Annotated in this window: 45 protein-coding genes (1 of these 45 only partly in view); 19 read left to right on the forward strand and 26 right to left on the reverse strand. The window is 72.5% G+C overall.

The window, feature by feature from the left end; translation table 11 throughout:
- Window positions 1-420 carry the 5' portion of a helix-turn-helix domain-containing protein gene (locus IF19_RS0127340; RefSeq protein ID WP_030120841.1) on the reverse strand. The gene continues 453 nt to the left of window position 1, outside the view, so the window shows 420 of its 873 coding nt (coding positions 1-420); it begins with the start codon at window positions 418-420; the stop codon falls past the left edge of the window.
- A gap of 297 nt (window positions 421-717) precedes the next feature.
- Here IF19_RS0127340 and IF19_RS1000000137815 point away from each other — a divergent pair, with 297 nt between their 5' ends.
- On the forward strand, window positions 718-1332 hold the full coding sequence (locus tag IF19_RS1000000137815) for a hypothetical protein (RefSeq protein WP_050493756.1): 615 nt from the start codon (window positions 718-720) through the stop codon (window positions 1330-1332).
- Window positions 1268-1714 carry a hypothetical protein gene (locus IF19_RS0127350; RefSeq protein WP_030112655.1) on the forward strand — a complete coding sequence of 149 codons (447 nt, stop codon included), beginning with the start codon at window positions 1268-1270 and terminating at the stop codon, window positions 1712-1714. Before IF19_RS1000000137815 ends, IF19_RS0127350 begins: the two co-directional genes overlap by 65 nt.
- A gap of 184 nt (window positions 1715-1898) precedes the next feature.
- Here the strand turns inward: IF19_RS0127350 and IF19_RS0127355 are convergent, their stop codons facing one another.
- The 10 genes from IF19_RS0127355 to IF19_RS0127405 all read right to left on the reverse strand — a co-directional run bounded on the left by IF19_RS0127355 (window position 1899) and on the right by IF19_RS0127405 (window position 12274).
- Window positions 1899-2681, reverse strand: coding sequence for a hypothetical protein (locus IF19_RS0127355; RefSeq protein WP_030112656.1), 783 nt, complete (start codon window positions 2679-2681; stop codon window positions 1899-1901).
- 290 nt (window positions 2682-2971) lie between these two features.
- A complete protein-coding gene (locus IF19_RS1000000137175) occupies window positions 2972-3205 on the reverse strand; it encodes a hypothetical protein (protein WP_030112657.1) in 234 nt (77 codons plus the stop codon).
- 176 nt (window positions 3206-3381) lie between these two features.
- Window positions 3382-4053 (reverse strand): potassium-transporting ATPase subunit C, encoded by a 672-nt coding sequence (locus IF19_RS0127365; RefSeq protein WP_030112658.1) that lies wholly within the window; start codon window positions 4051-4053, stop codon window positions 3382-3384.
- Between the two features lie 6 nt (window positions 4054-4059).
- On the reverse strand, window positions 4060-6240 hold the full coding sequence (gene kdpB / locus IF19_RS0127370) for a potassium-transporting ATPase subunit KdpB (protein WP_030112659.1): 2181 nt from the start codon (window positions 6238-6240) through the stop codon (window positions 4060-4062).
- Complete coding sequence (gene kdpA / locus IF19_RS0127375; RefSeq protein WP_030112660.1) at window positions 6237-7901, reverse strand: potassium-transporting ATPase subunit KdpA; 1665 nt, start codon at window positions 7899-7901, stop codon at window positions 6237-6239. The genes kdpB and kdpA overlap by 4 nt, the downstream gene beginning before the upstream one ends.
- Before the next feature lie 8 nt (window positions 7902-7909).
- Entirely contained in the window at window positions 7910-7999 is a 90-nt protein-coding gene (gene kdpF / locus IF19_RS1000000135715; RefSeq protein WP_032746149.1) for a K(+)-transporting ATPase subunit F, read from the reverse strand.
- Between the two features lie 493 nt (window positions 8000-8492).
- Window positions 8493-9827 carry a diaminopimelate decarboxylase gene (gene lysA / locus IF19_RS0127390; protein WP_030112661.1) on the reverse strand — a complete coding sequence of 445 codons (1335 nt, stop codon included), beginning with the start codon at window positions 9825-9827 and terminating at the stop codon, window positions 8493-8495.
- 37 nt (window positions 9828-9864) lie between these two features.
- Window positions 9865-10410, reverse strand: a complete 546-nt coding sequence (locus IF19_RS1000000138955; RefSeq protein ID WP_418952731.1) for an SAV_915 family protein — start codon at window positions 10408-10410, stop codon at window positions 9865-9867.
- A 399-nt stretch (window positions 10411-10809) separates the two neighbouring features.
- Complete coding sequence (locus IF19_RS0127400) at window positions 10810-11400, reverse strand: hypothetical protein (RefSeq protein ID WP_030192837.1); 591 nt, start codon at window positions 11398-11400, stop codon at window positions 10810-10812.
- A gap of 49 nt (window positions 11401-11449) precedes the next feature.
- The gene (locus IF19_RS0127405) at window positions 11450-12274 is read right to left on the reverse strand and encodes a DUF4328 domain-containing protein (RefSeq protein WP_030112664.1); all 825 of its coding nucleotides are present in this window, start codon (window positions 12272-12274) and stop codon (window positions 11450-11452) included.
- 586 nt (window positions 12275-12860) lie between these two features.
- Between IF19_RS0127405 and melC1 the strand changes: the two genes are divergently transcribed.
- Window positions 12861-13286: an apotyrosinase chaperone MelC1 gene (gene melC1, locus IF19_RS0127410; protein ID WP_030112665.1), complete on the forward strand. Its 426-nt coding sequence runs from the start codon at window positions 12861-12863 to the stop codon at window positions 13284-13286.
- 16 nt (window positions 13287-13302) lie between these two features.
- The gene (locus tag IF19_RS0127415; RefSeq protein ID WP_030112666.1) at window positions 13303-14127 is read left to right on the forward strand and encodes a tyrosinase family protein; all 825 of its coding nucleotides are present in this window, start codon (window positions 13303-13305) and stop codon (window positions 14125-14127) included.
- Window positions 14128-14236: 109 nt separating this feature from the next.
- On the opposite strand, the gene IF19_RS0127420 is transcribed toward IF19_RS0127415, so the two are convergent.
- Window positions 14237-15844: a beta-N-acetylhexosaminidase gene (locus IF19_RS0127420; RefSeq protein WP_030112667.1), complete on the reverse strand. Its 1608-nt coding sequence runs from the start codon at window positions 15842-15844 to the stop codon at window positions 14237-14239.
- A gap of 455 nt (window positions 15845-16299) precedes the next feature.
- Between IF19_RS0127420 and IF19_RS0127425 the strand changes: the two genes are divergently transcribed.
- The 10 genes from IF19_RS0127425 (at window position 16300) to IF19_RS0127470 (ending at window position 24120) form a co-directional block, all read left to right on the forward strand.
- Window positions 16300-16887 carry a 2-oxo-4-hydroxy-4-carboxy-5-ureidoimidazoline decarboxylase gene (locus IF19_RS0127425; RefSeq protein ID WP_372340780.1) on the forward strand — a complete coding sequence of 196 codons (588 nt, stop codon included), beginning with the start codon at window positions 16300-16302 and terminating at the stop codon, window positions 16885-16887.
- A gap of 232 nt (window positions 16888-17119) precedes the next feature.
- Complete coding sequence (gene sdhC / locus IF19_RS0127430; protein ID WP_030112669.1) at window positions 17120-17500, forward strand: succinate dehydrogenase, cytochrome b556 subunit; 381 nt, start codon at window positions 17120-17122, stop codon at window positions 17498-17500.
- 5 nt (window positions 17501-17505) lie between these two features.
- On the forward strand, window positions 17506-17988 hold the full coding sequence (locus IF19_RS0127435; protein ID WP_030112670.1) for a succinate dehydrogenase hydrophobic membrane anchor subunit: 483 nt from the start codon (window positions 17506-17508) through the stop codon (window positions 17986-17988).
- A gap of 29 nt (window positions 17989-18017) precedes the next feature.
- The gene (sdhA, locus tag IF19_RS0127440) at window positions 18018-19772 is read left to right on the forward strand and encodes a succinate dehydrogenase flavoprotein subunit (RefSeq protein WP_030112671.1); all 1755 of its coding nucleotides are present in this window, start codon (window positions 18018-18020) and stop codon (window positions 19770-19772) included.
- Entirely contained in the window at window positions 19772-20539 is a 768-nt protein-coding gene (locus IF19_RS0127445; RefSeq protein ID WP_007458978.1) for a succinate dehydrogenase iron-sulfur subunit, read from the forward strand. Before sdhA ends, IF19_RS0127445 begins: the two co-directional genes overlap by 1 nt.
- 151 nt (window positions 20540-20690) lie before the next feature.
- Window positions 20691-21287, forward strand: a complete 597-nt coding sequence (locus IF19_RS0127450) for a chromosomal replication initiator protein DnaA (protein ID WP_030112672.1) — start codon at window positions 20691-20693, stop codon at window positions 21285-21287.
- A 15-nt stretch (window positions 21288-21302) separates the two neighbouring features.
- The gene (locus tag IF19_RS0127455) at window positions 21303-22238 is read left to right on the forward strand and encodes a hypothetical protein (RefSeq protein ID WP_030112673.1); all 936 of its coding nucleotides are present in this window, start codon (window positions 21303-21305) and stop codon (window positions 22236-22238) included.
- Between the two features lie 190 nt (window positions 22239-22428).
- The gene (locus IF19_RS0127460; protein WP_030112674.1) at window positions 22429-22863 is read left to right on the forward strand and encodes a hypothetical protein; all 435 of its coding nucleotides are present in this window, start codon (window positions 22429-22431) and stop codon (window positions 22861-22863) included.
- A 32-nt stretch (window positions 22864-22895) separates the two neighbouring features.
- Entirely contained in the window at window positions 22896-23366 is a 471-nt protein-coding gene (locus tag IF19_RS01000000135025) for a thiol-disulfide oxidoreductase DCC family protein (protein WP_229320437.1), read from the forward strand.
- Between the two features lie 10 nt (window positions 23367-23376).
- On the forward strand, window positions 23377-24120 hold the full coding sequence (locus IF19_RS0127470; RefSeq protein WP_030112676.1) for a TetR/AcrR family transcriptional regulator: 744 nt from the start codon (window positions 23377-23379) through the stop codon (window positions 24118-24120).
- Between the two features lie 50 nt (window positions 24121-24170).
- Here the strand turns inward: IF19_RS0127470 and IF19_RS0127475 are convergent, their stop codons facing one another.
- The 3 genes from IF19_RS0127475 to IF19_RS0127485 all read right to left on the reverse strand — a co-directional run bounded on the left by IF19_RS0127475 (window position 24171) and on the right by IF19_RS0127485 (window position 27925).
- The gene (locus tag IF19_RS0127475; RefSeq protein ID WP_030112677.1) at window positions 24171-25724 is read right to left on the reverse strand and encodes an ABC transporter substrate-binding protein; all 1554 of its coding nucleotides are present in this window, start codon (window positions 25722-25724) and stop codon (window positions 24171-24173) included.
- Window positions 25725-26101: 377 nt separating this feature from the next.
- Window positions 26102-27655 (reverse strand): metallophosphoesterase, encoded by a 1554-nt coding sequence (locus tag IF19_RS0127480; protein WP_050493758.1) that lies wholly within the window; start codon window positions 27653-27655, stop codon window positions 26102-26104.
- Between the two features lie 24 nt (window positions 27656-27679).
- Complete coding sequence (locus IF19_RS0127485; protein WP_030112679.1) at window positions 27680-27925, reverse strand: SCO4848 family membrane protein; 246 nt, start codon at window positions 27923-27925, stop codon at window positions 27680-27682.
- A 133-nt stretch (window positions 27926-28058) separates the two neighbouring features.
- On the opposite strand from IF19_RS0127485, the gene IF19_RS0127490 reads away from it, so the two are divergent.
- On the forward strand, window positions 28059-29516 hold the full coding sequence (locus IF19_RS0127490) for a D-alanyl-D-alanine carboxypeptidase family protein (protein WP_234310317.1): 1458 nt from the start codon (window positions 28059-28061) through the stop codon (window positions 29514-29516).
- A gap of 112 nt (window positions 29517-29628) precedes the next feature.
- Here the strand turns inward: IF19_RS0127490 and IF19_RS0127495 are convergent, their stop codons facing one another.
- Window positions 29629-30582 carry a YihY/virulence factor BrkB family protein gene (locus tag IF19_RS0127495; protein ID WP_030112681.1) on the reverse strand — a complete coding sequence of 318 codons (954 nt, stop codon included), beginning with the start codon at window positions 30580-30582 and terminating at the stop codon, window positions 29629-29631.
- A 172-nt stretch (window positions 30583-30754) separates the two neighbouring features.
- Between IF19_RS0127495 and IF19_RS0127500 the strand changes: the two genes are divergently transcribed.
- Both IF19_RS0127500 and dprE2 read left to right on the forward strand, forming a co-directional pair.
- Complete coding sequence (locus IF19_RS0127500) at window positions 30755-32143, forward strand: FAD-binding oxidoreductase (protein ID WP_030277359.1); 1389 nt, start codon at window positions 30755-30757, stop codon at window positions 32141-32143.
- Between the two features lie 41 nt (window positions 32144-32184).
- A complete protein-coding gene (dprE2, locus tag IF19_RS0127505; protein WP_030112684.1) occupies window positions 32185-32940 on the forward strand; it encodes a decaprenylphospho-beta-D-erythro-pentofuranosid-2-ulose 2-reductase in 756 nt (251 codons plus the stop codon).
- 58 nt (window positions 32941-32998) lie between these two features.
- On the opposite strand, the gene IF19_RS0127510 is transcribed toward dprE2, so the two are convergent.
- The gene (locus IF19_RS0127510) at window positions 32999-33601 is read right to left on the reverse strand and encodes a 2'-5' RNA ligase family protein (RefSeq protein ID WP_030112685.1); all 603 of its coding nucleotides are present in this window, start codon (window positions 33599-33601) and stop codon (window positions 32999-33001) included.
- A gap of 121 nt (window positions 33602-33722) precedes the next feature.
- Window positions 33723-34715: a tryptophan--tRNA ligase gene (gene trpS / locus IF19_RS0127515; RefSeq protein WP_030112686.1), complete on the reverse strand. Its 993-nt coding sequence runs from the start codon at window positions 34713-34715 to the stop codon at window positions 33723-33725.
- Between the two features lie 301 nt (window positions 34716-35016).
- On the opposite strand from trpS, the gene rocD reads away from it, so the two are divergent.
- The gene (gene rocD / locus IF19_RS0127520) at window positions 35017-36222 is read left to right on the forward strand and encodes an ornithine--oxo-acid transaminase (protein WP_030112687.1); all 1206 of its coding nucleotides are present in this window, start codon (window positions 35017-35019) and stop codon (window positions 36220-36222) included.
- A 198-nt stretch (window positions 36223-36420) separates the two neighbouring features.
- Here rocD and IF19_RS0127525 read toward each other — a convergent pair whose 3' ends face one another.
- The 3 genes from IF19_RS0127525 to pdxR form a co-directional block, all read right to left on the reverse strand.
- Entirely contained in the window at window positions 36421-37608 is a 1188-nt protein-coding gene (locus IF19_RS0127525) for a glutathionylspermidine synthase family protein (protein WP_030112688.1), read from the reverse strand.
- 5 nt (window positions 37609-37613) lie between these two features.
- The gene (locus tag IF19_RS0127530; RefSeq protein ID WP_030112689.1) at window positions 37614-37889 is read right to left on the reverse strand and encodes a hypothetical protein; all 276 of its coding nucleotides are present in this window, start codon (window positions 37887-37889) and stop codon (window positions 37614-37616) included.
- 138 nt (window positions 37890-38027) lie between these two features.
- Window positions 38028-39428 carry a MocR-like pyridoxine biosynthesis transcription factor PdxR gene (pdxR, locus tag IF19_RS0127535; protein ID WP_030277362.1) on the reverse strand — a complete coding sequence of 467 codons (1401 nt, stop codon included), beginning with the start codon at window positions 39426-39428 and terminating at the stop codon, window positions 38028-38030.
- A gap of 47 nt (window positions 39429-39475) precedes the next feature.
- Between pdxR and IF19_RS0127540 the strand changes: the two genes are divergently transcribed.
- A complete protein-coding gene (locus IF19_RS0127540) occupies window positions 39476-39991 on the forward strand; it encodes a carboxymuconolactone decarboxylase family protein (RefSeq protein ID WP_030112692.1) in 516 nt (171 codons plus the stop codon).
- 202 nt (window positions 39992-40193) lie between these two features.
- Here the strand turns inward: IF19_RS0127540 and IF19_RS0127545 are convergent, their stop codons facing one another.
- The 5 genes from IF19_RS0127545 to IF19_RS0127565 form a co-directional block, all read right to left on the reverse strand.
- Window positions 40194-41183, reverse strand: a complete 990-nt coding sequence (locus tag IF19_RS0127545) for a PsbP-related protein (protein WP_030112693.1) — start codon at window positions 41181-41183, stop codon at window positions 40194-40196.
- A gap of 3 nt (window positions 41184-41186) precedes the next feature.
- Window positions 41187-41567: a hypothetical protein gene (locus IF19_RS0127550; RefSeq protein ID WP_030112694.1), complete on the reverse strand. Its 381-nt coding sequence runs from the start codon at window positions 41565-41567 to the stop codon at window positions 41187-41189.
- Window positions 41564-43483, reverse strand: coding sequence for a hypothetical protein (locus IF19_RS1000000137470; protein ID WP_030112695.1), 1920 nt, complete (start codon window positions 43481-43483; stop codon window positions 41564-41566). Before IF19_RS1000000137470 ends, IF19_RS0127550 begins: the two co-directional genes overlap by 4 nt.
- Window positions 43484-43750: 267 nt before the next feature.
- Window positions 43751-44740, reverse strand: coding sequence for a malate dehydrogenase (locus IF19_RS0127560; RefSeq protein WP_030112696.1), 990 nt, complete (start codon window positions 44738-44740; stop codon window positions 43751-43753).
- Window positions 44741-44970: 230 nt separating this feature from the next.
- The coding region (locus IF19_RS0127565) for a DUF2690 domain-containing protein (protein ID WP_032788623.1) at window positions 44971-45557 on the reverse strand (587 nt) is incomplete at its 5' end.

Raw genomic sequence — 45557 nt, forward strand, 5'->3', positions numbered from 1 at the left:
AATGGCCCGGACGTACTCCTCGGTCTGCAGCAGCCCAGGAACGAACTCAGCCTGGTAGGTATGCAGCGCCTCGGCCGTCGCTTCGAGAGCGAGGAACGCCTTGAAGCTCGGCGGAACGGCAGGCCGGTACTCCGGTGACTGCCACCAGTCCTTCTTCGTCTTGGTCACCGCCGCATAGCCGACCAACTGGGCCCGCATCTCGTGGTCTGCGCCGTAGATCTCGCAGAGGGCCATGACGTCGGCGGGCTCCACCACCGCGTTGTCCCCCTGCTCCAGCCGCGTCAGCTTGGAGGGGCTGCACAGCAGCTTGCGGACCACCTGTGTGGAGGAGAGGTTCGCCGCCAGCCGCAGCCTCCGCAGCTCACGGCCTAACTGGAGGCGACAGAGGGCAGGCGTCGCAGCCTCTGTGTCCGTGATCATTTCTTCGGCCTCCCAGTACGTGTAACCCAGTGTGACGGAGTGTGTCCCGCTCCCGCAAGGAGGCTTCTGCTCGCGCGCAGAAGACCGCGCTCGGGTCCGCCAACACGGCTTTCTCACCCGAGACTTCACGTAAAAACTAGTCCGCAGAATCCCGCCGGAGCGCTTCCGACCGTACTGGCTGCGATGCCACGATTACCAGCAGTTGCCATGGGCGTGCGAAGCAGCCATGGAGCGCGCACTTCCCCTTCGCGCGCACCTCTTCACGCCCTCCGCCCCCCAGGTCAGGAGCCCCCACTCATGACGGACATCACCGCAGGCAGGCCGCCCACACCGGCCACGGACGGCACCGCCCCGGACGTGACCGAACCGCCGCTCGACACCGAGGAGGCGGAGCGCTCGGCGGACGAGGCCCTCGGCCTCAAGCTCGGGACGACCACCCGCACGGAGATCGACGACTACACACAGCTCATGAGGGGACAGGTCGCCCTCTTCGCCTCGGCCGTACGGGAGGGCGGCGGTGTCGCGGCCCGCGGGTCGTGGCTGGAGGCCGATCAACTCCTGGGCAGGGGGCTCGCCGACGACTGCCTCGTGTTCGCCCCGTGGACCCACGTACGCGACCTGGCCCGGCTGTTGCGCAGGCTCGTCGCCGAGTACGGCGAGCAACGGGCTATCCGTGCCCAGGCGTTGCCGGACCACTCCTGCCCCGCCATGCCGAACGAGCCTGTTGGCGACCGCTGCGCGAACCCGGAGCCGCCGGACGCCCGGCCTCCGAGCACGCGTCGGCTCCGGTGGCCTCGGAACGGTGACCGCACGACGGAACCGGTCGCCGGTCCTCCAGTGCACCACCGTGACCCCGCTGCCCACCGGCGAGGCCCTGGCCGCTCTCCTCGCCATGCAGGGAGGGCCCGATGACGCGGCCGACCACCTCGCGGACATGGCCTTCGTGCTCTGCGAGTTGGGCGAGCACACCGACGAGACCGAGCACGCCGCCCACCTGTGGACCGCCGAGGCGCAGCCTCCCCCGGGCCTGTGGTTCCTGTGGACCGGCAACAACGGCGGCCTCCGCGTCCACCACCGCTTCGCCACCCTCACCATGTGCCCGGCCAGACTGCACGACCTCAGGGAGGACTCCCGGCGGTGGTGCGGCCTCTTCGAGGACCATCCCGGCCGGCACAGCTTTGATGTAAGCGACCCGCTCCGGGAGTTGCTCCACGAGCGCATTCGCCGCGAGGCACGGCGACGTGCCGTCGCAGAGGACTCCGACCCCGACGACGAGGGCCGCGAGACACCCTGACGCCGCGCAGAACCGTCGGTACGCTCGGAGCGGCCCGAGAGAACGGAGTGGCCCCTATCCGAGCTTCCCGCCTACCAGCGCAAGCGCACCCTGGCCGCCATGGTTCCGGCATCTTCACCGGCGGCCGTGACTCCGTCGTCCAACGACCCGGCGGCGGCCGACGTCGGCCGCCGCCACCCCGGCTTCACGACGCCTCCCGGATCGCCGTCCACCCGACCGCGTTGAACGCCGCGTCACCCGGGGCGACCATCTTCGGCTCGGTCTGGCCCTGGACGTCCTGCTGCGCCTGCCTGGACGCGGACACCGAAAGCTTCCAGTCGGTACCGTCCCACTTCGTCCCGATGATGAGGCGGGTGTAGGAGCCCTTCTCCGCGACCGTCTCCCCCGCCTTCTGCGTCACCCGGGACAGGAGCCACATGGTGACCTGGTCCGGCGACGCCTTGACGACCTTGAAGCCCACCACGTGGCTGCGCATGTACGCACCGGACGGCATGGGCGCGCCCGGTTTCAGGCCCATCTCCCGGGAGATCGCCTTGCCGTTGTCGATCGACCCCAGCTCGACCCGCTCGGCGGCGGCCTCGGACTGGTCCTCCTTCGCAACGTAGCTGTGGTAGAGCCGCAGTTGCTCGTCGACGTTGCTCCGGTTTCCCTCGATGACACTGGTGTTGGCGGCTGCCAGCGCCGCCACCGCACCCTCGGTGGTGTGCGGGAACTCGACTTCGCTGCCGCGCTCGTCGGTGCGCTTCCCTCGCGGAAGCGCCGCCCAGCGCTGCGGGTCGGTCCAGTCCTCCGGCTGCGCGTACCCCGACGGCTCCGGATCCGCGCTCGCCGACGAAGGCGATCCGGCCTTGCCCGGCACGGCACCACCGCCTCTGTCGCCGCCACCGCCGCCGTTGACCGTCGCACACCCCGTCAGTGCGAGTACAGCTGCCAGCGCGGCGCCGACGAACCAGACGCCCCTGCCCATGCTCGCTTCCTTTCCATCGCGCGCCGCAGCTTCGCCGCCGCGGCCCGGACATCCTTGTGCCGGGTGACCGTCATGGCCGCAATGCCGTTGCCGTCCACCGGAATCACCGCGTACCGGAGCACACCCCGTTCTCTGTGGCGCCCCGCTTTCCTCGTGGAGGACAGCACTCATCAGGCGGCGGCAGCGGTCTTCCTCGGCGGCGTCCGTCCGGCTCCGTCGGGGTGAGCCGTGCTGGGGCAACACCCCGTGCACCCAGGAACGGTGGACGGAACGGACGGGCCGCTGACGCGTCACTCCCCGGCGGTGGCTTCGCGTACGGCGGTGAGTTGGGCCGGCATGTCTCTGAGGATCTCCGCGATCCGCACCTGGCTGTCCGCCGTCAGCGTGTCCCGCTCGGCCAGCAGCGGGGCACGTGCCTCGCGCAGGGCGCCTGCGGCCTCCGGAGTGGGTGCCCCGTGAATTCGGGCGCTGTATGCGGCGATCACCGCGTTGAGCAGGGCCCGGGCCCGCTCGTGGGCGTCCATTTCCTCCGCCGTCCACCTCTGTGTTCGTGCCGCCTCCGACATGGGCGCTCCCCGTGATTCGCGAGCTTTGTCGCACCAACAGCGTTCTCTGCACAGCGCAGTGCTTCCAGGATGCCATCACCCCATGCCGGTGATCAGTTGAACTCCGGAAGCGGCGGACCACCCATCGCGAGGATTCAGGCGCGGCCCAAGTCCCGCAGCGCCGTGTTGAGTTCGAGGACGTTCACCCGGGGCTCGCCCAGGAAGCCGAGCAGGCGGTCGGTGGTGTGGGTCTCGACCAGGTGCTCGACCTTCCGGACGTCGAGGCCGTTGCGTTCGGCGACCCGGTGGACCTGGAGTTCGGCGTACGCGGGTGAGATGTGCGGGTCCAGGCCGGAGCCGGACGAGGTGACGGCGTCGGGCGGGACGTCGGCCGGGAGGACCGTGTGCGTGGCCGTGGAGTTGTCCTTCACCACGGCGGCCTTCGCGGCCTTCACCCAGCCGATCAACTCCTCGTTGTCGCCCGAGCGGTTGGTGGCGCCCGAGAGGATCAGCTCGTACTGGGTGTTGACGCTGTTGGTGCCCAGGCCGTTGGACGGGCGCGGCTGGAACCACCGCAGGTCCGGGGCGGGCGTCTCCTCGCCCTTCTTCAGGGGGAGGTCGTAGCGCTGGCCGATGAGGGACGAGCCGACGACCCGCCCGCCGCTGTCGGTGATCTCGCTGCCGTTGGCCCGGTCGCGGAACAGCGTCTGGGCGATGCCGGTCACGGCGAGCGGGTAGAGCACGCCACACACGAGAGTGAGGACGAGCAGGGCGCGCAGGCCGGCGCCGAGGACGCGGGCGGTGCTGCTGACGGAGGTGTGGGTCATGGCGGATCAGCCGATTCCGGGGATGAGGGAGAGGAGCAGGTCGATGAGCTTGATGCCGATGAACGGCGCGACGATGCCGCCGAGTCCGTAGATCCCGAGGTTGCGGCGGAGCATCCGGTCGGCGCTCGCGGGCCGGTAGCGGACGCCCCGGAGGGCCAGCGGGACGAGGGCGACGATGACCAGGGCGTTGAAGACGACCGCCGACAGGATCGCGGACTCGGGTGAGGCCAGTCCCATGATGTTGAGCCGGTCCAGCGACGGGTAGGCCACCGCGAACATGGCGGGAATGATCGCGAAGTACTTCGCGACGTCGTTGGCTATGGAGAACGTCGTCAACGCACCCCGCGTGATGAGGAGTTGTTTGCCGATCTCGACGATCTCGATGAGCTTGGTCGGGTCGGAGTCGAGGTCCACCATGTTCCCGGCCTCCTTGGCGGCCGAGGTCCCGGTGTTCATCGCCACGCCGACGTCCGCCTGGGCGAGCGCGGGCGCGTCGTTGGTGCCGTCGCCGGTCATCGCGACGAGCTTGCCGCCGGCCTGCTCCCGCTTGATGAGGGCCATCTTGTCCTCGGGCGTCGCCTCGGCGAGGAAGTCGTCGACGCCAGCCTCCTCGGCGATCGCCTTCGCGGTCAGCGGGTTGTCGCCCGTGATCATGACCGTACGGATGCCCATGCGGCGCAGTTCGTCGAACCGTTCCCGCATGCCCTCCTTCACCACGTCCTTGAGGTGGATCACGCCGAGGACCCGGGCGTCGCCGCCCTCGTCCGCCGAGGCCACCAGCAGCGGGGTCCCGCCGGCCTCGGCGATGCGGTCGGTGAGGTCGCGTACGTCCTCGGGGACCCGGCCCCCTCGCTCCTTCACCCAGGCCACGACGGAGCCGGAGGCGCCCTTGCGCACCGCGCGCCCGTCGAGGTCGACGCCCGACATCCGGGTCTGCGCGGTGAACCGCACCCAGTCGGCGCCGGGCAGCTCCCCCGGATCCCGCTCCCGCAGCCCGTACGCCTCCTCGGCCAGGACGACGATCGAGCGGCCCTCGGGGGTCTCGTCGGCGAGCGAGGAGAGCTGGGCGGCGTCCGCGAGTTCGGCCGCCGGGACGCCCGCGACCGGGACGAACTCGGCCGCCTGCCGGTTGCCGAGGGTGATGGTGCCGGTCTTGTCGAGGAGGAGCGTGGACACGTCTCCGGCGGCCTCGACCGCGCGTCCGGACATGGCGAGCACGTTGCGCTGCACGAGGCGGTCCATGCCCGCGATGCCGATCGCGGACAGCAGCGCCCCGATCGTGGTGGGGATCAGGCAGACCAGCAGCGCGGCCAGCACGATCATCGAGGTCTGATCGTCGGCCCCGGCGTAGATCGCGAAGGGCTTGAGGGTGACGACGGCGAGCAGGAAGACGATCGTGAGGGACGCCAGAAGGATGTTCAGGGCGATCTCGTTGGGCGTCTTCTGCCGGGAGGCGCCCTCCACCAGGCCGATCATGCGGTCGATGAAGGTCTCGCCGGGCTTCGTGGTGATCCGGACGACGATCCGGTCGGACAGCACCTTCGTGCCGCCGGTCACCGCGCTGCGGTCGCCGCCGGACTCTCGGATGACCGGGGCCGATTCGCCGGTGATCGCGGACTCGTCGACGGAGGCGACGCCCTCGACCACGTCCCCGTCGCCGGGGATGACGTCGCCGGCCTCGCAGACCACCAGGTCCCCGACGCGCAGGTCCGTCCCCGCGACGCGCTCCTCGGTGCGGGCCCCGGCGGGCGCTCCGGTACGTACTCCGGTACGGCTCTGCTTGAGGGAGTCGACGCCGGGGACGACACGGCGGGCGACCGTGTCGGTCTTGGCCTTGCGCAGCGTGTCGGCCTGGGCCTTGCCGCGGCCCTCCGCGACCGCCTCCGCCAGGTTGGCGAAGATCGTGGTCAGCCAGAGCCAGCCGGTGATCGCCCAGCCGAACCAGTCCGTCGGGTCGGTGAGCGCGAGCGCGGTGGTGACGACGGAGCCGACCAGGACGACGAACATCACCGGCGACTTGACCATGACGCGCGGATCGAGCTTGCGCAGGGCGTCCGGGAACGAGGTCACCAACTGCCGGGGGTCGAACAGCCCGCTGCCGCCCCGGGCGGGGGCTGCCCCGGGTCCGCCGGCCGGCGGCGCGTCGGTGCGAGGGGGACGGGTGGGGGCGGGGGTGGCGGTGCTCATGAGGCGAGCCCTTCGGCAAGCGGACCCAGCGCCAGGGCCGGGAAGTAGGTGAGTCCGGTGATGATGAGGATCGTGCCGACGAGCAGCCCCGCGTAGAGCGGCTTGTCGGTGCGCAGCGTGCCCGCGGTCTCCGGCACCGGCCGCTGCTCGGCGAGCGAGCCGGCCAGGGCGAGGACGAACACCATCGGCAGGAACCGGCCGAGCAGCATCGCGATGCCGAGCGTGGTGTTGAACCACTGCGTGTCGGCGTTGAGCCCGGCGAAGGCGGAGCCGTTGTTGTTGGCGGCCGAGGTGTAGGCGTACAGGATCTCGGAGAAGCCGTGCGCGCCGGAGTTGGTCATCGAGTCGGCGGGCGTGGGCAGGGCCATGGCGACGGCGGTGAAGCCGAGTACGAGCGCCGGGGTGACGAGGATGTAGCAGGCGGCGAGCTGGATCTGCCGGGTGCCGATCTTCTTGCCGAGGTATTCGGGGGTGCGGCCGACCATCAGTCCGGCGATGAACACGGCGATGACCGCCATGATCAGCATGCCGTAGAGGCCGGAGCCGACGCCGCCGGGGGCGATCTCGCCGAGCTGCATGCCCAGCAGGGTGATACCGCCGCCGAATCCGGTGTACGAGGAGTGGAAGGAATTCACCGCGCCGGTGGAGGTGAGCGTGGTGGCCACGGCGAAGAGCGACGATCCGGCGATGCCGAAACGGGTCTCCTTGCCTTCCATGGCGCCGCCCGCGATCTCGAAAGCGGGCCCCCGGTGGGCGAATTCGGTCCACATCATCAGCGCCGAGAAGCCGAGCCAGATGACGGCCATCGCACCGAGGATCGCGTATCCCTGCTTCAGCGAGCCGACCATCCGGCCGAAGGTCCGCGTCAGCGCGAACGGGATCAGCAGGATGAGGAAGATCTCGAAGAGGTTGGACAGCGGATTCGGATTCTCGAAGGGGTGGGCGGAGTTGGCGTTGAAATAGCCGCCGCCGTTGGTTCCGAGTTCCTTGATGGCTTCCTGGGAGGCGACCGCGCCGCCGTTCCATTCCTGCGTACCGCCGGTGAACTGTCCGACGGAGTGGATGCCGGAGAAGTTCTGGATCGCCCCGCAGGCGACGAGGACGATCGCGCCGAGGAACGCGATGGGCAGCAGAACGCGTACGGTGCCGCGCACCAGGTCGGCCCAGAAGTTGCCGAGTTCACCGGTGCGGGAGCGGGCGAAGCCCCGTACGAGCGCCACCGCGACGGCCATGCCGACGGCGGCGGACAGGAAGTTCTGCACGGCGAGGCCGCCGGTCTGCACGACGTGGCCCATGGCCTGTTCGCCGTAGTAGGACTGCCAGTTGGTGTTGGCGACGAAGGACGCGGCGGTGTTGAACGCCTGGTCGGGGTCGATCGAGGAGAAGCCGAGCGAGCCGGGCAGCGAGCCCTGGACGCGCTGCATCAGGTAGAGGAGCAGCACGCTCACCGCCGAGAAGGCCAGCACGCCCCGCAGATAGGCGGGCCAGCGCATCTCGGCGGCGGGATTGGCGCCGATGACGCGGTAGATCCACTTCTCCGGCCGGTAGTGCTTCTCGGAGGAGTAGACCCGTGCCATGTAGTCGCCGAGCGGGCGATAGGAGAGGGCGAGCGCGGCTATCAGCGCGGTGAGCTGGAGCACGCCGGCGAGTTGGGGACTCATGTCCGTTCTCAGAACCTCTCCGGGAAGAGGAGAGCCAGGACGAGATATCCGAGCAGGGACACGGCCACGACGAGGCCGACGACATTCTCGACGGTCATGGCTTGGTCACCCCTCGGGCGACGAGAGCCACCAGCGCGAATATCGCGGTCGTGGTGGCGACGAAGGCCAGATCGGCCATCGCGGACTCCTGATGGATAAGGGGAAGGGAAAGGAGATCGGCCGTTCGGCCAAGAAGAGGAAACCTCGGATTCACCCGCGGGTTGAGCCTCCTTGACGGGGTCCATACGAGGACGGGGCCGCCTTTGACGCCGGTCTGACGCGGGTACGGAAACGGGTCCTCGCGCGGCTGCGCAGCGTGGCCGGGCGCGCTCGGCGTGGGTACGGAAACGGGGCCGGGTACGGCTGCGCAGCGTGGCCGGGCGCGCTCGACGCGGGCACGGAAACGGGCCCCCGCACCGCCGAACAGCGTGGCCGGGCGCGCTCGGCGCAGGTACGGAACCGGGCTCCGGCCCCGTACCCGCGCCGCCGCACCGCCCAGGCCCCCGCGCCGCTCAGGCCCCGGCGTCCCGCGCCCGGCGTCCGGCCTCTCGCTCAGGCCCCCACGTCGCGTCGTCGCAGGTCCTCCTGCGTCTCGCGCCGGATCAGCAGCCGGGCCGTACCGCCGTGGACCGCGACGACCGGCGGCCGGCCCACGAGGTTGTAGGCGGAGGCCATGGACACCTGGTAGGCGCCCGCCACCGGCACCGCGAGGAGATCGCCGGGGCGTACGTCCCCGGGCAGCGGGACGTCGGCGGCGAGGACGTCGCCCGCCTCGCAGTGGCGGCCCACCACCGTGGCCGCGACCGGTCCGGCGGTGGGGACGCGGCCGACCAGGCGGGGTGCGTAGCGGGCCCCGTACAGGGCGGGCCGGGGGTTGTCGCTCATGCCCCCGTCGACGGCGACGAACAGCGTCCGGCCGGTGTGCTTGACGGCGAGGACGCGGTACAGCGCCACCCCGGCCGGGGCCGCGATCGCCCTCCCCGGCTCGATGACCAGGCGCGGCACGGGCAGCCCCGCGACCGCGCAGCTCGCGGCGAGTTCGGCGGTGAGGCGGCGCGCGAGGGCGGTCGGATCGAGCGCGGGCTCGCCCGGCCGGTGGGCGACGCCGTGGCCGCCGCCCAGGTCGAGTTCGGGGAGGGTGACGCCGTGGCTCTCGTGTACGCGCGCCATCAGCCCGACCATGCGGCGCACGGCCACCAGGTACGGCTTCACGTCGGTGATCTGGGAGCCGATGTGGCAGTGCAGCCCGGTCAGTTCGAGGGAGCTCTGACCGAGCACCCGGGCGATGGCGTGCTGCGCCGAGCCGTCCGTGAGGGACAGGCCGAACTTCTGGTCCTCGGTTCCGGTACGGATCTTCTCGTGGCCGCCCGCCGCCACCCCGGGCACCACCCGCACCATCACCTTCTGGCGGCGGGCGGGCCCGGTGAGCGCGGCGATCCGGGCGATCTCCGAGGGGCTGTCGACGACGATCCGGCCGACGCCCAGCCGGAGCGCGGTCGCGAGGTCGCGGGGCGACTTCGCGTTGCCGTGCAGCACCATGCGCTCGGGCGGGAACCCGGCGGCGTGCGCGAGGTCGAGTTCACCGGCCGAACAGACGTCCAGGCCGAGCCCCTCCTCGTCGATCCAGCGCACTATCGCCCGGCACAGGAACGCCTTGGCCGCGTACAGGACGTCGGCTGCGGGGAAGGCCGCGCGGTAGGTCCGGCACCGGGTCCGTATCTCGTCCTCGTCCACCACGTAGGCGGGGGTGTCGAAGCGGTCGGCGGTCTCGGCGAGGGAGACCCCGCCGACGCTCAGGTGCCCGTGCGGGAGCCGGGCCGTGGAGGCCGGCCAGACGGAGAGGTCGTCCGGCGCGGTGGGGAGGCGGGTGGGCAGAAGCTCGGTCATGACGGCGACTCCTCGGGGGCGGGGAACGGGGCGCGGGTCACCGGACGACGCGGGTGGGCAGCAGGTCGCCGCCCGCCGGTGCGCGGGTGACGGCCGGGGCCGAGAGCGCCGGGTCGACGACGACCCGGTCGACGCCGAGCGGCTCGACGAGCAGGCGCAGGGCGGGCTCGGCGAGCCGGATCGCGGCGTGGCCGGCCCCGAGGGTCGCGGTCAGCAGGTCGCGCGCGGTGAAGCCGACGGCGGTGCGCTCGCCCAGCGGCGTACGGAACATCCGCAGTACGGGCCCGGCGTCGGTCGCACGGACGGGCACGAAGAGGAGCCCGGGGCGGGGGCGCGCGTCACGGGCCGGGGCGTCGGCCCGCGCCCGGCCGGCACCGGCCGGGGCTGTGCCGTGAGCACGGTCCGGGGCCGCGCTGCGGGCGTGCTCCTGGGCGGCGCTCCGGACCAGGGCCGCGCTCCGGGCCTGGACCGTGCTCGGGGCCTGGGCCGTGCCCCGGGTGCGGTCGGCGGGTTCGCCGGGGTCCGGTTCGTCGGGGTCCGGTTCGTCGGGGTCCGGTTCGTCGTCGTACGAGATGAGGCACACGGGCTTCCTCCGGGGGCAGGGGCGGCCGTCGTCCGACCGCACGACGCCGAAGCTATGCCCGGCCCCGCCCCCTGAGCCCTGCCGCCTGACGCGTTGTTGACGGCCGCCGCCCGGTTCATACGCATCGCTGACGGGCACGGCGCCGACACGCGGCCGTGAAGCCCCGCCGCACGGCCGACACTCCGCGCCCTCCCCCCACCCGCGCGGCCCGCCCTCACCGACTCGGGCCGGCCGCACTCGCCCGCGCCCATACGCCGCCTCAGCCCGGCGCCGGGGCCGGCCCCGCCCGTACGCCACCCCGGCCCGGGTGCTCAGCCCCACCCGCCCCCACCGCCGCAGACGCAGCCCGCAGACGCAGCCCACAGCCGTCCCCCGGCCGGCCCCGAAGCCCCCAGGGGCTCAGCCCCGGACGCGTGCCCGGCGGGACATCACCGCGCGCAGGACGCGGCGGCCCTCCGTGGACAGGTCCAGCGCCTTGCGGAGGCCCGCGCCGCTGCCCGTCGTGCCGGAGGTCTCGGCGAGGATCTCCAGGATGCGGACCTGGCGCTCCAGCTCCCCCGCGACCAGCGGGCCCAGGGCGGCCGGTTCGCCGGTGCGGGCGGCCTCGACCAGGTCGTCCCCGTCCTCCGCCCGGCCCCCGTCCGGAGCGTCGAACCGCCCGTGGACGCGGAGCGCGACCAGCGAACAGAGGTCGGCCCACTCCCGCAGCGCGGGGGCGGCGAAGTCGGAGGGAGCGGTGGCCAGGGAGGCCCGTACGAGCGCGGCCGGGTCATCGGCGCCCGGGACCGCCCCGGCGTCGGCGTCCAGCTCCCTGCGCACCGACGCGAGCCGGTTGGCCCAATCCCGACCCTCCTCGCAGCTCGCCCAGAGCGGGCGCAGGGGCTCGGTCCCGGCGCCCGCGAGCAGCGGCAGGCACCGGTCCAGGCAAGCCACGGCAGCGGCGGCCAGGGTGCGCTCATCGGCTCGCTCGATCAGTTCCAACAGACTCATCGACGTCTCCCTCGGTCTACCGACTACAGCGCCGAATGGCTGAAAATCGTCACTTTAGGGGAGCGTCCGACACGGCCGGCACAGAATTCACGGCGCGGGCGGCCCGTTCGACCTGCATCCGGGTGAGCGCGCGGACGAAGAGGATGGCGAGGACGGCGGCGACGATGTCCAGCGCGTCGCTGGCCACCACCAGGCCCGCGGCCCGCGCGACCTCCTCGGGCTCGAAGGCCCGCGACCAGATCTTTTCGGCGACGCGGGTGGCGAGCAGGCTCAGGACCCACGCGCCCCACCAGAGCTTGAGCGGGGTCTTGGGCACCGTGCGCCACCCGTCGCCCGGCCCGGTCTGCGCGCTGGCCTCCCACACCCCGCTCGCGACGCGGTAGGGGATCCAGAGGTTGGCGATCGGGACGAACCAGCCACCGATCGCCCAGCCGGGGCCCAGCCGCTGCACTCCGGCGTGGAAGACCTCGGCGTTCCGGCGGGTGCGGTGGAACCAGACGACGAAGACGATGGCCGTGACCACCAGCGCCGTGCCCTGCACGAGGGCCGCGAGCACGAAATACCGCTCGGCGATCTGGGCCGCGCGCATGTGGACGTCCGGGGAGCCGCCCTCCGCCAGGGCGCCCCAGCGGCTCCGCACCCGCAGCCCGGTGACGACGGCGAACACGTCGGCGGCGATGACCACCCCGAGCAGCACCGTCACGGCCCGCGCGAGGGCGACGGGCGAGCGCGGCCAGGCGCCGGCGGTCCAGCCGCCCGGCCCGGGCACCGGGGCCATCAGCCCGCCGGGCAGCGGCGGGCGGGTTCCCGAGCAGAAGGTGCACAGGTCGTCGGCCGTGACGGCCGTTCTGGTACGGCAACGGGTACAGAGCATGAAGCGGTCCCCCCAGGACGCGGTGCGGTACGGATGCACGGGTGCACGGCCGCGCGCCCTCCCCGGGAACACGCGGCCGACGACATGGCGCGCCCGGCGTTCGCCGGGCTGTCAGCCCCGCATCCTCGCAGGTGAGCGGGGTGAGGAACAGGGCGTTACACGTCGGGCGGCATCGACGGGGAGCGCCGGCGACCGCATCCGCCCTCCTCCGCCCCCTCGCCGCACCGACCATCCGCCCCTCCAGCAGAATCAGCACGAAGCAGGCATACCGAACCGACTCTTTCCGGTCAGGTCTAAACCATTGACGGGCCGTACAACACCGCACCACCGACCGAAGGATCTTCACAGACCGGGCACATCAACCGTGCGATATGCGGTCCAGCCCGCCGCATCCCACACTCTCCGTACCCGGGCCACCTCGGCGACACGCTCACGTCACCCATGCGACCTGCACCGATGTGTCCGTAAGAGAGCCAACCGCGCGTGACCTCCTTCAGCGGGCGTCACTCCCCGTGTAGACATGGCCGAGGCGGCCCCGGCCCACCCGAGAGGCCGCCTCAGCCATGTTCTGGAGGGAAATTCAGCCATGTCCAGACCCACCCGCCGTCAGGCCATCGGAGTCGCCACCGGCGCGGCCGCGAGCATCGCGCTCGTCGGTACGGCCGCCACGTCCCCGGGCGCCGCGTCCGCCGCACCCGGGAAGACGGAGGCCCCCGCCCCGGGGCCCGCGCCCTTCGACGAGGTGTTCCAGGGCCGCCGCATCGAGGGCGCGCCCGCCGCGGCTGACGCCCATGCCCATGGCCAGGCACATGCCCAGGGGCACGCCGGGAACGACGCCGTCTACCGGGTGTGGATCGACGGCCGCGAACTCCATGTGATGCAGCACGGAAGCAGCGGCTGGAGCAGCGCGATCAACCACTACGAGAGGTTCGCGACCCCGCTCGACACCGCGCGCACCGCGGTCGCCTCCCTCAAGGGCGCCCACGTCGTCCCGTTCGACCACACCGCCTGAGCCGGGAGCAGCGACCATGACCGTACGCAAGAACCAGGCGGACCTCACGGCCTCCGAGAAGGGTGCCTTCGTCGCCGCCGTCCTCGGGATGAAGCGCAAGGGCGTGTACGACGAGTTCGTCTCCACCCACCGCACCCGGTTCGCGACCGACATGAACACCGGCGTGTACGTCGGCCATTTCGGCCCGTCGTTCCTGCCCTGGCACCGCAAGTTCCTCATCGACTTCGAGCGCGAGCTCCAGAAGTTCGACCCCTCGGTGTCGATCCCCTACTGGGACTGGACCGCGGACAACACCGTCGCCTCCTCCCTCTGGGCGCCGGACTTCCTCGGCGGCACCGGCCGCCCCCTGGACGACCAGGTGATGGACGGCCCCTTCGCCTACTCCGCCGGCGACTGGCAGATCAACGTCCAGGTCGACAGCCGCGCGTTCCTCGCCCGCAACCTCGGCCACCGCGTCTCCACGCTCCCGACGAGGGCCGAGGTGGACTCCGCCCTCGCCATCCCCACCTACGACTCCGCCCCGTTCCGCGACGGTTCGGCCGGGTTCCGCTCCGCGCTGGAGGGGTCGGCCGGGTACATGAGCATGCACAACCGCGTGCACACCTGGGTCTGGGGCCAGATGGAGTCCAGCGTCTCCCCGAACGACCCGGTGTTCTGGCTGCACCACGCGTTCGTCGACAAGCTGTGGGCCGACTGGCAGGCGCTCCACCCGACCGCCGCCAAGTACCTCCCGGCCGGGGGCACGGCCGATGTGATCGACCTGAACGAGACCATGCCCCCGTTCCCGGCCACGACCCCGCAGGACATGCTGGACCACACCCCCTTCTACACCTACGCCTGACCGCCCTGCGGAAACGTTCCGCCGCCGCTCCCGTCGTCGTGACACGGCGGGGGCGGCGGCGGACGTCGCGTACGGCGTGGGACGGCGGTCCGGCCCCCGCCGCGGGGGTTCACCCCGCGCTGCCGGTCCGCTTCGCCAGCTCCTGGAACTCCGCCCAGCTCAGCGCGGGCTTCCGCGGGTCCCACAGCTTCTGCGAGGTGGCCACCAGCGGCATCTCGATCCCCTGCGCCACCTGCTCGGTGGTCTGCGCGTTCGCCAGGTCGCCCCAGACGGCGAACCGGCCGCCGAGGATCTGCTTCGAGTAGCGCTCGGCCACGGGCTCGGTGCCGCGCATGACCAGCGGGGTCCACTGCTCGTAGATCCGCTTGCCCGTCGGGTAGGCGAAGTCGTTCGGCTCGCCGAGCACGTAGTAGAGGAACTCGTCGTTGAGGTTCAGCATCTTGTAGCCCGCGGCCAGGTACTCCTGCGGCGGGCGGACGCCGTACTCCTTGCCGGTCCAGTACTCGATCTCGATGTTCTCGTCCGCCTTGACCTTCGTGCCCCGGAAGAGGCCGTCGTTCCACGCCTTGGCGGTCCGGCCCTTGGGGACGACGACGTCGGCGCGGTCGTTCAGCCAGCTCGTGGCCAGGTCCTCGATGGTGGCCCCGGCGCCGTGCTTCCTCTCGGCCGCCCGCTGGAGCTGCGGGTAGGAGGCGGCCGGGTTCTGGACGACCAGCGCCTGGTACTCGTCCGCGCCCAGGTGCCAGTAGCGGCCCGGGAACAGCTCGGTGTACTCGTCGAGCAGCTCGTCGATGAGCTTGGCCGCGCCCGGCTTGGAGATGTCGACGGACCCCTGCGACGCGACACCGGCCGTGTTGCGCAGCTGGAGGTCGGGGTGGGCGGCGAGCACCGCGCCGAGGTGTCCGGGCGAGTCGATCTCGGGGACGACCTCGATGTGCCGGCTGTTGGCGAGGCCGACGATGCGGCGGACCTCGTCCTGGGTGAGGGCCTCGTCGGAGACCACTTCGGGGTGGGACTTCGACTCGATGCGGAACGCCTGGTCGTCGGAGAAGTGCAGACCGAGCTGGTTCAGCTTGAGATCGCCCATCTCGCGTATGCGGTCCTCGATCCACTCCGCGCTGTAGTGCTTGCGCGCGATGTCGAGGTTGAGCCCGCGCTGCGGTCGGTCCGGCCGGTCGTTGACGACGCCCTCGGGCACGGCGCCGTCCGCCTTCAGGGACTGCTTGAGCGTCCGGGTGCCGTAGAAGACGCCGGACTCGTCGGGCCCGGTGATCCGCACCCTCCGGTCGCGCACGGTGAGCGTGTACGACTCGGCGGGCCCCGCGTCCTTGCCGCCGAGGGCCAGCTCGACGTCGCCCGCCTTCGCCGGTTCGGCGCCCCGGTAGCGGATCTTCAGCTCGTCGGCGAGCAGCCGCGCCTCGTCGGCCAGGACCTGGCTGCCCTTGGCGATGACGACCCCGCTGCCCTTGCCGGGCTGCCAGCCGGGACCGCGGGCGGCGGTGTGCTCGCGCACGGCGGGGATCGCGCTCGGCGTGCTGGACATCGGATAGCTGCGGGTCGGCGAGGGGGCGGCCTCGGCGGAGGTGCCGGAGGGCGACGCCGTGTCGCCGGACGGGCCGCTGCCGGAGCCTTCCGGCCAGACGACGACGGTGAGGACGACGGCGGCCGCGGCCGTGACGGCCGCGCCGGTGACGAGGGCACCACGCGAGGGCGACATCGGAAGGGTTCCTCCATTGTGGGGGGATGTGCGCGGGAAAAGAGTGAAGAGATGGAGAAATAGGTGAGCCGGATGCAAGATTGGCACTTTTGTCCCGGACTCGCCCAGTGAGGACATCGAGGCGGCGGGCAGGCCCCGGCCCCGCGCTGGTCAGGCGTCCATCACACGTTCCGAAACTCTCCCGTTCGGGTGATTGTTCAGCGGCTCGCCGGGCGTCGCGCGCCCGGCCTCGCTAGCGTTGCGGCACATTCGTTCCTCGCTCCACTCGCACACCCATTCCCCTCCTGCGGATCTCACTCCCCGGCCGGGCAACCCCGCCGCCCCCGGACCTGTCTTCCCAGGACGGAGGGTCCTGTTTCCGAGACCGCGGAGCCCCCTCCCGGGACCACGGAGTCCCAGCCGCCGTTGATCACGAGGAGTCCACGCTGTCCAGGTCCAGCGAGTCCCCCGCCGGCCTGCCGAAGCAACCCAAGCCCCCGGCAGGCCGGTCGGCCGTGCCCGTGCAGCCGCGCCCTCCGGCGCCGGGCGGGGGCCCGGGCGCGGAGCACGCCGGCGCCCCGCCGGATGATCATGCCGTGGGCCTGGCCCATTTCAACAGCCTCCCCTTCGCCGCCGCAGAGGCGGCCTTCCTGGAGTGCTGCGGAAGCCTGCGGTGGGCGCACCGCATGGCCGCCCACCGCCCCTACCCCGATCTCGGCGCCCTACTGGCCGCGTCCGACGAGGCGGGCTACGACCTCGCGCCCGGCGACATCGCGGAGGCCCTGGTCGCCGAGCCGGCCACCTGCCTGCACCACGACGCGCCCCGCGCCGCCCATCTGGCGCTGCGGGCCGCGCACGCGGCGTACGAGAGCCGGTTCGGCCACGCCTTCGTGATCTGCCTGGACTCCTACGCGCCCTCCCAGCACGTGGACCAGGTGCTGGCCGGCATCCGGGTCCGGCTGGCGCACGAGGTGGACGAGGAGCGGGCCGTGACCGCCGAGGAGCTGCGCCGACTCGCCCGGAGCCGGATCGTGGAGCTGGTCACGGCGGACCCCGGCCGGTAGACCGGCCCGGCGCGGCCCGCCCCGGCGGGGCCTCGGATCCGGCACGACCGGCGCGCCCGGCTCTAGCCCGTACGTGCCTGTTTGATTGCCGGTTTGATCACACCGGAGGCCCCGGCGCGAACGAACCGACAATGCGTCGCTACGATGGCCGGGGCCGGTGGACCGTACCCGGCCGGGTCAGACCGACAGTCAAGCCGGCCGACCCCAATCCCCGCTCCCGGAGGGTTCTTCCGTGCCGGCTGGAACGCTGTACCGCGGCCGGGAAGGCATGTGGTCCTGGGTGGCTCATCGAGTCACCGGTGTCCTCATTTTCTTCTTCCTGTTCGTACATGTCCTGGACACCGCACTCGTCCGCGTATCCCCCGAGGCGTACGACGACGTCGTGGCCACCTACAAGACGTGGCCCGTCGCGTTCCTCGAATACGGCCTCGTGGCCGCGATTCTCTTCCACGCGCTGAACGGTCTGCGGATCATCGCCGTGGACTTCTGGGCCAAGGGCCCGCGCCTCCAGAAGCAGATGCTCTGGACCGTGGTGGGCATCTGGATCGTGCTGATGGTCGGGGCGCTCTACCCCGTCCTCGGTCACGCCGTACGCGATCTCTTCGGGAGCTGAGGCCCATGTCCAGCGAGACCTCTTCCGCAGCCGCGATCGGCGACGTCGAGGGCGTGAGCCTGTACGACGTCGACCACCCGGCCCCGGTGATCGAGCCCCCGCGCAAGCGCACGGGCAAGACCCCGAAGGCCACGCGCGGCAACTTCGAGATGTACGCCTGGCTCTTCATGCGCCTGTCGGGCATCGTCCTGGTCGTCCTCGTCATCGGCCACCTGCTGATCCAGCTGGTGCTCGACGGCGGCGTCTCCAAGATCGGCTTCGCCTTCGTGGCGGGCCGCTGGGCCTCGCCGTTCTGGCAGGTCTGGGACCTGCTGATGCTGTGGCTCGCCATGCTCCACGGCGCCAACGGCCTCCGTACGGTCATCAACGACTACGCCGAACGGGACAACACCCGCTTCTGGCTGAAGATGCTCCTGTACACCGCCACGGTGTTCACCGTCCTGCTGGGCACGCTGGTGATCTTCACCTTCGACCCGAACATTCGCTAGGCGCCGGGACAGAGGGACCAGAGGAAACCATGCAGATCCACAAGTACGACACCGTCATCGTCGGCGCCGGCGGCGCCGGCATGCGCGCGGCCATCGAGGCCACCAAGCGCAGCCGTACCGCCGTGCTGACGAAGCTCTACCCCACCCGCTCCCACACGGGCGCCGCGCAGGGCGGCATGGCCGCCGCGCTGGCCAACGTGGAGGAGGACAACTGGGAGTGGCACACCTTCGACACGATCAAGGGCGGTGACTACCTGGTCGACCAGGACGCCGCCGAGATCCTCGCGAAGGAGGCCATCGACGCCGTCCTCGACCTGGAGAAGATGGGCCTGCCGTTCGGCCGCACGCCCGAGGGCCGGATCGACCAGCGCCGCTTCGGCGGTCACACCCGCAGCCACGGCGAGGCCCCGGTCCGCCGCGCCTGCTACTCGGGCGACCGCACCGGCCACATGATCCTCCAGACGCTGTACCAGAACTGCGTCAAGGAGGGCGTGGAGTTCTTCAACGAGTTCTACGTCCTGGACCAGCTGATCACCGAGGTCGACGGGGTCAAGAAGTCCGCCGGCGTCGTCGCGTACGAGCTGGCGACCGGCGAGATCCACGTCTTCCAGGCGAAGTCGGTCATCTACGCCTCCGGCGGCACCGGCAAGTTCTTCAAGGTGACGTCGAACGCCCACACCCTGACCGGTGACGGCCAGGCCGCCTGCTACCGGCGCGGCCTGCCGCTGGAGGACATGGAGTTCTTCCAGTTCCACCCGACGGGCATCTGGCGCATGGGCATCCTGCTGACGGAGGGCGCCCGCGGTGAGGGCGGCATCCTCCGCAACAAGGACGGCGAGCGCTTCATGGAGAAGTACGCGCCGGTCATGAAGGACCTCGCGTCCCGTGACGTCGTCTCGCGCTCCATCTACACGGAGATCCGTGAGGGCCGCGGCTGCGGTCCCGCCGGCGACCACGTGTACCTGGACCTGACGCACCTGCCGCCGGAGCAGCTGGACGCCAAGCTCCCGGACATCACGGAGTTCGCGCGGACCTACCTCGGCATCGAGCCCTACACGGACCCGATCCCGATCCAGCCGACCGCGCACTACGCCATGGGCGGCATCCCGACCAACGTCGAGGGCGAGGTGCTGGCCGACAACACCACCGTCGTCCCGGGCCTGTACGCCGCCGGCGAGGTCGCCTGTGTCTCCGTGCACGGCGCCAACCGCCTGGGCACCAACTCGCTGCTCGACATCAACGTCTTCGGCAAGCGCTCCGGCATCGCGGCCGCCGAGTACGCGGCCAAGAGCGACTTCGTCGAGCTGCCCGAGAACCCGGCCCAGCTCGTCGCCGACCAGGTGGAGCGGCTGCGCGACTCCACCGGCACCGAGCGCGTCGCGACGCTGCGCACGGAGCTCCAGGAGTGCATGGACGCCAACGTGATGGTCTTCCGCACCGAGCAAACCATCAAGACGGCGGTCGCCAAGATCGCCGAGCTGCGCGAGCGGTACCTCAACGTGTCCGTCCAGGACAAGGGCAAGCGGTTCAACACCGACCTGCTGGAGGCCATCGAGCTGGGCAACCTGCTCGACCTGGCCGAGGTCATGGCGGTCTCCGCGCTCGCCCGCAAGGAGTCCCGCGGCGGTCACTACCGCGAGGACTACCCCAACCGCGACGACGTCAACTTCATGCGCCACACCATGGCGTACCGCGAGGTGGCCGCCGACGGCGCCGAGTCGATCCGGCTCGACTACAAGCCGGTCGTGACGACCCGCTACCAGCCGATGGAGCGTAAGTACTGATGGCTACCCCGACCCTGGACAAAACCGACAACGCCGAGGCCGGCTTCGCCGACTCGCCGTTCATCACGGCCACGTTCCGGATCCGCCGCTTCAACCCCGAGGTGTCGGACGAGGTCCAGTGGCAGGACTTCCAGATCGAGATCGACCCGAAGGAGCGCGTCCTCGACGCCCTTCACAAGATCAAGTGGGAGCTCGACGGAACCCTGACGTTCCGCCGTTCCTGCGCCCACGGCATCTGCGGCTCCGACGCGATGCGGATCAACGGCAAGAACAGGCTCGCCTGCAAGACGCTGATCAAGGACATCAACCCGGACAAGCCGATCACGGTGGAGGCCATCAAGGGCCTCACGGTCCTCAAGGACCTCGTGGTCGACATGGACCCGTTCTTCCAGGCGTACCACGACGTCATGCCCTTCCTCATCACCAAGGGGAACGAGCCGACCCGCGAGCGCCTGCAGTCCCCCGAGGACCGCGAGCGGTTCGACGACACCACCAAGTGCATCCTGTGCGCCGCGTGCACGTCCTCGTGCCCGGTGTTCTGGAACGACGGCCAGTACTTCGGCCCGGCGGCGATCGTCAACGCGCACCGCTTCATCTTCGACTCGCGCGACGAGGCCGGCGAGCAGCGGCTGGAGATCCTGAACGACCGGGACGGCGTGTGGCGCTGCCGCACCACGTTCAACTGCACGGACGCCTGCCCCCGTGGCATCGAGGTCACCAAGGCGATCCAGGAGGTGAAGCGCGCGCTCATCACGCGTCGCTTCTGACCCCCTCGTCACACCGGTGACGTCACCAGGCCCCGCCCCCGCAGCCCCACCGCTGCCGGGAGCGGGGCCTGTTGCTGCACGGGGCCCTCGGGGGCGGTACGGTCGGCGGAGTCGAAGACCGAAGTAAGAAGTGAACAGAACGGGGACAGTCGTGAGCGACCCGAATCCGCCGGCGGGCGACGCGTACACGTGGGGCCCTCCCCAGCAGCCCGGCCACCAGCCCACCGTCGCGGACGGCCAGGCGTACGGCTACCCCGCCCAGGGCGCCCCGGCCTACGGCTATCCCCAGCCGCTGCCGGAGTCCGCGACCGAGCCCGGCCCCGGTTACGGGTACCCGCAGTACGCCCAGCCGACGATGCCCGGCCCGTACCTTCCGGCGCCCCAGGGCGTGCCCGGTCAGCACGGGATGCCGATGCTGTCGATCGGCGACATCACCGTCATGGGCGACGCGATCGTCACCCCGTCCGGGACGATGCCGCTCAAAGGCGCGGTCTGGACGGCGACGGACATGTCGCGGACCGAGGAGAAGATCCCGACGCACGCGGTCGTGCTGGCGATCGTCTTCGCCCTGTTCTGCCTGGTCGGCCTGTTGTTCCTGCTGATGAAGGAGAAGCAGACGACCGGCTTCGTCCAGGTCACGGTCACCAGCGGCGGCCGGCACCACGCCACGATGATCCCCGCGACGGGCCCGCACACCTTCCCCGCGATCATGGCCCAGCTCAACCAGGCCCGCTCCCTGAGCGTCTGACCCCGCCGGGCTCCCATGACACGTCTCACGCACACGGTCACCGTCGCGCCGCTGGACCGCGGCTGGTTCGAGGAGGCGGCCGGCACACTGGTGGACCTCCTCGACGGCTCCCGGGCGCGCGCGGACGGTTCGGTCCTGCTGGCCGACGGGCGGGCGGTGGCGGGCCTCCGGCTGCTGAAGGGACGTCACCTGCGGGCGGGGGCACGGTACGGGGAGACCCCGAAGCCGGTGAAGCCCGGCGCTGACGGCCGCGTCCCGGCGGGCTCCGGAACGGCCGGCGCGGCAGACGGCTTGGCCCGCCCCGGAACGGCCGGCGCCGGCGCGGCGGGCGGCTCCTCGGGCCCCGGCGCGTCCGGCGGGGTCCCGGCGCCCGGCCCGTCCGCGACGGTCGGGGCCGTCGTCCTGCGCGCGTGGCGGCCGGCGCACTCCGTCGAGGTGGAGAGCCGGGTCGCGGAGGACGGCCTGGCGCTGCGCCTGAAGGTGCGGCTGAGCGAGCCCCGCAGGCCCCGGGCGCTGGGCCTCTCCCTTTCCGGGCACCGGCCCGACCGCGGCTCGCTGTACCGCTTCTCCGGGCGCGGCGCCGCCGATCTCGCCGCCTGGTGGGCGGCGGTGGACCGGCTTCCCTCCCCTCTTCCGGCCGCCCGGCCCCCCGTCACCGCGCGGGCGGCGCACCGGCTGGCCAAGGCCCGCCTCACGGTCACCCCGTACCCGGCCGACGACGGCTCCTGGCGGATCTCCGTCGTGCTGAGCGTGCGCGGGCGGTGGCTGCTGCGGCCGGTGGGCGCGGTGGCGCTGTTCTTCGCCCGCCGTCCCGTCGAGCGGGGCTTCCGTGAGGCGGTGGAGAACGCGGCCGCGCAGTGGAACACGGCGCTCGCGGAGCTGACGCCCCGGCACGGCGAGGCGCTGCGCGCGGAGATCGCCGACGCGCTGACGGAGACGGAGCCGGGGTAGACCGTCCCGGGCGGGCCGGCGGATGCGGGCGGGCCGACGGATCCGTGGGGGCCTGCGGACATCGGCGGCCCCGAGGCCCGGTGAGCCACCTCCGGTAGTTGCCACACGGACCCCTTCTTGAACATGTTCAAGAAGGGGTCTACAGTCATGCCCACACAGCAATTTGAACGCGTTCAAAGGAGGGTGGGGCATGGACCTCACTGTGGTCGCGTACGTCATCTACCTGCTCGTCAGCGTGGCGCTCACCGTCTGGGTCGCCCGCACCCTCAGCCGTAACGGGCGGGTCTTCCTCGCCGACGTACTGCGCGGGAGCGAGAAGCTCGCCGACGCCGTCAACCACCTGCTGGTGGTCGGCTTCTACCTGGTCAACCTCGGGTTCGTCGCGCTCTACCTCAAGAACGCCGACGGGGTCACCACCGCCCGCGAGCTGTTCGAGGCGCTCTCGGTCAAGGTGGGCGTGGTCCTGCTGGTGCTCGGCGTGATGCACCTGGGCAACGTGTGGGTGCTCAGCCGGATCCGCCGGCGCGGCGCGCTGGAGCGCGAGCAGACCCCGCCCGTGGAGCCGCAGGGCTGGACTCCCCCGGGCGCCCAGGGCCCGTGGACCGCCCCCGCGACCGGGCGGTGAGCCCGGTGGCCGACGACGCGCCCCCGGCGGCGGTGCCGGGCCCCGCACCCTACGCCGCCGCCGGGCCCGTCCCCGTACGCCGGGCGGCCGCCCCCGTCCGCCGGCTGACCGTGCTCTACGACGCGCGGTGCCCGCTCTGCGTCCATCTGCGGGGCTGGCTCCAGCGGCAGCGGCAGCTCGTCCCGCTCGACCTCGTCCCGGCCGGATCGGCGGAGGCCGTGCGGCGGTTCCCGGAGCTGGACCACGCGGCGACGCTCCGGGAGATCACCGTCGTCGGCGACCTGGGGCAGGTCTACCGGGAGACCGCCGCCTGGATCGTCTGCCTGTGGGCGCTGGCCGAGTACCGCTCGCGGGCCCACTGGCTGACCACCCCGGCCGGGCGGCCCTTCGCCCGGGGGACCGTGCTGGCGGCCGCCCGCTACCGCGCGATGGCCGTGCCGCCCTGCGCCCCCGGGAGCACCGCGTGCGCCACCCCGCCGGGCGGGGCGCGAGGGCCCCGATAACCTTGGGCCCGTGGTGAAGGAAGAGAAGAACGTGCAGGAGAACAAGCCGGCCAAGGCCGCGAAGAGCGAGCAGACCCGCACGCTGATTCTCGAAACGGCGCTCCGGCTCTTCGCGGAGCGGGGCTACGACCGGACGACCATGCGGGCCATCGCCCAGGAGGCGGGCGTCTCGGTCGGCAACGCCTACTACTACTTCGCCTCGAAGGAGCACCTGGTCCAGGGCTTCTACGACCGGATCGCCGGTGAGCACGCCGAGGCGGTCCGGCCGGTGCTGGAGGGCGACCGGGACCTGGCCGTACGGATCAGGGGCGTGCTGCTCGGCTGGCTGGACGTGGCGGAGCCGTACCACCGCTTCGCCTCGCAGTTCTTCAAGAACGCGGCCGACCCCGACAGCCCGCTCTCCCCGTTCTCCGGCGACTCCTCCGCGGCGCGGGACGCGGCGATCTCCATCCACGAGCGGTGCCTCGCCGGGGCCGACGTCAAGAGCGATCCGCAACTGGCCCCGCTGCTGCCGCAGTTGATGTGGCTGATGCAGATGGGCCTGGTGCTCTACTGGGTGTACGACCGCAGCGAGGGCGCCGAGCGCAGCCGACGCCTGGTCGAGCGGACCGCGCCGATCGCCGCGCGGGCCATCTCGCTCTCCCGGTTCCGGGTGCTGCGCCCGCTGGTGCGGCAGATCCACGGCCTGCTCGTGGAGTTCCTCCCGGAGACGGCGACGGCCGGGGCGCGGGGCCCCGGCCGTTCCACCGACTGATCCGGCCGCTCCGGCCGGGCGGGCCGGTCAGGCCCGCCGAGCCGGGCGGGTCAGATCCGGCTCAGCTCCCACAGCCGCCAGGTGCCGGTGCCGTCGGAGAGGTACTGGGAGCCGGCGACGTCGGCCTTGGCGACGACGTAATCCTTCTTCTGCCACAGCGGCAGCAGCGGGACGTCCTCGCCGACCAGCGCCTGCATCTGCTTGAAGTCGTTCGACGTGCGGCTGCGGTCGCTGAACTGCTGCGTGGCGGCGATCAGCTGGTCCATCTTCTTGCTGGAGTAGCCGCTGTGGAGGACGTTCCCGGTGCCGACGAGCGGCTGGCTGAAGGTGTCGGGGTCCGGGAAGTCGGGGAACCAGCCGACGGTGTACATGTCGAACTTGCCGGCCGCGTACTCCTTCTGGTACTTCGTCCACTCCACGGCCTTGACGGAGACCTTGAACAGGCCGTCCTTCTCCATCTGACGGCGCAGCTCCTCCGTCTCCTTGGTGTACATGTCGCCCTCGCGGTAGGCGAAGTTGACGGCGACCGGCAGTTCCACCCCCGCCTGCTGGAGCAGCTTCCGGGCCCGCTTGGGGTCGGGCGACGGGTAGGTGTCGAAGAAGGGGGTGCTGTGGCCGATGAAGCCGGTGGGGATCAGCGAGTAGAGCGGATCGACGGTCCCCTGGTAGACCTTCCGCACCAGCGGGCCCCGGTCGAGGAGCGCGGCGACGGCCTGGCGGACCTTCTTCTCGTCGAACGGCGAACCGGTACGGGAGTTGAAGATGATGTTGCGGATCTCGGCGCTGGCGGCCTCGGTCACTCGTACGTCGGGGTCGTTCTGGTCGAGCTCGGCGAGCGTCTCGGAGGGGAGCTGGCGGTGGGCGATGTCCACGTCACCGGCGTCCCACGAGGTCTGGAGCTCCTCGGACGTCTTGAAGTAGCTGATGTCGACCGCTTCGCCGGTCTTCTTGAGCGCGCCCTTGTACTTGAGGTTCGGGACCAGTTCGGCGCTCTTGTTGTGCTCGTACGACTTCAGGACGTACGGGCCGGAGCCGTCGACCTGGTTGCCCTTGCGGAGCTTGTCCTTCGGGTACATGGAGGAGTCGACGATCGCCGCGGCGCCGGTGGCGATCTTCTGCGGGAAGGTCGCGTCCTTGGCGGAGAGGTTGAACGTGATCGTCCGGCCCTCGGTCGTGACCGTGTCGAGCGTGGGGAAGAGACCCGCGGGACCGACATCCGAATTGATCTTGAAGATCCGGTCGAAGGAGTGCTTGACGTCCTTGGCGGTGATCTTGCGACCGTTGGTGAAGGTCAGGTCGTCACGGAGCTTGCACTGGTACGTCTGGAGCTTCTGCCCGACGAACCCGCAGCTCTCGGCGGCGTCCGGCTCCGGCGTGACGGCCCCGGGCTTGAAGGTCATCAGCGACTGGTAGATGTTGCTGTAGATCGCCCAGGAACCGGCGTCGTAGGCGCCGGCCGGGTCGAGCGAGGTGACGACGTCCGAGGTCCCGACTCTGATCGCGTCGGTCTTCGCCTCCCCCGACGGGAGCAGTTGCCAGGCACCGACGCCCGCTATGACCAATACCGCGAGAATCGCGAGAATCCGTACCCGGACCGACCGCATTGCCGTGCTCTCCCTTGCCAAACCCCACCTCGGCGGTGGCGTTCAGGACGCGCACATCGCCGCATGTTCGCGCTCACCCAATCACACGATTTTCACATCTGGAAGAGTAAATGGGGCACTCACAGCCTTTTGTTGGACACGATCCGGAAACTCTGTCCGAAAAGGCTGTTTCCTGTCTTCTACCTGCGGGTTTATGTAGCTGACGGTGACCCTGCGGTGTGGATTTCATGATGACCGGCCCGGGGCTCCGGAGTCGTCGCACCCGCAACGGAGCCACGCCCCGGAGGAGTTGTGGAACCAGGGCGTGTCCGGCGGATCGGACGCCCCGGTCCCGGTCACGGTCCGCCGGACCTTCCCCACAGTCCGCCGGACCCCCCCTACGCCTGACGGGACGCCAGCTCCACGACGGTGATGTCGGACGGGGCCCCCACCCGGACCGGCGGCCCCCAGGCGCCCGCGCCGCGCGAGACGAACAGCTGGGTGTCGCCGTAGCGTTCGAGTCCGGCGACGGTGGGATTGGCCAGCTCGGCGAGCATGTTGCCCGGCCAGAGCTGCCCGCCGTGGGTGTGGCCGGAGAGCTGGAGGTCGACGCCGTGCTCGACGGCGTCGTGGATGACGACGGGCTGGTGCGCCATGAGGACGGCGGCCCGCCCCCGGTCCCGGTCGCCCAGCGCGCGGACGAAGTCCGGCCCCTGCCCCTCGGTCTCGCCCGCGATGTCGTTGACCCCGGCGAGGTCGAAGCCCTCGATCTCGACCCGGGCGTTCTCCAGCGGGACGAGGCCCAGTTCGCGGACGTGATCGACCCACTGCTCGGCGCCGGAGAAGTACTCGTGGTTGCCGGTGACGAAGTAGCTGCCGTGCCGGGCCCGCAGGGCGGCCAGCGGTTCGGCGGCCGAGCCGAGGTCCGCGACGGAGCCGTCCACGAGGTCGCCGACGACGGCGACGAGGTCGGGCGAGGTCGCGTTGATCGTGTCGACGATCCGGCGGGTGTGGGCACGGCCGAGGATCGGGCCGATGTGGATGTCGCTGACCACGGCGATGCGGAAGCCGTGGGCCGCGCGAGGCAGCTTGGCCAGCGGGACGGTGATCCGCTGGACGCTCGGGCCGCGCAGGACGCCGTACGTGCCGTACCCGACGGTGGCGAGCCCGGCGGCGGCGGCCGCACCGCCGACGACCCGGGAGACGAAGAGGCGGCGGGAGGGGCCGAGAGCGAGAGCGGGCGCGGGGGCGGCCGGGGCTTCGGCGGACGGGCTCTCCGCCGGTTCCGTACCGGCCTTCGCCGCAGGTTCCGTATCGTCCTTCGCCATGGATTCCGGATCGGTCTCGGTCGCGGGTTCCGCATCGGCCTTCGCCGCGGGTTCCGCTGCCGCCGCGGCGGCCGGGTCCGGCGCCGTCCTTACCGCCGGGTCCGACGGGGAGGGGGCGGCAGCCGTACGGGACGCGACCAGTTCACCGGTACGGGTGCGGGGCTCCCCCGCGGTCCCGGCGAGCGCTCCGGAGGCCGGGGCCGCAGGCGTTCCGGACGTGGTTCCGGATGGTGCTCCGGAAGCGGTTCCGGAAGCCGCTCCTTCCGCCGTTCCGTTCTCCGCCGTTTCCGTCCGCGCGTCGCGGCGGGCGAGGAAGCGCAGGAGGAGCGGCCGGACGACCTCGCCCACGAGCAGCGCCAGCGTCAGGTACAGCAGGCAGGCCAGCCACAGGAAGCCCGGCCACGCCAGCACCTGCTGGAGCCAGAAGGGGGCGCCCACCCGCCCCGACGTCATCGCGCCGAGGCTCAGCAGCGGGAGCACGAACGCCGCGACGGTCCCCACCCGCCGCAGCGTGCTGCCCGGGGCGGTGGTGTCACCGACGAAGCGCCGCCACACGTACCGGTGCACGGCGCCGAGCAGCGCCAGCACCACGAGCGCCACCAGGGCGAAGACCACAGCTGCCATCCGAGCTTCCCCACGTTCCCGTCGTCATGCGCTCTTGTCGCGTGAAGCCCGGACTCCGCGCAACCCGATCACGCCCACCGCCGTCCCCAGAAGAAAGGACGTGATGGCGAGCAGCAGGTGCACCCAGAAGTAGCCGGTCGGATCACCCGCGTCGTCGAAGGCGAGGCCACTGCCGTCCTGCCACAGATTTTTGACGAAAGTGATCCAGATGAACCAGCTCCACACCCCGAACGCGAGCAGGAACCAGGACACGCGGCGGCTGAGCTTCATGGGTCCAGTATCGCCGCCGCCCGTCGGCCTTCTGCTCCGGGGTGGCGTCCGCACAGGGCCGTCCCGGCGTTCCCTGCGGCGGGTCAGGCGGTCCGGGTCCGCAACCACGGTTTCGCCCTGTACGTTTCCGACCGTGCCCGCTCTGAAAAAGATCGCCCTCACGATCACCTCCGCCGCTTTGTTGTCCGGTTTCGTCCTCAGTCCTGCTGCGGCAGCCGACAAGGACACGAGCGACGACAAGCAGCCCAAGCCGCCGAGCACGATGTCGAGCCTCGGCGGCGAGCAGCTCGGCAAGGCCGGCACCCAGGTCAACCTGGGCCCCGGAGCGCCGGTGCTGCCCAAGAAGCTGAGCGGCCGGTCCTGGATCGTCGCGGACGCGGAGAGCGGGGACGTCCTCGCCGCGCACAACTCCCACTGGCGGCTGCCGCCCGCCTCCACGCTGAAGATGCTCTTCGCGGACACCGTCCTGCCGGCGCTCCAGCCGACCACCCTGGCCCACAAGGTGACGGAGAACGAGCTGTCCGGGGTCGGGGAGGGCAGCAGCCTCGTCGGGATCAAGGAGGACCACACCTACACGGTCCACGATCTGTGGCTGGGTGTGTTCCTGCGGTCGGGCAACGACGCGGTGCACGTCCTGTCGGAGATGTACGGCGGCGTCCAGAAGACGGTGGACGCGATGCAGGCGCACGCCGAGGAGCTGCAGGCCCTGGACACGGTGGTGGTCTCGCCGGACGGCTACGACGCGCCGCGCCAGGTCTCCAGCGCGTACGACCTGACCCTCATCGCCCGCAGCGGTCTCCAGAAGAAGGACTTCCGCGAGTACGCGGCGACCGCGTCGGCCGACTTCCCGGGCGAGAAGAAGAAGGGCAAGAAGCGCGAGTCCTTCGAGATCTCGAACACCAACCGGCTGATCACCGGGGACATCGGCGTGGACCCGTACCAGGGGATCGCGGGCGTCAAGAACGGCTACACCACCCACGCGGGCAACACCTTCACCGGCGTCGCCGAGCGCAACGGCAAGGTCCTGCTGGTCACGGTCATGAACCCGTCGGCCGAGGAGAGCCACGCCGTCTACAAGGAGGCCGCGCACCTGCTGGACTGGGGCTTCGCCGCGAGCGGCAAGGTGACCCCGGTCGGCCAGCTCGTGCCGCCGAGGTCCCTGGACACCGGCACCGGCATCGGCGGCAAGGGCGCGACCCCCGCGGCCGGCACCGTCCAGGGCCCCGGCGGACAGGCGGAGGCCACCCACGCGTCGGCGTCGAACGGTTCCAGCGGAGTGGGCACCGCCCTGGCGATCATCGGCGGTCTGCTCGTGGTCCTGGCCGCCGCGGTGTTCCTGGTGAACCGCCGCTGGCCGATGGCCGGACGGACCCGCGGGACGGAGACGGACGCGACGGAGACGGACGCGACGGCGGCGGGGACGAAGGACGCCGAGGACACCGGGACCGCCCAGCACACCGGCAAGGCCGGGGAGAGCGCCGAGGACACCGGCGAGGCCGGCAAGGACGTCGAGGACACCGGCAAGCACGTCGAGGGCGATCCCGAGGGCGCCGGGGCGACCGCGTCGGCCGCCCCGACCGACAAGCCCTGAGGCGATGTCCGGCGGGTCGGGCCCCGATCCGCCGGACACCCCGCACGCGGCCCCGCTTCCGGCGCCCCCGGACGCGGGGCCGCGCCGCTCAGACGCAAGGGGGAACCGCCGCTCAGACGCGGGTGGAGCCGCCTCCGGAGGTCTCGGCGGCGGCAGGCTCCGCGCCCGGCGCACCGGAGTCCCCGGGCTCCTCCTCCCGCCGCACGCCTTCCTCCTCCTTGCTGCCGGTCGCCGTCCAGGCGGCGCAGAACAGCAGCAGCTTGGCCGTGAAGTTGATCCACAGGAGCAGGGCGATCGGCACACCGAACGCCCCGTACATGCTCTTGCCCGCGACGCCCTTCATGTAGCTGCCGAGCAGCAGCTTGAGCAGTTCGAAGCCGACCGCCCCGAGCAGGGCCGCGACCATCAGCCGCCGCCTCGGCGGTTCCACTCCGGGCAGCAGCGACAGCAGGTAGAGCAGCAGCAGGAAGTCGGCGGCGACCGCGACCACCAGCGCGGCCACCCGCAGCAGCACGCCGCCGGCCCCGCTCTCGGGGATGCCGATGAGGTCGGCGGTCCAACCGACCGCCGTCGACCCGACGGTGGAGACCGCGAGGGTGGCCAGCGCCGCGCCGCCGAGGCCGACGAGCAGCACGGCGTCCTTCACCTTGGCGACGACGGGGTTGGCCTCCTGGACGTCGTCCAGCTCCCAGACCGCGCGCAGGCACTCCCGCATCGAACCGACCCAGCCGACCCCGGTGAACAGCAGCAGGGCGCCCGCGACCAGACCGATCGTGCCCGCGTTGGCGATCAGCCCGTCGATGCCCAACTGGTCGGAGATGCCCGGCACCTGGTCGGCCAGCTCGTCCTTGATCGTGTCGATCTGCTTGTCGCTCAGCAGGGCGGCGGCGATCGCCGCGCCGACCGCGATGAGCGGGAAGAGCGCCAGGAAGCTGATGAAGGTGATCGCCGCCGCCAGCCGGGTCCAGTGGACCCGGTCGAGCCGCTCGTAGGAACGCCACGCGTGCGTCTCCATGAGCCGGGTGACCAGGGGGCCGATCACCGGGAGTTTCTTGAGCCAGTCCATGACCTCACGCATACCCTCCTGGGCCCGGAACACCAGCGGCCCGCCCCGGACTCTCCCCGACCCGTACGGCGGATGTCCGCCACGCTCCGCTGACACACCCTCCGTCACCCGTTCCGGTGAGCGAATTCACCAATGCCGCGAAGGGGATTTCCCGGACGATACGGTCACCCCCATGTCCGTCGACACGGTGTCCTTGACCGGCTGGGGCCGTACCTCCCCGACGACCGCCGTACGGTTTCGCCCCCGCACGTACGAGGAGGCCGCCGCCGTCGTCCGCGGCCGCGGGCCGCGGGGCGTCGTCGCGCGCGGGCTGGGGCGGTCGCCCGGGGACGCGGCGCAGAACGCGGGCGGCTCGGTGCTCGACCTGACCGGCCTGGCCCGGATCGGGGCCGTCGACCCGGCCGCCGGGGTGGTGCGCTGCGACGCGGGGGTGAGTCTGGAGCGGCTGCTGCGGGTGCTGCTGCCGCAGGGCCTGCTCCCGCCGGTCGTCCCCGGGACCGGCCGGCTGACGGTCGGCGGCGCGATCGCCTCCGATCTGCCCGGACCGGACCACCGGCGGTCCGGTTCGTTCGCCCGGCACGTGAGTGCCCTGGAGCTGCTCACCGCCGACGGCGAGGTGCGGACGGTGCTGCCGGGCACCGCCCTCTTCGACGCGACCGCCGGGGGGCTCGGGCTGACCGGGGTGATCCTGGGCGCCACGCTCCGGCTGCGCCGCGTCGGCTCGGCGCTGATGTCGGTCTCCACCGAGCGCGCCGGGGACCTGGACGAGCTGCTGGCCCGCTTCACGGCGGGCGGCGACCGGATGCCGTACGCCTCCGCGTGGATCGACCTGATGGCCCGGGGCCGGTCCACCGGGCGCGGAATCCTCACCCGGGGAGAGCACGCGCCACCGCCGGTGCGCCCGGCGCACGCGGGGCGCACACGGCTTCTGCCACGCGCCGGAGCGGGCCGGGGGCGGTCCTCCGCCCCCGGCCCGCTCTCCGGCCTGTTCGGGGCGCTGCCCCCGCTGCCGGGCGCGCTGCTCGGGCCGGGCCCGGCCGCCCTGTACAACGCGGCCCGCTACCGGGGCGCACCCCGCGCGCGAGCTGGTGAGCCGCGCCCGTTGTCCGCGTTCTTCCACGGCCCGGACGCCTTCCCGGAGCCGCACGCGCTGTACGGCCGGGGCGGGCTGGTGCGGTACCGGTTCACCGTCGGGTACGGCCAGGAGGAGACCCTGCACCGGGTGGTGCGCCGGATCGCGGCGCGTCGCAGCCCCGCCGTACGGGCCGTGCTGCACCGGTTCGGGACGGCGGACCCCGGTCTGCTGTCGTTCGCCGCGCCCGGCTGGTCCCTGGCCCTGGATCTGCCCGCCGCCCTGCCGGGCCTGGGCCGCTTCCTGGACGGCGTGGACGAGGAGGTCGCCGCCGCCGGGGGCCGGGTCTGCCTGGCGGCGGACTCCCGCATGCGGCCGGAGACGGCGGCCGCGATGTACCCGGGGCTCGCGGAGTTCCGGGAGCTGCGGGCGCGGCTGGACCCGGCGGGGGCGTTCCGCTCCGACCTGTCGCGCCGCCTCGGACTGTGACAGGACCCATGAAGCCCACCCCATCTGACCAGGAGTTCTCCGTGAAGGATGCCTTCGGCGCCCCGCAGTCCCTGCTCGTCCTCGGCGGCACCTCCGAGATCGCCCTGGCCACCGCGCGCCGGCTGATCGCCCTGCGCACCCGGCGGGTCTGGCTGGCCGGGCGCCCCTCCCCCGCCCTGGAGTCGGCCGCCGCGGAGCTGCGCGGCCGGGGGGCTGACGTGCGGACCGTCGACTTCGACGCGCTGGACTCCGCCTCCCACGAGGTGGTCCTCGGCAAGGTCTTCGCGGAGGGCGACGTCGACGTGGTGCTGATGGCGTTCGGGGTCCCCGGCGACCAGGCGCGGGACGAGGAGGAGCCGATGGCCGCGGTCCGGGTCGCCCAGACCAACTACACGGGGGCGGTCTCCGCCGGGCTGGTGTGCGCCGGCGCACTCCAGGCGCAGGGGCACGGTTCGCTGGTGGTGCTGTCCTCGGTGGCCGGCGAGCGGGCCCGGCGCGCGGACTTCATCTACGGCTCCAGCAAGGCGGGGCTCGACGCGTTCGCACAGGGGCTCGGGGACGCGCTCCAGGGGACCGGGGTGCAGGTGCTGATCGTCCGGCCAAGCTTCGTCCGGACCCGGCACACGGCGGGGCTGCCCGAGCAGCCGTTCGCGACGGGGCCGGAGGAGGTGGCGACGGCGATCGTCACGGGGCTGCGGCGGCGCTCGGAGACGGTGTGGGTGCCCGGTGCGCTGCGGGTGGTGATGGCGGCGCTGCGGCACGTGCCGCGTCCGCTGTTCCGCCGTCTGCCGGTCTGAGCGGCCGGGCCGGGGGCTCCAGGAAGGCCGGGGGCCAGGTAAGGGGTGTGTCCGGTGCTCAGGGCCGCAGCGACGGGGCCGAGGTCGACGCCTCGATCGTGCAGCCGCCCTGGGCGGGGACGGCGGGCGCCCCGCCGCCTCCGCCGAACGGGAAGTCGCGGAGCTTGCGCCATACGGCGTCCGGCCCCTGTTCGTACAGCGAGAAGGAGCCGCAGGTCCAGGCGGCCTCGTAGTCGGCCAGCTCCTCGTAGGCCCGGTCCATGGCCTCCTCGGAGATGCCGTGGGCCACGGTGACGTGCGGGTGGTACGGGAACTGGAGCTCGCGCACCAGCGGGCCCGAGGCGTCCCGGACGCGCTTCTGGAGCCAGGAGCAGGCCGAGGCGCCCGCGACGACCTGGACGAAGACGACCGGGGAGAGCGGCCGGAAGGTGCCGGTGCCGGAGAGCCGCATCGGGAACGGGCGGCCGGCCGTGGCGATCGTTTCGAGGTGCGCCTCGATCGCCGGCAGGTCCGCCCGGTCCGCCTCCGTCGGCGGGAGCAGGGTGACGTGGGTGGGAATGCCGTAGGCGGCAGGGTCCCCGAAGCTCGCGCGGCGTTCCTGGAGCAGGCTGCCGTAGGGCTCCGGGACCGCGATCGAAACGCCGAGCGTTACGGTCCCCACGTCGTTCTCCTCCACCGTCGATGGTCGCTTTTCGGTCATGCCGTGCGGGCCGGGCGCCCGGCCCGCACGTTCCGCCGCAAGTGTGGCCCCTGGGGACGGGATCTCGCCAGGGTCCTTGGACTCAGTGCTTGGCGGGCAGGAAGCCCATCCGGTCGTACGTCTGCGCCAGCGTCTCGGCGGCGACGGCGCGGGCCTTCTCCGCTCCCTTGGCCAGGATCGAGTCCAGCGTCTCCGGGTCGTCCAGATATTCCTGGGTGCGGGTCCGGAACGGGGTGACGAATTCCACCATGGCCTCGGCCACGTCGGTCTTCAGCGCGCCGTAGCCCTTGCCCTCGTACCTGCGTTCCAGGTCCTCGACGGGGCTGCCGGAGAGGGTGGAGAGGATCGTGAGCAGGTTGGAGACGCCGGGCTTCTTCTCGGCGTCGAACCGGATCACCGTGTCGGTGTCGGTGACCGCGCTCTTCACCTTCTTCGCGGTGATCTTCGGGTCGTCCAGCAGGTTGATGAGGCCCTTCGGCGTGGAGGCCGACTTGCTCATCTTCACCGCCGGGTCCTGGAGGTCGAAGATCTTCGCCGTCTCCTTCAGGATGTACGGCGCGGGAACGGTGAACGTCTGTCCGTACCGGCCGTTGAACCGCTCGGCGAGGTCGCGGGTCAGCTCGATGTGCTGGCGCTGGTCCTCGCCCACCGGGACCTGGTTCGCCTGGTAGAGCAGGATGTCCGCGACCTGGAGCACCGGGTAGGTGAAGAGGCCGACGGTGGCGCGGTCGGCGCCCTGCTTGGCGGACTTGTCCTTGAACTGCGTCATCCGGGACGCCTCGCCGAAGCCGGTCAGGCAGTTCATCACCCAGCCGAGCTGGGCGTGCTCGGGCACATGGCTCTGGACGAAGAGCGTGCAGCGCTCCGGGTCCAGGCCGGCCGCCAGCAGCTGCGCGACCGCGAGCCGGGTGTTGGCCCGCAGCTCGGCGGGGTCCTGCGGGACCGTGATGGCGTGCAGGTCCACGACCATGTAGAAGGCGTCGTGGCTCTCCTGCAGCGCCACCCACTGGCGCACCGCGCCCAGGTAGTTGCCGAGGTGGAACGAGCCCGCGGTGGGCTGGATGCCGGAGAGCACGCGCGGACGGGCGGCCGCACCGGTGCGGCCCGTCTGCGGCTGGTCGGTGGGGAGGTCGGAGGCCATGGCCCCATTGTCTCAGGTGCGGGGGCGTTCTCCGGCAGCCGGTGCGGGCGGAGTGGGCGCGCGGTCGCGGGATCCGGGAGCACGGGAGCGCACGCCTGAGACGAACGGCACATTCCGTCCGCCCGCGTACGACGGCGGGCGCGCCGCGCGACGGAGGTTTCCCGGTGCGCGATCCGACCGACGATACAAAGTGGGCACCACCCCGGCCCCCCGCCGCACGACGAACGGAGACCCCGTGTCGACCACGGAAACCGCCATCGCGTCCGCCGAGGCGCACAGCGCGCACAACTACCACCCGTTGCCGGTCGTCGTGGCCTCCGCCGAGGGCGCCTGGATGACCGATGTCGAGGGCCGCCGCTATCTCGATCTGCTGGCCGGCTACTCGGCGCTCAATTTCGGCCATGGCAACCGCCGGCTCATCGACGCGGCCAAGGCCCAGCTCGACCGGGTCACGCTGACGTCCCGCGCCTTCTTCCACGACCGGTTCGCCGACTTCTGCACGGAGCTGGCGGCGCTGTGCGGCATGGAGACGGTGCTGCCGATGAACACCGGGGCGGAGGCCGTGGAGACCGCGGTGAAGACCGCCCGCAAGTGGGGCTACCGGGTCAAGGGCGTGCCGGACGGCATGGCCAAGATCATCGTGGCCTCGGACAACTTCCACGGCCGGACGACGACGATCGTCAGCTTCTCCACCGACCCGGAGGCGCGGGCCGACTTCGGCCCGTACACCCCGGGCTTCGAGATCGTGCCGTACGGGGACCTCACCGCGCTGCGGGAGGCGATGACCGAGAACACGGTGGCGGTGCTGATCGAGCCGATCCAGGGCGAGGCGGGGGTGCTGGTGCCGCCGGCCGGCTATCTGCCCGGGGTGCGGGAGCTGACCCGTGAGCGGAACGTGCTGTTCATCGCGGACGAGATCCAGTCGGGGCTCGGCCGGACCGGGAAGACGTTCGCGCTCGACCACGAGGGCGTGGTCCCGGACATGTACGTGCTGGGCAAGGCGCTCGGCGGCGGGGTGGTGCCCGTCTCCGCGGTGGTCTCGTCGGCGGACGTCCTCGGCGTGTTCCGGCCGGGCGAGCACGGTTCGACGTTCGGCGGGAACCCGCTGGCCTGCGCGGTGGCGCTGGAGGTGATCGCGATGCTGCGGACCGGTGAGTACCAGGCGCGCGCGGCCGAGCTGGGCGACCATCTGCACCGGGAACTGGGCCTGTTGACGGGCGGCGGCGCGGTGGAGGCGGTGCGCGGCCGGGGGCTGTGGGCCGGGGTGGACATCGCCCCGGCGCTGGGCACCGGGCGGGAGATCTCGGAGCGGCTGATGGAGCAGGGGGTGCTGGTGAAGGACACCCACGGCTCGACGATCCGGATCGCGCCGCCGCTGGTGATCTCCAAGGAGGACCTGGACTGGGGGCTGGACCGGCTCCGGGCGGTGCTGAAGGGCTGAGCCGCCGGGGCCGCCGGGCGGCCCGGGCGCGGGGCGGCCTGAGCCCGTCGCGCGCACGGGAGCGGGTGCGCGTACGGGGCGACCTGGGCCCGTCGCGCGTACGGGCGCGGGGCGGCCTGAGCCCCGCACGGCCACGGGTACGGGGCGGCCTGAGCCGTACCCGTACCCGTACCCGCGTCCCGCGAGAACCCCGGCGGGTCAGAGGATGACGTGCGGCAGGAAGCGGGCGTACTCGTCCGTGACCGGGCCCGCCGACTCCCGGATGCCGAGGCCCGCCGCCTCGTTGTCGACGACCCACGCGCCGAGCACCACCCGGTTGCCGTCCACGTCCGGCAGCGGGGCCAGCTCCTGGTAGCAGCACGGCTCGTCGCGCAGGACGGACGGCGAGCCGGGCCCGTGCAGGTCGACCCCGGCGCCCTCCCGGCCGAGCAGCGGCTTGGAGACGTACCCCGCCCCGCCGGGCCCGGCCAGCTCGCGCGGGCCGTCCAGGTAGGCGGGCAGCAGGTTCGGGTGGCCGGGGTACAGCTCCCAGAGGATCGCCAGCAGCGCCTTGTTGGAGAGCAGCATCTTCCAGGCGGGCTCGATCCAGCAGGTGGTGCCGGAGCCGCCGCCGTTGTCGAGGGTGTCCAGCACCTGCGGGCCGAACCGGTCCGTGGCCAGCCACTCCCACGGGTAGAGCTTGAAGCAGCTGCGGATGAAGCGCAGCCGGTCGTCGACGAACCGGCCCGACAGCCGGTCCCAGCCGATCTCCTCGACGGAGAGCGCGAGCGTCTCCAGGCCGGCCTGTTCGGCGGTCTCGCGCAGGTACGCGACCGTCATCAGGTCCTCGCCGATCTCGTCGCCGTCGGAGTGGACGAAGTGCAGCGGGCCGGGCGGCAGCAGCGGCGCCTGCCGCTTCCAGGCGTTGACCAGCCGCTCGTGCAGCGAGTTCCACTGGTCGGCCCCGGGGAACCGCTCCTCCATCCAGAACCACTGCGCGCTCGCCGCCTCCACCAGCGAGGTCGGGGTGTCGGCGTTGTACTCCAGCATCTTCGCCGGGCCGCTCCCGTCGTACCGCAGGTCGAACCGCCCGTACACGGACGGCAGTTCGGTGCGGCGGCGCCAGGACTCGGCGATCAGCCCGGACAGTCGCGGATCGGTGATGCCGAGGTCGGCGAACCGCTCCTCCTCCACGATGTGCTCGGCGGCGGCCAGGCACAGGACGTGCAGATCCTCGACGACCTCCTCCAGCGCCTCGACCTCGGGCAGCGAGAAGACGTAGTAGGCGCTCTCGTCCCAGTACGGGCGCAGCGAGTCGTCCGGGTAGCGGGTGAGCGGGTAGACGACGCCCTGCGACTCGACGGTCTCCTGCCAGCCGGGGCGCGGCTCGATCGTGCGGCGCTCCATCCCGCTCAGCCCCCGCCGGACTTGGAGCAGCCGAAGCCGCCGCGGTCCACCGCGGACTTGTCGAAGCTGCCGCCCTGCACCTTGCCGTCGCTGCCCTTGCCGCCGCCGTAGTAGTACGAACCGCTGCCGCCGCCGCGGCACTCGGAGCTGGGCAGGGTCTTCTGGGTGGTGCGGTCGGCGCAGCGCTTGTCCGGCTCCGAGCCGCAGGACGTGATCGTCAGGGCGAGCAGCCCCATGCCGCCGAGCACGACCGTGCTCGACCTCAGCCTTCGTCCGGCCATGTTCCGGTTCTCCCCCGTGGTACGTCTGTCGGTTCCGGTTTCCCTGTGCGCAACCGGGCCGCTTGTCAGACTAGTTCGACGTACAGCCGGTTTGAAACCTGCGTTACGGCAGCGGTCGCGGGGAGCCCCCGACGCGTCCTACGGCAGCACCCGGCACAGGGCGTCCAGGGCGCCCGCCCAGGCGCTCTCGGAGGGTGATCCGTAGCCGATCACCAGGGCGTCGCGGCCCGCCGGGGCGTCGGGGTGGCGGTAGCGGCCGAGCCCCTCCAGCGCCAGCCCCTGGAAGGCCGCCGCCTGGACCACCGACCGCTCGGCGCCCGCCGGGAGTTCGAGGACCGCGTGCAGACCGGCCGCGATGCCGCTGACCCGGACGTCCGGCGCCCGCTCGGCGAGCGCCGCGACGAGCTGGTCGCGGCGGCGGCGGTAGCGCAGCCGCATGGACCGCACATGGCGGTCGTACGCGCCCGAGGCGATGAACTCCGCGAGGGTGAGCTGGTCGGGCGTGCCGGCCGTCCGGTCGCCGACGCCCTTGGCGGCCACCACCTCGCCGACCAGGCTCCGGGGCAGCACCATCCAGCCCAGCCGCAGCCCCGGGGCGAGCGACTTGCTGGCGGTGCCGAGGTGGACGACGCGCTCCGGGTCGAGGCCCTGGAGCGCCCCCACCGGCTGCCGGTCGTAACGGAACTCGCCGTCGTAGTCGTCCTCCAGGATCAGCCCGCCGGTGGACCGGGCCCAGTCGACGGCGGCGGCCCGCCGGTCCGGGTGCAGCGGTACGCCGGTGGGGAACTGGTGCGCCGGGGTGAGCAGGACCGCCCCCGCGCCGCGCAGCGCGGACAGCTCGCCGGTCCGGGTGCCGTGCTCGTCCAGCGGCAGGCACGGGATGCGCAGCCCGGCGTCGGTGAGCAGCTTCGTGTGGAGGTCGAGGCCGTACGACTCGACGGCGACCTCCCGGACCCGGCGGGCGCGCAGGACCCGGCCCAGCAGCGCCAGGCCGTGGGCGAAGCCGGAGCAGACCACGATGCGCTCCGGGTCGGCGTACACCCCGCGCGCCCGCGCCAGGTACTCGGCCAGCACGGTGCGCAGTTCGACGCGGCCGAGCGGGTCGCCGTAACCGAAGGCGTCGTCGGGGGCGGCGGTGAGCGCCTTGCGGGCGGCCCTGAGCCAGGCGGCTCGCGGGAAGCCGGACAGGTCGGGGGTGCCGGGCTTCAGGTCGTGCCCGGCACCGGACCGGGCCGGGCGGGCGGGGGCCGCCGGCGGGCCGGTGCGGCGCGGCGCGGACCGCCGGGCGACCCGGGTCCCCGAGCCCTGGCGGGCGGTGAGCCAGCCCTCGGCCACCAGTTCGGCGTAGGCGTCGGCGACCGTGTTGCGGGCGACGCCCAGGTCGGCGGCGAGCGCCCGGGAGGACGGCAGCCGGGTGCCGGGCGCCAGGCGGCCGGTGCGCACGGCCTCCCGCAGCGCCTCCATCAGCCCGCTGCGCAGCCCCCGGCCGACCGGCTCCAGATGCAGGTCCGCACCGAAAGTGGCCCAGGAATCCGTCATGCCAATGGACCATACCGGCGGGCCATCGGGGCCGTAACGTCGTCCTCATGACCACAGCGCACACCCATCACCACGCCCCGGCCGACCTCGCCCCCGAGGAGCCGCAGCGCATCTCCGTCTCCCAGCTCCTCCCCGACGTCTACAAGGCGATGGTCCGCCTCGACATCGCCGCCCGCCAGGGGCTCGACCCCGTCCTGGTGGAGCTGGTGAAGATCCGGGCCTCGCAGCTCAACCAGTGCGCGTTCTGCCTGGACATGCACAGCAAGGACGCGCTCGCGGCGGGCGAGTCCGCCGAGCGGATCGTCCAGCTCAGCGCCTGGCGGGAGTCGCGGCACTTCTACACGGAGAAGGAGCTGGCGGCGCTCGCGCTGACCGAGGCGGTCACCGTGCTCACCGACGGCTTCGTCCCGGACAAGGTGTACGCAGAGGCCGCCGGGCACTTCGAGGAGAAGGAGCTGGCCCAGCTGATCGCGGCGATCACCGTGATCAACGCCTGGAACCGCTTCGGCGTCACCGGCCGGCTGACCCCGGGCCACTACACCCCGGGCGACTTCGCGAGCTGATCCCGTCCCCGGGCCAGGCGGAAAGCCGGGCCCGGGGGTCGATGCGGGCCCGGATGCCGAGGCCGGGTGCCGGACGCCGAGGCCCGGGTGCCGGACGCCGAGGCCCGGGTGCCGGACGCCGAGGCCCGGTGCCGGACGCCGAGGCCCGGGTGCCGGACGCCGGCGGCCGGCGGCCGGCGGCCGGGGAGAACGGGCAGAGCCGTCAGAACGGGCTGTCGTACGGGTCGAAGTCCGTCACCGCGCGTTCGAGGATCTCCTCGTGCCGTGGCCACTGGCTGTCGGGAGCGCCCACCAGGACCGCGTAGAGCCGCCCGTCCGAGGCGGTGAAGACCCGCTCCACGACCTGCCGGCGGCCGCCGGACTCGTCGCTGTCGTACGCGTACACCAGCTCGGCGGCCTCGCCCCCGGACGGGCTGTCGACGGCGCCGACGCGGACCTCCTCGAAACCCGGTCTGCCGCTCAGCTCCTCGGAGGCCGCGGTCACCGCCCCCAGGGCGGTCATGCCCGGTTCGGAGACCCGGAAGATCTGCATCAGCTCGGCGCCGCCGAACGGCTTGTAGAACACCGCGCCGCCCTCCTCCGAGCGCTCGCCCCACTCCTCGGGCACCGTGATCCGGAACCCCTCCGCGTCGTCCTGGGTGACGTATCCGGGCGGCGGGGCGTCCGAGGATGCGGTCTCCGATGCGTCGGACGGGATCTCCGCCGGGTCGCCGCCGTCCCCGGACTCCGGGTCGGCCGGACCCCCGTGCTCCTCGGCCGGGGCGCTTGCCGTCCGCCCCCGGGCGTCGTCCCGGCCGCCCTCGTCCGCGCCCCCGAGCGTGAACCAGAGCCCCGCCGCCCCGGCGGCGAGCACCGCCACGGCGAGCCCCGCGGCCGCCGGGGTGATCCGGTCGCGCACGGACCGGGAGGCGGGCTTCGGATACGTCCCGGTGAGGTTGTTGTACGAGCCGGTGGGGACGTGCGCGACGCCGGGCCCGGTCTCCGCGTACTCCGCGTGCTCCGCGTGCTCCGCGTACGGATCGGAGGCCGCCGGCGCCCCGGGGTACTCCGGCGGCACGGCGGGCGCGGCCGGCACCACCGGAGCGGTGGCGGGCGGCTCAAGCGGCACGGACGGCGGTCTGCGGGCGTCCGCCGCCCCGGACTCCCAGCGCTGTTCCTCGTCGTTCCAGCGCGCCCCGTCGCCCCCGGTCATCGCTCAGCCTCCCAGCAGCGCGGCCAGCGCCTCGGCCACCGCGACGCCGGAGGCCAGCGACCCGGCGAGGGCCCCGGCAGCGTCCAGGGCGCGCTGGAGACGGGCCAGGCGACCGGGCTCCGCGGCCCCCGCCGTCTCGATCTCGTCCGACACGGAGACCAGCTCCGCGTCGAGGACCTCCGTGGTGTCGGAGGGGGTGAACCGGGCGAGGTCGGCGCGCAGCTCCCGTACGGCGCGCAGCAGTTCGGCCTGGGTCTCGTCGGCCGGTCCCGCGTACTGGTGCTGGGTGACGGTGTTGTGGTCGCCGACGGCGAAGGCGCTGCCGGTCACCGAGCCGATGTGCACGGTGCGCGGCGGCTGTCCGTCGGGGTTCTGGCCGGTCATTTCTCTCCTGTCTTCGGCTGTCGGTCGGAGGGGCCGGCGGGGCCCTTCGCCGCGCCGGAACCGGAGCCGGGGCCGGAACCGGAGCCACGCCCGGGGCCGGAACCCGAGCCGCGGCCGGAACCCGAGCCGGGGCCGGAGGGCGCCGAGGGGCCGGAGCGCCGGATGTCGTTGTGGTCGCCGATGCCGATCGCGCTGTCCTTCGCGGAGCCGATGAACACGCCGCCCGCACCGATGTTGACGATCTTCTGCTCGAACTCGTCGGTCTCGTAGCCGGTTTCGCGGAGGGCCAGCCGGACACCGCCGTTCACCCGGTCCTCGATGCTCTTGAGATACCGGTCGACGTCCATGTCCTGGAAGAGCGACGCCTCGTCGTCGGCGCCCAGCTCCCGGACGGAGAACGCGGGCCCCTCGGCCAGCGCACCGGCGTTCCCGGCCGTGAGCAGCTTCCAGCCGCTCGCCGCGCCCCGGCCGAGCACGACGAGCGCGTGCACCGCCGAGGAGGGGGTGCGGGTCAGCGCCCAGACCGCCTTGCCGAACCAGTTGTTGTTGCGGTGCCGGTGGGCGGCCCGGTCGGCGTCACGGAAGAGCGGGTGCACCGGCTTCAGGACGTGCGGGGCGACCTCCAGCATGAGCATCCCGCCCTGGGTGTGCACCCGGACGAAGACGGTGACGACGACCTGCTCGCTCCAGCCGCCGACCCGGATGCGCAGGAAGTGCCGCCGGCCCTCGCCGCCCTCCTCGACGGCACGGCCGCGGTGCTGCTCGAACGCCTCGGGACCGTAGGGGGCGTCCACCCGGCGGGGCAGGCCCGCCGCCGGCAGGAAGACGCACTCGTCGATCACCAGCTCGCGCAGCCGGTCCCGGACGGCGGCGGCGCCTTCGGGGGAGCCGTGCGGGGAGGGCACCCGCAGCGCTTCCAGCAACGGCACGATCCGGCGCAGGATCAGGGCGTTGTCGAGCGGCTCGACGGGGGCGTCCTCGCGGGGCCGGAGCTCCACGGCGAGGTTCCAGGGGCGGTAGGGCGTCCCCGCGCCGCAGAACGGGTTCTCCTCCGCGTACATGATGAGCGGGGCGTGCTGTTCCAGCCGGATACGCCCCTGGAGCCGCCGGAAGCGCTCGCCCTGACCGAGTTCCGCCGGGTCGGCCGCGAGGTCGCGGAAACTCTTCCGGGACAGCTCCTGGGCCATCAGCCGGGCGAACTGCCCCCGCTGGAGGCCGACCAGGGCCGCGATGACGGCGAGGAAGAACAGCGCCACCCAGGCGGGTCCGGCGCCGGACCCGTCCGAGACGCCGCCCGTGAGCAGCGAGGCGGCCACGTCGGAGACGTCCGACCGGCTGTCGGCGAAGCCGTCCGGACCGCCGAAGGACCCGGATCCGTAGGGGTCGTACGAGGAGGAGGGGTCGAAGTCGCCGTCCGGTTCGGAGTCGTCCCCGAACAGGCCGAACACCGCGCTGCCGAGCACCAGGAACCCGATGAAGACCAGCGAGAGCCGCCCGTACCAGCGCATCAGGAAGGCGAGCACCCGCCGGTACACCGGGGAGTCGCCCGCCGGGCCCCGGACCCAGGGCGCGAGGGCCAGCAGCAGGCCGGGGAAGAACAGGGCCCCGACGAGCCCCCGGGAGAGGACGGTGCCGAGCAGCCAGGCCGCCAGGATGCCCGCCGCCCATGCCAGCTGGGCGCGGCGGGCGCGCAGGGCGTGGGCGAGCACCCGGGCGGCGTCGAAGCCCGCGGACGGGGCGGCGACGCGCTGCTCCTGCACGTACAGCTGCTCGATCACCGCGTCCCGGTAGCCGTCGTGCAGATGGACGCCGGCGCACAGCAGACGGCTCGCCTCGCTCGCGGCGGGGTGCACGGGCGGCTTCCCGAGCAGATCGTCCTGGCCCTGCGACGGCCTCGGCACGGAGCTGTCGGTCACCGTCCCTCATCCCCCTGTACTCGGCTGCGCGGCGCTGATCGCGGCTGCCCGGCCGGACGGGAAGGGCGGGCCGCCGCTCGAAAGAGGCCAATGTACGTGAGGCGGAAGCCCCTCGGCGAGGCGTTTGCCCGACCGATCCCCGCCCGGCGCGAAGGCCGGCCGATCCCTGCCCGGCGCGAAGGCCGGCCGGAGACGGACGAGCGCCCCCGGCGGCAGGTGTCGGCTGCTGCCGGGGGCGCTCGTGCGTACCGCGGGTGCGGTGGTCGGTCAGATCAGGCCGAGCTCGCGGACCGCGTCGCGCTCCTCGGTGAGCTCCTTGACCGACGCGTCGATGCGCGCGCGGGAGAACTCGTTGATGTCCAGGCCCTGGACGATCTCGTACTTCCCGTCCTTCGTGGTGACCGGGAAGGAGGAGATGATGCCCTCGGGGACGCCGTAGGAGCCGTCCGACGGGATGCCCATCGAGGTCCAGTCGCCGTCGGCGGTGCCGTTGACCCAGGTGTGGACGTGGTCGATGGCGGCGTTGGCGGCCGAGGCGGCGGAGGACGCGCCACGGGCCTCGATGATCGCGGCGCCGCGCTTGGCGACGGTCGGGATGAAGGTGTCGGCCAGCCACACCTCGTCGTCGACGACCTCGGCCGCGTTCTTGCCGGCGATCTCCGCGTGGAAGATGTCCGGGTACTGGGTGGCCGAGTGGTTGCCCCAGATCGTCAGCTTCTTGATGTCGGAGACGGCGGCGCCGGTCTTGGCGGCGAGCTGCGAGATCGCGCGGTTGTGGTCCAGGCGGGTCATCGCGGTGAAGCGCTCGGCCGGTACGTCCGGGGCAGCGGCCTGCGCGATGAGCGCGTTGGTGTTGGCCGGGTTGCCGACGACGAGGACCTTGATGTCGTCCGCGGCGTGGTCGTTGATGGCCTTGCCCTGCGGCTTGAAGATGCCGCCGTTGGCGGCGAGCAGGTCGCCGCGCTCCATGCCCTTGGTGCGCGGGCGGGCGCCGACGAGGAGGGCGACGTTCGCGCCGGCGAAGCCGACGTTCGGGTCGTCGGTGATCTCGATGCCGCGCAGCAGCGGGAAGGCGCAGTCGTCGAGCTCCATCGCGGTGCCCTCGGCGGCCTTGAGGCCCTGCGGGATCTCCAGGAGGCGCAGGTTGACCGGCACGTCCGGGCCGAGCAGGTGGCCGGAGGCGATGCGGAAGAGCAGCGCGTAGCCGATCTGGCCGGCTGCGCCGGTCACGGTGACATTCACGGGAGTGCGGGTCATGGCGGTCTCCGTTTAGACAGCTGGCGGTGGGGGTCCCGGCCACCCGGGCCCTGGTGCTGGATCCCCCTCCGCGCCCCGACGAATCTTGACGTGAAGAGATATCCGTCGGCCAGGCTATCGGACCGGGCCGGGCCGGGCCGCCCGCCCCCCTGTGGCACCGCGCACAACCGGTCACGCACCGCACGCGTCGCGGGGGCCGGCCGCGCCGCGTCCGGCACGGCTCCGCCACGTCACCCGGCCGGTTCGGCGCAGCCCTTCGTGCCGGAGGTGAGCGTCGCGCAGCCCTCCGCGTCGGACGGCTTGCTCACCGCGACCATCGGCGTGTACGCCTCCGTGGCGCCCATGACCTCGCCGTCCTGCGCGCCCTCGCCCGCGGTGATCCGCACGGTGTCGCCGACCGCCGCGCCGGTGAGCCGGGCCCAGGCGGCGGAGCACACCTTGCTGTAGCGGACCTCGATCCTGCCGCCGCCGACCGTGCCGGTGGCGACCGTACGGGCGAACTCGCCGCCGCAGCCCATCGCTTCGGGGTCCTGCCCGGCGCAGTCGGCGCCGCTGCACTCGACGCCCACGGGCAGCTCGGGAGCGGCCGTGGTGGGGGCCGCCGTGGGGGGCGGGGCTGCCGTGGCCGCGTCGTCGCCGCCCGGTGCGAGCAGCACCGCGCCGACCAGGACGATCAGGGCGCCGACCGCTCCGACGGCGAGCATGGGGCCGCGGCGGCGGACGCCGGGGTGGGCGCCGCCCGTGGCCTGGCGGGCGGGGCGGGGGGCGTCCGGCTGCGGTGAGGGGGAGGCGCCGGGGGCGTGGGGCTGCGGCGAGT

The sequence above is a fragment of the Streptomyces californicus genome, from assembly GCF_000717645.1.
GTDB classification, from domain to species: domain Bacteria; phylum Actinomycetota; class Actinomycetes; order Streptomycetales; family Streptomycetaceae; genus Streptomyces; species Streptomyces californicus.

Excerpts from the sequence above, each read along its gene's own strand:
- IF19_RS0127530 (WP_030112689.1), bottom strand. The coding sequence starts at position 37,889 with ATGGCCGGACGAAGGCTGAGGTCGAGCACGGTCGTGCTCGGCGGCATG.
- IF19_RS0127480 (WP_050493758.1), bottom strand. The coding sequence starts at position 27,655 with ATGGCAGCTGTGGTCTTCGCCCTGGTGGCGCTCGTGGTGCTGGCGCTG.
- lysA (WP_030112661.1), bottom strand. The coding sequence starts at position 9,827 with ATGACCGAGCTTCTGCCCACCCGCCTCCCCACCGCGCCGGACGACCTC.
- IF19_RS1000000137175 (WP_030112657.1), bottom strand. The coding sequence starts at position 3,205 with ATGGACGCCCACGAGCGGGCCCGGGCCCTGCTCAACGCGGTGATCGCC.
- IF19_RS0127525 (WP_030112688.1), bottom strand. The coding sequence starts at position 37,608 with ATGGAGCGCCGCACGATCGAGCCGCGCCCCGGCTGGCAGGAGACCGTC.
- IF19_RS0127545 (WP_030112693.1), bottom strand. The coding sequence starts at position 41,183 with ATGACCGGGGGCGACGGGGCGCGCTGGAACGACGAGGAACAGCGCTGG.
- IF19_RS0127355 (WP_030112656.1), bottom strand. The coding sequence starts at position 2,681 with ATGGGCAGGGGCGTCTGGTTCGTCGGCGCCGCGCTGGCAGCTGTACTC.
- IF19_RS0127475 (WP_030112677.1), bottom strand. The coding sequence starts at position 25,724 with ATGCGGTCGGTCCGGGTACGGATTCTCGCGATTCTCGCGGTATTGGTC.
- IF19_RS0127400 (WP_030192837.1), bottom strand. The coding sequence starts at position 11,400 with ATGAGTCTGTTGGAACTGATCGAGCGAGCCGATGAGCGCACCCTGGCC.
- kdpB (WP_030112659.1), bottom strand. The coding sequence starts at position 6,240 with ATGAGCACCGCCACCCCCGCCCCCACCCGTCCCCCTCGCACCGACGCG.
- kdpF (WP_032746149.1), bottom strand. The coding sequence starts at position 7,999 with ATGACCGTCGAGAATGTCGTCGGCCTCGTCGTGGCCGTGTCCCTGCTC.
- IF19_RS0127460 (WP_030112674.1), top strand. The coding sequence starts at position 22,429 with ATGGACCTCACTGTGGTCGCGTACGTCATCTACCTGCTCGTCAGCGTG.
- IF19_RS0127420 (WP_030112667.1), bottom strand. The coding sequence starts at position 15,844 with ATGTCGCCCTCGCGTGGTGCCCTCGTCACCGGCGCGGCCGTCACGGCC.
- IF19_RS0127560 (WP_030112696.1), bottom strand. The coding sequence starts at position 44,740 with ATGACCCGCACTCCCGTGAATGTCACCGTGACCGGCGCAGCCGGCCAG.
- IF19_RS0127485 (WP_030112679.1), bottom strand. The coding sequence starts at position 27,925 with ATGAAGCTCAGCCGCCGCGTGTCCTGGTTCCTGCTCGCGTTCGGGGTG.
- sdhA (WP_030112671.1), top strand. The coding sequence starts at position 18,018 with ATGCAGATCCACAAGTACGACACCGTCATCGTCGGCGCCGGCGGCGCC.
- IF19_RS0127500 (WP_030277359.1), top strand. The coding sequence starts at position 30,755 with ATGTCCGTCGACACGGTGTCCTTGACCGGCTGGGGCCGTACCTCCCCG.
- IF19_RS0127405 (WP_030112664.1), bottom strand. The coding sequence starts at position 12,274 with ATGCTCTGTACCCGTTGCCGTACCAGAACGGCCGTCACGGCCGACGAC.
- IF19_RS0127415 (WP_030112666.1), top strand. The coding sequence starts at position 13,303 with ATGACCGTACGCAAGAACCAGGCGGACCTCACGGCCTCCGAGAAGGGT.
- IF19_RS0127495 (WP_030112681.1), bottom strand. The coding sequence starts at position 30,582 with ATGGACTGGCTCAAGAAACTCCCGGTGATCGGCCCCCTGGTCACCCGG.
- IF19_RS0127365 (WP_030112658.1), bottom strand. The coding sequence starts at position 4,053 with ATGACCCACACCTCCGTCAGCAGCACCGCCCGCGTCCTCGGCGCCGGC.
- IF19_RS0127455 (WP_030112673.1), top strand. The coding sequence starts at position 21,303 with ATGACACGTCTCACGCACACGGTCACCGTCGCGCCGCTGGACCGCGGC.
- IF19_RS0127435 (WP_030112670.1), top strand. The coding sequence starts at position 17,506 with ATGTCCAGCGAGACCTCTTCCGCAGCCGCGATCGGCGACGTCGAGGGC.
- kdpA (WP_030112660.1), bottom strand. The coding sequence starts at position 7,901 with ATGAGTCCCCAACTCGCCGGCGTGCTCCAGCTCACCGCGCTGATAGCC.
- melC1 (WP_030112665.1), top strand. The coding sequence starts at position 12,861 with ATGTCCAGACCCACCCGCCGTCAGGCCATCGGAGTCGCCACCGGCGCG.
- IF19_RS0127540 (WP_030112692.1), top strand. The coding sequence starts at position 39,476 with ATGACCACAGCGCACACCCATCACCACGCCCCGGCCGACCTCGCCCCC.
- IF19_RS0127445 (WP_007458978.1), top strand. The coding sequence starts at position 19,772 with ATGGCTACCCCGACCCTGGACAAAACCGACAACGCCGAGGCCGGCTTC.
- IF19_RS0127550 (WP_030112694.1), bottom strand. The coding sequence starts at position 41,567 with ATGACCGGCCAGAACCCCGACGGACAGCCGCCGCGCACCGTGCACATC.
- pdxR (WP_030277362.1), bottom strand. The coding sequence starts at position 39,428 with ATGACGGATTCCTGGGCCACTTTCGGTGCGGACCTGCATCTGGAGCCG.
- IF19_RS1000000137815 (WP_050493756.1), top strand. The coding sequence starts at position 718 with ATGACGGACATCACCGCAGGCAGGCCGCCCACACCGGCCACGGACGGC.